Origin of the sequence: Flavobacterium shii (assembly GCF_025847235.1) — a bacterium.
GTDB lineage: Bacteria > Bacteroidota > Bacteroidia > Flavobacteriales > Flavobacteriaceae > Flavobacterium > Flavobacterium shii.
Map to the genome: position 1 here is coordinate 57672 of NZ_JAOZEW010000008.1, position 57671 is coordinate 115342.

15 protein-coding genes (2 of these 15 cut by a window edge) are annotated in these 57671 nt (G+C 32.6%); 1 reads left to right on the plus strand and 14 read right to left on the minus strand.

Going from position 1 to position 57671, the window contains the following annotated elements:
* The 12 genes from OIU83_RS09240 to OIU83_RS09295 all read right to left on the minus strand — a co-directional run.
* Positions 1-12688, minus strand: the 5' portion of a protein-coding gene (locus tag OIU83_RS09240) for a non-ribosomal peptide synthetase (RefSeq protein ID WP_264205966.1). 3254 nt of this gene lie to the left of the window's left edge; the window shows 12688 of its 15942 coding nt (coding positions 1-12688); it begins with the start codon at positions 12686-12688; the stop codon falls past the left edge of the window.
* The gene (locus OIU83_RS09245) at positions 12669-14048 is read right to left on the minus strand and encodes an aminotransferase family protein (RefSeq protein ID WP_264205967.1); all 1380 of its coding nucleotides are present in this window, start codon (positions 14046-14048) and stop codon (positions 12669-12671) included. The genes OIU83_RS09240 and OIU83_RS09245 overlap by 20 nt, the downstream gene beginning before the upstream one ends.
* Positions 14049-14106: 58 nt before the next feature.
* Entirely contained in the window at positions 14107-21300 is a 7194-nt protein-coding gene (locus OIU83_RS09250; RefSeq protein WP_264205968.1) for a non-ribosomal peptide synthetase, read from the minus strand.
* A 474-nt stretch (positions 21301-21774) separates the two neighbouring features.
* The gene (locus OIU83_RS09255) at positions 21775-26001 is read right to left on the minus strand and encodes an AMP-binding protein (RefSeq protein ID WP_264205969.1); all 4227 of its coding nucleotides are present in this window, start codon (positions 25999-26001) and stop codon (positions 21775-21777) included.
* A 34-nt stretch (positions 26002-26035) separates the two neighbouring features.
* Positions 26036-26812 carry an SDR family oxidoreductase gene (locus OIU83_RS09260; RefSeq protein WP_264205970.1) on the minus strand — a complete coding sequence of 259 codons (777 nt, stop codon included), beginning with the start codon at positions 26810-26812 and terminating at the stop codon, positions 26036-26038.
* Positions 26813-26907: 95 nt separating this feature from the next.
* The gene (locus OIU83_RS09265; protein ID WP_264205971.1) at positions 26908-31632 is read right to left on the minus strand and encodes a non-ribosomal peptide synthetase; all 4725 of its coding nucleotides are present in this window, start codon (positions 31630-31632) and stop codon (positions 26908-26910) included.
* Positions 31633-31638: 6 nt separating this feature from the next.
* The gene (locus tag OIU83_RS09270; protein ID WP_264205972.1) at positions 31639-41199 is read right to left on the minus strand and encodes a non-ribosomal peptide synthetase; all 9561 of its coding nucleotides are present in this window, start codon (positions 41197-41199) and stop codon (positions 31639-31641) included.
* A gap of 78 nt (positions 41200-41277) precedes the next feature.
* Entirely contained in the window at positions 41278-49968 is an 8691-nt protein-coding gene (locus tag OIU83_RS09275; protein ID WP_264205973.1) for a non-ribosomal peptide synthetase, read from the minus strand.
* Between the two features lie 425 nt (positions 49969-50393).
* Positions 50394-51362 (minus strand): NAD-dependent epimerase/dehydratase family protein, encoded by a 969-nt coding sequence (locus OIU83_RS09280; protein ID WP_264205974.1) that lies wholly within the window; start codon positions 51360-51362, stop codon positions 50394-50396.
* 51 nt (positions 51363-51413) lie between these two features.
* Positions 51414-52046, minus strand: coding sequence for a 4'-phosphopantetheinyl transferase family protein (locus tag OIU83_RS09285; protein ID WP_264205975.1), 633 nt, complete (start codon positions 52044-52046; stop codon positions 51414-51416).
* Positions 52047-52757: 711 nt separating this feature from the next.
* The gene (locus OIU83_RS09290; RefSeq protein WP_264205976.1) at positions 52758-54776 is read right to left on the minus strand and encodes a tetratricopeptide repeat-containing sensor histidine kinase; all 2019 of its coding nucleotides are present in this window, start codon (positions 54774-54776) and stop codon (positions 52758-52760) included.
* A gap of 108 nt (positions 54777-54884) precedes the next feature.
* A complete protein-coding gene (locus tag OIU83_RS09295) occupies positions 54885-55148 on the minus strand; it encodes a hypothetical protein (RefSeq protein ID WP_264205977.1) in 264 nt (87 codons plus the stop codon).
* A gap of 306 nt (positions 55149-55454) precedes the next feature.
* Here OIU83_RS09295 and OIU83_RS09300 point away from each other — a divergent pair, with 306 nt between their 5' ends.
* Entirely contained in the window at positions 55455-56123 is a 669-nt protein-coding gene (locus tag OIU83_RS09300; protein WP_264205978.1) for a response regulator, read from the plus strand.
* Positions 56124-56204: 81 nt separating this feature from the next.
* Here OIU83_RS09300 and OIU83_RS09305 read toward each other — a convergent pair whose 3' ends face one another.
* Entirely contained in the window at positions 56205-56786 is a 582-nt protein-coding gene (locus OIU83_RS09305; RefSeq protein ID WP_264205979.1) for an NAD(P)H-dependent oxidoreductase, read from the minus strand.
* On the minus strand, positions 56783-57671 hold the 3' portion of the coding sequence (locus OIU83_RS09310; protein ID WP_264205980.1) for an alpha/beta hydrolase. 77 nt of this gene lie beyond the right edge of the window; the window shows 889 of its 966 coding nt (coding positions 78-966); the start codon falls outside the window, past its right edge; it ends in the stop codon at positions 56783-56785. The genes OIU83_RS09305 and OIU83_RS09310 overlap by 4 nt, the downstream gene beginning before the upstream one ends.

The following is a 57671-nucleotide window of genomic DNA, read 5'->3' on the forward strand; positions in this document are numbered from 1 at the left end:
CTAAATCTCCAGTGTTGTACATTTTTGTACCTTGAACAAATGGGTTTTCAATGAATTTTTCGGCTGTTAATTCAGGCTTGTTTAGATAACCTCTTGATAAACCATCTCCCGCTACATATAATGTGCCCGAAACCCCAACCGGAACAGGCTGAAGATGGTCATCTAAAATATATGCTGTACTGTTTTCGATAGGTTTACCTATAGGAATAGAAGTAGTATCGCTGTAACTGATTTTGTGTGTTAATGAAAATGTTGTGTTTTCTGTAGGTCCATATCCATTAGTTATTTTTATGCTTTTATATACATCAAAAAGTTTTTTTGTATGTGCAGGAGAAACAACATCACCACCAGCAATAAGATGTTCAATAGTTTCAAAAACGCTAATATCGCTATCGGCTATCTGGCTAAACCATGTGGCTGTCATCCAGAGACAATTAACCTTATTCTTGTTAATGATACTTTTTAAGGTAGCAATTTCTAAAAGACTCTCCTGCTTTGCAATTATTAATTTTGAACCGTTTAATAATGTACCAAAATATTCTATTATGGTAGCATCAAAAGAAATCGCTCCAGTACTTAAAAGTATCTTACTCTCATTTAAGAGAAAATAAGATCCGGGTTTTACCAGTCTTACGACACTTTTGTGTTCCACCATAACTCCTTTAGGATTACCTGTTGTTCCAGAAGTATAAATTACATAAGCTAAATCTTTTGGAGAATTCACTAAAGGAAGATTTCCTTTCTTATTTTCTACTTTAGATGACTTAAAAAGATTCCATTGGCTATCGTCAATAATTATTTTGCAACGTGTGTCCTCTTCAATGTATTTTATTCTGTCCTGCGGATAATTGGCATCGATAGGAACATATGCACCTCCTGATTTTAGAATTCCTAAGATAGAAATGATTAATTTCTCACTTCTTCCTAATTTGATTCCAACAAAATCATCGGGCTGAATCTGATAATTATCTCTTAAATAATGACCAAGCTCATTCGCCTCTTCGTTAAGCTCTTTATAGGTAATTTCTCTATCTTCAAAAACAACGGCAATATGTTCAGGTGTTTCTTCTACCTGTTTTTCAAATAACGCAACTACTGTTTTATCTCCAGGATATGCAACAGCAGTATTATTAAAATCGATTAAAAGAAGTTGCTTTTCTCTGGTGCTTAAATAATCAACTTGCTGAATCTTTGTCTCAGGCTCATCTATCATCCTGCTAACCAATTGCTCAAAATGAACTGCTATTTGTTCTACAAACGATAAGTCGTAAATATCGGTGTTGTAATTAATACTCAATCTTAAACTATCTTGTTCAATGAACGTAAAAGTCATATCAAACTGAGCCACTTTAGTACTGGTCTCATACTCATAAACTTCTAATCCCGATAATTTATCATTTTCAAAACTATTGAGAGTTGACTGACTTTGCAGTACAACCATAATATCAAACATAGCCGATCTACTGCTGTCACGCTTCAATTCCAGTTTTTCTACAAGTTCATCAAACGGATAACTTTGATGCTCGTAAGCATCCAATATAACTTGTTTCTCATGACGTAATAAATCGAGAAAATTAAAATCCTTATCGATTTGCGTGCGCAAAGCCAAAGTATTTAGATAAAGCCCTATCTGGTTTTCTAGGTCTGGATGCTCTCTGCCCGCAATTGGTGAACCTATAATAATATCCTGCTGACCTGTATATCTACTTAACAGCGTATTGATACCTGTCATTAAAGTCATGAATAAAGTAAGGTCTTGTTTTTTAGAAAAATCTTTCAATTTTTCTAAAAAGGTATCTGAAAATTGATAATTAACAGAATCTCCATTATAGGTTTTAACTACAGGACGTTTATTAAACCCCGGTAATTCGATTACAGGAAGCGAACCTGAAAATTGATTTAACCAATATACTTCTGATGTTTTATAATGCTCTTGCTGCAATTCTTCATTTAACCATCCTGCATAATCTTTATACTGGATTGATAATTCTGGTAAGTCTACCTCTTTTGCCTGAATCAATGAGTTATAAATAGTGACCATCTCCTTAACCAAAAGTTCCGATGACCACCCATCTCCTATAATATGGTGCATTGTCATGAAGAAAACATAATCCTCATCTCCAGTTTTAATTAGCGAAACACGAATTAAAGGTGCTTTCTCTAAATTAAAGGCAATACTGTTTTCTTTAGCAAGATAGGACTCTACAGCTACTTCTTTTTCAGTACTTAAACTTAAATCGACATAGTTAAGGCTAAAATCTAAATCATCCATCGAAGTGATAAACTGACTTAATTGCCCTGCCTCATTCAATTTGAAACAAGTACGCAAAGCCTCATGTCTGTTGATTAAGAAAAGGAAAGATTCTTCAAATTTTGAAATTTCCAATTCTCCTTTAAGCTTTAAAACTACAGGCATATTATATGCCAAAGAAGTATCTTCGAACTGACTTAATACCCAAAATCTCTGTTGAGAAGCCGTTACAGCATATGAATTTTGTTTGGCTACTCTCGAGATTGGGAAATACTGCCCTTCTCTTAATTTTTTTGATAAAGATTCTATTGTAGGGTTCTCAAAAAATACCTTTACAGAAACATCTGATATTAATTCTTTTTTTATCCTATTAATTACTTTTACAATCAATAAACTATGCCCTCCTAATTCTAGGAAATTATCTGTTATACCAATTTTATCAACTTTTAGGATTTCCTGCCAGATCATTACCAGACTCTCTTCTTGTTCATTTCTTGGTGCTATATATTTTTTCTTTATAATATCCTTTCCTGACACATCTGGTAATGCTTTCCTGTCAATCTTACCATTAAATGTTAGCGGAATCTTAGGCAATGATATAAAAAAGCCAGGCACCATAAATTCCGGAAGATGCTGTATTAAATACTGGCGTAAATCTGACTTATTAATTTCTGATACTGAAACATAATAGGCTATTAGAACTTTATCTCCATTTACTTCTTTTGCATCAACTACTACTTGTTTGATGTCATTTGAAAAGTTCAGCAAACTAATCTCTATTTCTCCTAATTCAATACGATGACCTCTTATTTTTACCTGATTGTCATTTCGTCCCATGAATTCTACTTCACCCTTTTCATTCCAACACCCTAAATCTCCAGTATTGTATACTTTTTTGTTTTGATCAAACTGACTTTTAATAAATTTTTCATCAGTCAATTCCTGATTTCTGAAATAGCCCTTTGCTAGCCCTTCTCCACCTATATAAATCGCTCCGGGACAACCAATAGGAAGATTTTTCATAAATTGATCAAGTATATAAATCTTTGTATTATTAATAGGTTTTCCTACATTAGAAGCTTCGTTCGCTTTTGTTATTTTTTTGCAGCTAGACCAGATAGTTGTTTCTGTTGGTCCGTACATATTCCACAATTCAGCATTTGTTTCTAATAATTTTTGTGCTAATATTTCACTTAATAAGTCACCACCACATAAAATTTTTATTGATTTATTTCCTTTCCATCCTGCATTATAAAGCATTTCATAAAAACTGGGAGTTGCCTGAATTATAGTTAATTTCAAATCTTCTAATGTTTTTACAACCGCTAATGGATTGGCTAAAAGTTCTTCACTCGCAACATAAAGAGAAGCACCAATCGTTAAAGGACTAAAAAATTCAAGTATTGAAATATCAAAAGACTGTGTTGTAACTGAAAATAAATAATCATTCTCTTCAATTTTTGGTTTATGCTGAATACTTATTATAAAATTAAATAATGATTTATGTCCAATTGCTACTCCCTTAGGATTACCCGTTGATCCTGAAGTATAAATAACATAAGCTAAGTTGTCGTATAAATCTTTAATACTTACATTTTCTTTTGAATATTGTTCATTTACTTCTTCAAAGAATTGTAAATACGTATCATTAATTACAATTTTGCACTTGCTGTGTTTTTCAATATATTCTATCCTGTTTTCGGGATACCCTGGATCAATTGGAACATAAGCTCCTCCAGATTTTAAAACTCCTAAGATTGAAACAATGAGCATTTCACTTCTTTGTAATTTTATTCCAATTATGTCATTTGTCTGTATTTCGTAACTTTCAATTAAATAATGCGCAAATTGATTTGCTTTTTCATTAAGCTCTCTATAAGTTAATTCTATATCATTAAAACGTACAGCAATTTTATTAGGAGTTCTATCTGTCTGTTCTTCAAATAAATCAATTACAGTTTTATCCTCTAAATGCTCAAAAAACGTATCATTAAAATCTAATAAAACTTGTTGTTTTTCTTTATCTGATAAATAATCTATTTCATTAAGATTAAGATTATCTTTTTTACTGAACTCTGATGCTATCTTTAAAAAGTTGAATGAAAGATTTTCAATTAGCGATTTATCTAAAACTTCAGAATTATAGCCAAAATCTATTTTTAAGGCTGCTGCAGAAGGAGTTGCAATGATATTGAAATCATAATTTGTCTGTTCAAAAACAGTTACATTTTCTATATAATTACTTTGGTTACTCAGACTTTTATTTGTGTTCTCTTCTATTTCCTGAACAAAATAATTCTCAAAAGTAAGTAAGGTCTTTATCAATTCGCTTCCTAAATCGCTTTGAGACTGCACTTCAGATAAATTGGTATAATGATGTGATGAGCTTCCAATTGCATTTGATTGAATTTGTTTCAATAATGTTTTTGGTGTTTCTCCATTATTATACTTGACCCTTACTGGAATTGTATTGATAAACAATCCTACCATGGTCTCTACTCCTATCAATTCAGCAGGTCTACCCGAAACCACTGTACCAAAAACAACATCTGTTGTATTATTATATCTTGAAAGTAAATAGCCCCAAACACCTTGAACAAATACATTAAGCGTTACACCTATTTCCTGGCAATAACTTATAACGTTTTGATATAGTTCTCCTTCTATGTTAAACCTAAAATGTTTAATATCGAAGCTTGTAGAACTTTCCTTTTTTTGTTTAAAAGGAAGATCAACAACTGTTTTCAAATCATTTAAATAATTTTTCCAATAGTCTAATGATTCTTGTTGGTCTATTTTTGAAAGCCATTTTATGTAGTCTGAATACTTTAATGGATTAGGTAAGTTTATGTTTTGATTTACAGAAATAGCATTTAAAATACTACTAAATTCGTTAATTAGAATACTCATGCACCAGCCGTCCATCAAGATATGGTGGTAACTCCAAATAAATACATAGCGATTTTTTTCTACCTCAACAATTTTTAATCTCATTAAAGAAGGCTGTGCTAAGTCAAATCCTTTGGCAATATCTTCCGCTTTTATTCTCTCAATATATTCTTCGACAGTTTCTCCTTCCGTTTTTTCCATTTTTTCATATGAAAAATCACTTTCTACTTCTTTGTGAACAATTTGCAGTGGTTGATCACCAAAATTATTGGTAAATGAAGTTCTTAGAATAGAGTATCTTGAAATTAAATCCCTAAATGCCTGTTTGCTATTCTCTACAGACAATTCTTCTGTATTTACTGCATAAGCCATTTGTTCGAAATACATCGGACTAGAATAATCTGCAAGCCAGTGGTAATAAAAACCTTGCTGTAATGGAGATAATTCATAAATATCCTCTACGCTATTATCTTTATTTAATTGTTGTAATTCTTCAATAGATAAATCTCTATAGGTTAAATCAGAAGGAGTTAATTGGGATTGTTTCTCCTTTGAAAGTTCTGTAATAAGGTTTTTCAACTGATTTTCATATGCTCGTGTTAGCTTCTCTATTGTTTCTTCTGAATATCTTTCTCCAGAATACCCTATAGACATACTCAAACCTCCAGCAACCATCATCCCTGAAACATCCAGTAAAATGGTACTTTGCATATTGGTAATATCTACTGAAGATCCTATGTTTTCTGAAGCAAACTCAAACATAACTTCATCTTGAGATCCTCCGGCATTAGATCCAAAATCTCCCAGATAATTAAATTGAATACTTGGAACTAAAGACGACTCAAAAGGGGCATCCAGATAATTTAAAATACCATAACCGATACCTTTATTTGGAATTTTACGCAAAGAATCCTTAACAGATATTAATGCCTTATCTCCTGAAACATCCAGAATAAAAGGATAAACACTGGTAAACCAACCAACAGTACGACCAATATCAACCCCGTCGATGATTTCCTCTCGACCGTGACCTTCCATCTTAACGGCGCTTTTGCTAACCCCGAAAACTTCTTCAATAGCCAAGCCTAAGCCTGTTAAAAGCAAATCATTAATCTCGGTTTTATAAACATGATGAACCTGTGTCTGTAATTTTTCGGTCTGTAAATTATCAAGCACAAAACCATTTCTTTTATCAATATTAGAAAACTTTACAGCATTTATGTAATCTGAAGGTAGCTGCGAAATGCCTGCCTTAGAAATGCCATCCCAATATGGTCTTTCCTGCTGCATTTCATATCCTTTGGCGAAGTTCTGTTGTAACGAAGCCCAACGCTGGAAAGAATCTGTTTTTAACGGAAGATTTGCTGAATTTCCTGATTGGTACGCAAGGTATAATGTAGACAAATCTTCTAACAAAATACGCCATGAAATACCATCAATAACCAAATGATGAATGATAAGTGCTACGCGATCACCATCTGAAAGCCTAAAATGACCTATATTAAATAAAATGCCAGAACTAATATCAAAATTGCTTTGCAATTCGTCGCCGATATCATTGAGCGATAACAATTCATCTGATTCTGATCTTAAATCATAAAAATCAATTTTATAATGAAGCTCGTTAGAATTTTCATTATACTGAACCCAGCCCTCTGATTCTTCTTTATAAACCATACGCAAGGCATCATGATGCGATACAAGCATGCTTATACAAGCTGCTAAAACTCTTGTATCAAGTTCTTCTTTACTTTTTAATAATACAGACTGATTATAATGATTCTTATTCGGTAAAGTCTCATTATCAAAAAAGTAATGCTGAATTGGTGTTAATACCGATGCTCCTGTAACCTCGGATTGATCTACAACTGTAATGCTAACTTCTATTAAAAGTGCTAAATCTTCTAATACCGGATTTCGTAATATTTGATCCACTTTTATCAGAAATCCTCGTTGCTTCAATCGCGAAACTATTAATATAGATTTAATCGAATCACCACCCAAATTATAGAAACTGTCTTTTATACCAATCTCCTCATATTTTAAAACTTCTGACCATACTCCAGCAAGAACTTTCTCCTCTGCAGTACGCGGTGCTATATATTCGGTCTTAATCAAATCTTCTGCTCTAACTTCAGGAAGTGATTTTCTGTCGATCTTACCATTACTTGTCAGTGGCATAACATCCAGTTGAATATAATAACCAGGTAACATATATTCCGGCAGAACTTTGCCCAATTCGGACTTTAGTGCTTTTTTGTCCAAGACAGCATCCGAAACATAATAGGCTACCAAAAATTTATCCCCGTCCTTAACATGGGCCACGACTACAGATTGTTTCACTCCGTTTAATGAAGACAGATTTCTTTCGATTTCTCCTAATTCTATTCTATGTCCTCTAATTTTTATTTGGTCATCTACTCTGCCTAAATAAACCAAATTACCATCTGCAAGCCATTTACCTAAATCCCCTGTTTTATACAAACTGCTTCCTGCTTCAAATGGGTTTGATATGAACTTCTCTGAGGTGAGTTCTGGACGGTTCCAATAACCCTTGGCTAAACCTGATCCGCCAATACAGATTTCTCCCATTACGCCCTCCGGCTGTAAATTATTAAGTGCATCTAGAATGTAAATTGCTGTGTTGGCTACAGGACGTCCTATTAAAATTTCTGCTTCTACAAACTGTGGCTCGTATATAGTACAACCTACTGTAGATTCTGTAGGACCATACTCATTAACAATCCTAATGTCTGGATTTATATTTTTCAATATTCTTACATGATCTTCCTGAAGCTCTTCTCCCCCAACAATTGCAAGCTGGATTTTACTAGATTGAATACCTAGATTCCCTAAAACGCTTATATGTGCAGGAGTTAGTTTAACACAAGACATATCGCTGGTAAAGTAGCTCTCTAATAAATTTTGAAAAGAATCGCTTGATGGTAAAACATTTAAACATCCTCCACTTATTAATGGCAAAAAGAAACTTGTAATGGTTAAGTCAAAAGACATCGAAGTAAACAATCCAAAATCAGTATTTCTTAGATTTTTATCTAAATAATATTCCTTGGCCCAAACAAGATAATTAGTCAATGAACTATGTTCAATCATAACTCCTTTTGGCAGACCTGTTGATCCTGAAGTATATATTATATAGGCTAAATCTGTTGGATCTAAATTAATTTTATCTAAAATCACATCTTCTTGAAATGGGTTAAATTCTGTATCGATAAACAAAACATTCCCGTTGTAGAAATCTAAATCCTGTGTAAAAGCAGATTCTGTTATTAATAATGTCAATACAGTATCTTCTGATACAAAAGCTTTACGATTATTGGGTAATTCAGAATCTATTGGAATATAAGTTCCTCCAGATTTTAAAATTCCTAAGATTGCAACCACTAGCCATTCACTTCTAGTTAAATGAATTCCAATTTTATCGCCTTTAGAAATCTTGTAATTCTTTTTTAGAGAATAAGCCAAATGATCCGATAGATCGTTTAGTTCTTTATACTTAATTTCCCTGCCTTCAAAAACAACAGCAATATTATCCGGTGTTTTTTGTACCTGTTCTTCAAATAATTCTACTATCGTTTTATCTCTTGGATAATCAACTTGAGTATTATTAAAATCAACTAAAAGACGTTGTTTTTCTTCAGAATTTAAATAATCAATATGCTGAATCTTAGCCTGAGGTTCAGCTATCATTATGCTCAGTAACTGCTCAAAATGAGTAAATATTTTTTCTATAAAAGACGATTCATAAATATCAGTATTGTATTCGATACCTAACAAAAGACCATCTGTCTCCATAAAGGCAAAGATTAAATCAAACTGAGCCTTTTTATGAGTCACTTCCTGTTCCTTAATCTCAAGTCCTAACAATTTATCGTTCTCAAAATTATTAAGTTTCGACTGGCTTTGTAGTACAACCATGATATCAAACAACGCAGATCTGCTGCTGTCTCGTTTCAATTCCAGGTTGTCTACAAGTTCATCAAACGGATATCCCTGATGCTCGTAAGCACCTAATATTACCTCTTTTTCATGACGTAATAAGTCTAAGAAATTGAAATCTTTATCTGTTTTCGTGCGGAAAGCCAATGTATTTAGGTAAAGTCCTATTTGGTTTTCTAAATCAGAGTGCTCTCTTCCGGCAATTGGAGATCCAATAATAATATCTTCTTGTCCCGTATACCTATTTAGTAAAGCATTAACTCCTGCCATTAATGTCATAAATAAAGTAACATCATGTTTTTGAGAAAAAGCTGTTAGTTTTTCTGTAAATCCATTAGGAAATTGGTAACTCAAGTAATCTCCGTTATAAGTTTTCACCAAAGGACGTTTCTTATACCCAGGTAATTCCATTACAGGAAGTGAACCCGAAAATTGATTTAACCAATACGTTTCTGATGTTTTATAATGCTCTAGCTGCGATTCCTTATTTAACCATCCTGCATAATCTTTATACTGGATTCTTAGTTCCGGCAAGTTTATCTCTTTAGACTCAATCAATGAATTATAAATCGATACCATTTCTTTAAATAATACGACAGATGACCAGCCATCGCCAATAATATGGTGCATGGTCATGAAGAATACATATTCCTGATCTGCTACTTTAATTAGAGAAACTCGAAGTAAAGGTGCTTGTTCCAAATTGAAAGTCGTTGCATTTTCTTTCGCTAAATAGGCTGCTACAGCTATTTCTTTTTCAATGTCTGAACTTAAATCAATATAATTAATACTAAAATCTAAATCATCCATTGAAGTAATGAACTGACGCACTTGACCATTTTCATCCAATTGGAAAGAAGTACGCAAAGATTCATGCCTGTTGATTAAGAAAAGAAAAGATTCTTCAAATTTTGACACATCTAATTCTCCTTTAAATTGAAGTGGCATCGATAGATTATAGGCTAAAGAAGCATCTCCAACCTGACTCAATACCCAAAATCTGTGTTGAGAAGCCGTTAAGGGATAGGAATTAAGTATTGCTGATTTTTCAATTTGAATATATTGTTCTTCTTTTAATAGTTTGGATAAGGAAACTATAGTTGGATTTTCGAAAAATGTTTTTACTGAAGTATTTAATCCTAATTCTTTTTTAATCCTATTAATTGTTCTAACAGCCAACAAACTATGTCCACCTAACTCGAAGAAATTATCTGTCACTCCAATTCTGTCAACTTTTAGAACTTCCTGCCAAATAACTGCCAATTTTTCTTCGGTCTCGTTTTGTGGTGCAACATATTCTTTTGTCGCTAAGTCTTCTAATTTAACGGATGGTAGTCGGTTTTTATCAATTTTACCATTTTTAGTTAATGGAAAATTTGACATATGTATGAAAGCCGATGGAAGCATATATTTAGGAAGCTTTTTTAAAATTTCGCCTTCCATAAAAGCTTTATCAATTTCAAAATCCGAAACATAATACAAAACAATCATCTGCTTGTCTGTATGAGCAATCGCTTTAACGCTCTTAACAGTAGCAATCTCGGCCGTAATATTTTCTATCGCATCTAATTCTATTCTATGTCCTAGTATTTTAACCTGATTGTCATTTCTACCTATGAATTCCATCGTTCCATTAGGCATAAATCTTCCAAGATCCCCAGTTTTGTATATTCTTTCCTGATTTGTAATCCCTTCTATCGGGCCTTTCAGAAAAGCTTCTTTTGTACGTTTTTCATCATTAAAATAACCTCTTCCCACGCAAGGACTTGCCAAATAGATTTCTCCTTTAACTCCTACAGGAACTCTTTCCCTGTTTTCGTCAAGAATATGAACCTCAAAGTTTTGTATCGGTTGCTTCATTACCGGAACCGAATAGCTTTTAGGAACATCATGCATAATAAAATGCGACATATCATCAGAAACTTCGGTAGCTCCATATGTATTTACAATCGGAATGTTTGAATAAGCATCTAACCATCTTTTAACCATACCTTTTGTTAAAGTTTCGGCATTTAAGATCAAGATGTTTAGGAACAATGCTACTTTATTATCTTCACTTTCGATATAATTGAGCATTTCCAATAGATAAGAAGGCACCAATTCTAATAACGTAACTTTATCGTTTGTTATTCTGGTTACAAATTCATTTATCTCCAGAATTGTATCCTCATCATATATTATACTTGTACCACCGGCTACCAATGGTGCAAAAAATTGCCAAACAGAAATATCAAAAGTATGTGGCGCATTTTGAGCAACAATACTATTTTGATCTATGCCCATTTCTGTAATTTTAGCCATAATATGATTTAACATCCCGTAATGTTCAATCATGGCTCCTTTTGGTTTACCGGTTGATCCACTAGTGTAAATTACATAAGCGAGATCTTCATCTCCAATTTTCACATTTAAGGGAAGATCTGATAATTCATTTACAAATTCATTAATAATATTTAAATCAATCACCGGGATTTCAATAGATAATCCTTTAAGTTGTTCTAGAACGTTAAGATCATCTGTAATTATAGCTTTTAGATTTGAATTTTCAATAATATGCTGAAGCGCATCATCACCCAGATTTGTTGCCACAGGTACATAAGCACTTCCAGCTTTCCAAACAGAAAAGATTCCGCTGACCATATTGATCGATCTAGATAACATTATACCAAAAAGATCATCTTTTCCAGCTGCAAATTGATTCTGAATATATCTCGCCAGCCTATTGGTTTGTTGATTTAATTCTTTGTAAGTTATTGTTTGGTCATTGTTCGAAATTGCAATTTTATCGCTTTGGTTTTCACACTGCTCAATAAGCAATTCAACAATATTTTTATCTAATGAAAAATTAGTTTCCCATTGATTAACCTGACTTAAAATACGTTCTTCTTTATTACCCCTAAATTCTAAATTACTTATAGGTTCGTATAAATTTTGAAGTGTTTCATTCAGTAATTTATTAAAATTATCTCCAAAAATATGTAGTAACTCATTGTCGATTATTTCTCCTTTACAAGTTATGTCCAATGATGGGTTGTCACTTTTAAAATCAAAAGCAAACTGGGTTTTAACAATATCCAGGATATCGTTGTTTATTTCGTTTATGCTTATACCAAACGAAATTTTATTTTTAAAGTCTTCAAAGTTTAAAAAAGAATCGTCGAAAATTTCGAAATCAAAACTATTTTCTATCGATTCTAACAAAGAGTTTTTACTTGCAGAAAAAATACTTTTAAAATTTTCGGATTTATCCAATTGATATTGTAAAACAAAAAACTGGTTATTGCTCTCTGCATACTCTTCAAACTGAGATAAAGGCGAAATAAAAAAAGAAGTCTCTTCATATTTATGAAGCAAAATACTTAAAACACAGCAATAAAAATTATATATCAAAATATCAGATCCATTACAGATTTCCTGTATTTTTTGTATATCATTTATCTCTAGCTGTAATTTAACGTGAGATCTGCCTTCTTCGTTTTTTAAATGGATTCCTCCAAAAAACGGATTTGAATCAGAATTTTGATTTTCATTTAAAAAACGATTTAAAAACTCTTCTGTTTTAGCTTTATTAAGACTCAATACTTTCATAACTTACTGTAGTTTTTTTGATTTCAGACATTACTTCTTTAAGACATTCTTTTAATACATCGACAATTTCATCTAATTGTTCTTCATTAATTACCAACGGTGGCGTGATTTGAAGGTGATCTCCTAACAGACCATCTACAGAACCTCTTCCTGGATATAAAACGACTCCTTTTTTAATCGCTTTTTCGCCTATCAATTTTGAAATAGCCAACGATGCTGGAAATGGTTCTTTTGTATATTTATTTTGTACGATTTCAACACCGCATAATAATCCAACACCACGAATATCTCCTACAATTTCAAACTCATTTAATACTTTTAGTTTTTCAAGAAACAGAGCACCCATTTTTTGAGCATTTGCAATGATATTCTCCCTTTCTAAAATATCCATTACAGCATTCCCCACAGCGCAACCAACCGGATTACAAGCAAAAGTATAACCTCCAAGAAATGTCGTTTTTGTATCTACAAAAGGTTGAGTAACATGCGATGATGCAATTACTGCTGACAAAGGAAAATAGCCACCACTCATCCCTTTTCCTGCCGCAATTATATCCGGAACAACATCAAAATTATCCATTCCGAAATTTTTACCGGTTCTTCCAAAACCTGTTAATATTTCGTCTGTTATAAATAATATCCCGTATTTTTTACATATTCTGGAGATCCCTACAAAATAATTCGCTGGAGGAGGAACTGCTCCCATAGCAGAGGCGATAACAGGTTCGGCAACAAATGCAGCTATTGATTTCGGACCTTCCTTAACTATAGTTGTTTCAAATTCTACAAGTAAGCTTTGAACAAACTCTTCTTCACTTAACCCATCAGGTCTTCTGTAATTATAAGCCGGAGAAATGTGAGGAAAATTATTAAGCCATTGACTATAAAGCTCTCGTCTTATCTTCATTCCTCCAATATCCAGCATAAAAACAGAATTACCATGATATGTATTCCATCTCGAGATAACTTTGTAGCGACCAAAATCTCCTCTTATCTGATGAAATTGCAAAGCTAGTTTAACTGCACTCTCCACTGCTTCTGTCCCACTCATAACTGTCCAGGCTTTACTAAATCCTGCTGGTGCAAAAGAGACAAGGCGATCTAAATAATTCTCTACAACTCCTGAACTAAAAGCATGTGTAGGTAAAACAGATATTTTGGAAACCTGTTCGTGAATTACATCAGCAATTTCGCTACGGCCATGTCCTATATTAGAAACTGATGAAGCTCCTGATGAACCGTCTAAATATCTTTTACCATTTTGATCGTATATATATACTCCCTTACCGTAATCAATTTTAGGATAAACTTTATTCATATCCGGGCATACTGCCATAGATTGTATTAATGATTTAATCATAACTTTTTAATTTAATGGTTAATTATTTATCTGTATTTAATAGACTTACAGGGTTCTACTAGAAGTTCTCTTCGAGTAAAATTTTGTTTTTGTTAGGTTGCTTTTTACTTTGGAAATCAAAACTAATATTGCCAATATTGAACTGGCTAAACAGTTCCGGATTCTCTACAAGCTGATTGATAACTGCATTAAACCTTTCTATAAAAAGCATGATATGGCTCTTATCGTACATACCGTTATTATAAATCAGAACACAATTAATCCCAGTTTCATTTTCATAAAAATCAAATGACATATTGTAGATACTTATTATATTATCTGTAAAAATGATGTTTGAGGTAAAATCCTGTCCTTCTGTCTTTTCCAAATACAAAGAATTTTCGGGAGCCTGATTTTTATAATAATTACATTTTATATTGAAGATATTTTCTTCATTATTTTCATAAAAAGCGTTCATCACTTTTTCTGCCATCTGAAAATCTGCAAAAAGATTCTCTTTTATTTCTTCTATCCCACGATTTAAACCATTATATATATCCTGCAGCAATTCTTCATTATCTATAGTGGTTACAATAGGTAAATCGAGTTTATGCCCTTCATTAGATTTCTCTTCAGGGAAGGAAACACACAATGCAACTAAATCATTATCAATGTATTTTCGTATTGTTATTTTTAACAAGAATAGTAAAGATGTAAAAAGTGTGCCTTTGCCAGAATTCGAGAATTTTAATAATCTTTCTTTTAATTCTTCACTTATATTAAATTGGAACTGAGATCCGGGCTTATCTGATTCTTTTAAAGTTTGTTTTTCAAAAGGAAGTATAATGGTCGGAAATTCATTTTGAAACATTCCTTTCCAATAATTAGCCATTGCCATTTCATTTTTATCTTTTTCCGAAAGAAATTCTATCGATACTAATTTTGCTTCCGGCTTGGCTATTAATTCAGAAACCAAAGTCTCAAAATGTTTAAATACTTTTTCTACGAATGATTTGTCATAAATATCCGTGTTGTAATTTATTTCCAAATACAACGCTTCATTATCGGAAAAGCGGAACGACAAATCAAACTGGGAAGTTTTATGACTTGATTCATAAGGCTTAATGAATAGATCCACCAGTTTTTCATCCTTGAACTTATTTAATTTTGTTTGATTGTGCAAAACAACCAATATATCAAACAACAGTGATTTACTTGTATCTCTTTTTAATTGCAGCTTGTCAATTAGTTCATCAAATGGGTAAATCTGATGCTCATAAGCTCCCAAAATAACCTCCTTTTCATGATGTAATAGTTCTAAGAAATTGTATTCTTTATTTATTTGGGTTCTTAGAGCCAAAGTGTTTAGATAAAGCCCAATTTGATTTTCTAAATCAGGATGCTCTCTTCCTGCTACCGGAGTTCCTATAATAATATCTTCCTGACCAGTATATCTGCTTAAAAGCGTTTTTATACCTGCCGTTAATACCATAAATAACGAAACATGATTTTTATTAGAAAAATCTCTTAAGTTCTCTGAAAAAACCTCAGAAAACTGATAACCTAAGTAATCACCGTTATATGTTTTTAATGAAGGTCTCTTTTTCGAACCTGGCAATTCTAATACCGGAAGTTTTCCTGAAAATTGATTTAACCAATATTGCTCTGAGATTTTATATCCTTCTTTTTGAACTTCATTATTTAACCATGCAGCATAATCTTTATATTGAATTCTAAGCTCAGGTAAATCTACTTTTCTATCCAGAACAAGAGAATTATAAATCGATACAACTTCGCCTACTAATAATTCCGAAGACCAGCCATCACCAATGATATGGTGCATTGATATAAAGAATACAAACTTACCTTCTTCTACTTTAATTAATGAAGCACGTACAAGAGGTGCTTTTTCTAAATCAAACCTAATCGCATTTTCGTTCAGTACATAAGAGGCTACATCCTCTTCTGTAGATTTACTAAGACTGAAATCTGTATAATTAATGCTAAAATCCAGATCCTCTGTTGCCGTTATAAATTGTCTTAATTCCTCATCCTTATTTAATTTAAAAGAAGTTCTTAAGCTCTCATGCCTATCCATAAGATGTATAAAAGATTCTTTAAACTTTGGAATCACTAAATCTCCCTCAAGTCTAAATACAGTTAACATGTTGTAGGCTACAGAAGCGTCCTCAAATTGACTGATTAACCAAAACTTATTTTGCGAAGCAGTTACTGGATACGAATCTGATTCGGCTACTTTTTCAATAAAGAAAGATTCGGTTTTTTTATCTTTTAATTGCTCCGATAATGCGTCTATTGTTGGGTTTTCGAAGAATGTTTTTACAGATATATTTAATCCTAAATCTTTTTTAATCTGATTAATTATCCTAACTACCAATAAACTGTGTCCGCCCAAATTAAAAAAGTTATCCGTTACTCCTATCTTATCTACTTTTAGCATTTCCTGCCATATTTCTGCCAATTTTTCTTCAGTTTCATTTCTTGGAGCTACGTATTCTTTTCGGATAATATCTTGTTCCGATATTTCAGGTAACGCTTTCTTATTTATTTTTCCATTAGAAGTTAAAGGCAAGCTCTCTAATTCGACATAATAAGAAGGAACCATGTATTCCGGTAATACTTTTGAAAGACTGGACTTAATTTCTTTTTTATCCACATGTGTTTCTGAAACATAGTATGCCGTTAGATATTTATCATCGTTTTTTTGGATTACAACTACTATCGATTGGCTTACGCCTGGGATTAATGAAAGATTCTTTTCTATTTCTGCTAACTCGATTCGATATCCTCTTATTTTTACCTGATCATCAATTCGTCCTATATAATCTATATCACCATTTGGCATCCACCTACCTAAATCTCCAGATTTGTATAAGCTTTCTCCTTTCTTATACGAGTTCTCGATAAATTTATCCGACATTAAATCTGGACGGTTTAAATATCCTTTTGACAAACCTGAACCTCCAATATAGATCTCTCCAACAATTCCTTTCGGCTGTAGGTTTTCAAACTGATCCAAAATATAAATCGAAGTATTTGAAATAGGTTTGCCTATTAAAATATTTTCATCAGGCGAAGTAATTTCAGATACAATACATCCTACAGTTGTTTCTGTTGGTCCATATTCATTATAAATCCTCATTGCTGGGTTTACTCCTTTTAAAATCTGTATTTGTTTTTGGGTTAATGCCTCACCACCCACAATTGCAACTTCTACCTTACTTGCATTTATATCCAGATTTTCCAAAGCATTTATATGGGCAGGCGTAATTTTAATACAAGATATATTACCGTTAAAATAATCTTTCAATATATCCAGTACATCTTCATTAGGTCCAAAAACATTCAAACAACCACCACTTACAATTGGTAAAAACAAACTCGTAATTGTTAAATCAAAAGACAATGAGCTAAATAGTCCAAAATCAGTATTTGCTAATTCAGAATCTAAATAATGTTCTCTAGCCCATTCAATGTAATTAAATAATGAACCATGTTTAATCATCACCCCTTTAGGATTTCCTGTAGAACCGGAAGTATAGATAACATAAGATAAATTATCATATAGATCCTTATTGGTAATATTTTCTTTTGAGTATTGTTCATAAATCCCTGTAAATAATCCTAAAAACGAATCATCAATTACGATTTTGCAAGCGCTATCTTTTTCGATATATTCTATTCTGTTTTGCGGATAAGCAGGATCAATTGGAACATATGCTCCTCCAGATTTTAAAACCCCTAAAATCGAGACAATAAGTTTTTCCCCTCTGTTTAATTTTATCCCAATTATGTCGTTTGCCTGTATCTCGTAACTTTCATGTAAATAATGGGCAAACTGATTTGCCTTTTCATTAAGTTCTTTATACGTCAATTCAATATCATTAAAACGTATGGCAATACCGTTAGGCGTTTTCTCTACCTGCTCTTCGAATAAATCAACTATAGTTTTATGGCTTGGGTATTCTACGGAAGTATCATTAAAATCAGATAATAATTGTTTTTTTTCAGCCTCTGTCAAATAATCAGCCTTACCTACAGCCGTATCTGGCTGCGCAGCGAGCTGGCCTAGCAGATTTTCAAAATGAGAAAACATCTCTTCAATTAAGAACTGATCGTAGATATCTGTATTATAAGTAATTGATAGATTTAGATTTTCTGTTTCGATGAAATTAAAAGTCAAATCAAACTTTGAAGAATTATTTTCAAAATCAACTGATTCTATTTTTAGACCACTTAATTCTTCTTTCGTATCCAAATTCGTAACCTGATTTTGGTTTTGCAATACCACTAAAACATCAAACAAAAATGAGCGGCTGTTATCTTGTTTTAGGTCTAATTTCCATACTAACTCATCAAAAGGGTAGCTCTGATGTTCATAGGAATTTAATAACAATTGTTTTTCTTTTATCAATAAGGAATTAAAACTTTCGTTTACGTCCAGCTTTGTACGAATAGCAACCGTATTTAAATAAGGACCTATTTGATTTTCTAAACTCGGATGCTCTCTTCCTGCAACTGGCGTTCCTATAATAATATCATCCTGTCCTGAATATCTTGCTAAAAGTGTATTTATTCCGGCCATTAAAGTCATGAATAAAGTAACATTCTGAGCTTCAGAAAATGATTTTAATTTTTGGGTAAACTCTGTCGAATAAACATGTTCTATTTTATTCCCGTTATTGGTTTTTATCAAAGGGCGTTTTTTAAAGCCAGGTAATTCTAATGCAGGTAATTCTCCACTAAATTGATCAAGCCAATACCCTGCGGAAATTTTGTTTTTTTCAATATGTATTTCATTCTGTGACCACGTCACATAATCTTTGTACTGAACATTTAAGTCTCCCAATTCTGATTTTTCATTCTTCAACAAGCTATTATAAGTGCTTATTATTTCTTTAAACAAAATCAGTGACGACCAGCCATCTCCAATAATATGATGCATTGTAAAATAAAACACATGCTCGTTTTCGTTTACTTTAATTAAATAAGCTCTTAAAAGAGGAGACTGCTCCAAGTTAAATGGTTCTGCATTTAAAGTGAATAAATAAGGTTTAATCTCTTCTATTGAATTACTATTTGTAAAATCCTTTTGAGCAATATCAAACTCTAATTCATGTATTGGTTTTATATATTGATGAACTTCTCCTTCTTCATTTGATTTGAAAAAAGTTCTTAAAATTTCATGACGTTCTATAATATTTCTAAAAGATTCATTTAATTTTAAAACATCTACCTCACCTTTAAAAAGAAAAGCGTTAGGCATATTATAGGCAATTGAACTACTTTCGATTTGAGACAAAACCCACATTCTATATTGCGTAGAAGACAAATTGTAATACTCCTGAGTCTGTGCTTTGGTAATATACTCGAAAACCGATTTTTTTGATTGTGCTATCAGTTCTGCCTGTTCTTTTAAAATAGAATTGCTGAATAAATCATAAATACTGAGTTCTACATCAAACTTTTGCTGAATTCTAAGTTTTAATTGGATTAGCTTAATACTATTTCCTCCTAAAAACAGGTAATTATCGTTCAGTCTGATTTTCTCTACATTTAATATTTCTTTCCATATCTGGATTAGTTTTTTCTCTGTTTCATTGGCTTCATTTTCATCTGTAGCTTCATTGCTGTCTGCTCTTAAAGTATCATCGATTATCTTTTTCAGGACAACCGGATCAATTTTACCATTAGCATTGATAGGTACTTCATCAAGAGCTATAAAACGCGAAGGAACTTCATATTGCGACAAGTATTCAAGGCAATGCTTACGGATTTCATTTTCGTCGACACTAGCCGATTTGTAAAAACACACTAAAATAACACTTAGCAAATCCTGTTGATAAGTCAGACATTTTACCATGCCAACTTCTTTTAATTTCAATATGGTTTGTTCAATTGTATTAATATCAATACGTACTCCATTGATTTTTACAAGTCCATCTTCCCTACCGGTAACAATTGTATTTCTTTGAGAATCATACTTTCCATAATCACCCGTTTTATAAATAATATCTGTGGAAGCAGATAATGGATTTTGCATAAATTTCTCTGCCGTAAGCACAGGGTTTTTATAGTATCCTTTTGTTAAAAATGGAGTTTTTATATAAATGCTTCCTACTTCACCAATTTTACAAAGCTTATTATCTTTATTTAAAATTAATATTACTGTATTTGATATAGGTTGCCCAACGCAAAAAACATCTGATGATTCACCGTAAAGTTCTGCTTCGATTCTATAAAATGTACTAAGTATTGTAGCTTCTGTAGTTCCGTAAAAATTGATAATTTCGGTATTACTACCATGACATTCTCTCCAGTTTTCAACATCTTTTTGATACAATTTTTCTCCCGCCAATAATATATATTTCAAATCCGGAAAAGAAAGACTGTTTATTTCTCCTTCAGAATAAATACTTAAAATTCTAAACAATGTTGGTACCATATGTAGCACCGTTATATTATATTTTCTTATCCAGTTTTGCAATTGGATAATATCTTCTTTGGTTTCTGAATTGATTAAACAAAGCGTACTTCCGTTAATTAACGCCATGAAAATTGCCTGAATAGAAGCATCAAATGAAAATGAAGGCAGTAACCCTACTTTATCAGATTCTTTTATACCAAGTTCTGTACATTCCCAGTGTACAAAATGACTAAGGCTTTTATGACAGCCTAAAACAGCTTTAGGATTACCAGTTGAACCCGAGGTGAAGTAAATATAATTAGGATCATTATCTTCTAATTGTAGTTCCGGATTTTCATCAGATAAATGGCCTTTACGCGTAATATCTACGTAAGTATCTTTAGAATTTTCATATAATTTATAATGTAACGCTCCATGACTATCAATCGAAAGTGTAATGATATATGGAATAAAATAATCAAAAGAATCACTAAATTGGTGGAGCAAAGCAAGATCTTCTGCTGCTGTAATATAAACTTTTGGACGTATCGTAGTATATAATTCCTCCCAATGATTTCTTTTATATTTTTTGTCTATTGGCAAATATATTGCTCCAGACTTGAATGCACCAAGCAATGAAATAACCTGTAATCTCGGATCCGAAAAATAAACAGTAGCTATATCATTTTTTGATATTTTTGCATTTAGCAAAAGATGAGCTAGCTTATTTGAATATTTATTTAGCTCATGATATGATATATTTCCTTTATCGCCTTGTAAAGCAATGTTACTACCGTGATTTTTTACTATATTTTCAAATACAGTGTGAATGATCTTTTTATTCATTGTAATATTTATTAAAGGTGATATTCTATATTATATAGGGTAACTATAATTGATGTTTGAATTATGTCATTTCAGCATTACATATTTTAAATACACTTATTTTTTTTAATCAAAAATTTAATCTTAAAATCGATGCTTTTTTAATGAAACCTATATTGTAAATCTCTCAAATGCTGTTTCTGTTAAAATCTTTACTGCGAGACACAATATATTTTATTCAAAAATAGAAGTAACATGAATCTAAATATTACGGATTTTTCGTAAAATAATTACGGGCTTAAAAAATAATATAAGTGCTCTGTAATAGTCTGTATAAGCAAAAAGGATCCCTGAGTTTACGTAAACCCTGGGATCCTTCTCTATTTAATTTTTGAATATTAAAAAAGGTTCAACTTTAATTAAAAAGTCAAACCTTTATTTTTTTTAAAATTTATGCACTTTTTGAATAATGCATTACTTTATTTTAAAACAATATTAATAAATACTAACTGCTTCTATATTTACAGATTTTAGCTGACCAACGATTAGTTTTTTAAGCCAGTCTTTTGATAATTCTGGAAAAATGACTCCGTATTTACTAAAAATTTCATTTGATTCATTACTCAGATACTTTACATTTCTTTTTTGTGAAAGAAACCTGTTTACCCAAATATTATACCCATAAATACACTCGTATTCTTTCTCTGATCCTTTAAAGTTAAGCACAGCATTCTTAAAAACAGCATCATCTACTATTTTGCATGGATAGCCAATATGGTTCATTATGGATGCTATTTCTTTAATAGAAAAATAAGCTGTGTTTTCTAAATGGATACAATCTAAATCGCATATTATTTTTTGTAGTGCCATTGATGTTATTATATTTGAAATAACATCTACATAGGAGAACGATATTTTTTCGGTATAAGAAACAGGGATTTGATTTAATGCAATAATCCCGTTTAATACTTGAATAACTCTATTGTCGCCTGCATTTTTTTGGAATTTACCAGTTACAGAATGTGCGCCAATATGCCCTACCCTATATATTTTCCCTTTCAATCCCTGATCAAAAGCCATACGTACAATTTTTTCAGCTTGAAACTTTGACTTCTCATATCCTGATAAGAATTTTTGGTTGATATCAAAATGATGTTCTGAAAAATCTTGTCCACCAGTTGTGGTATAACCGCTTACCGCCAATGTCGAAATGTAATGTAATGTCTTTACTTTACCTTCGTTAGCAAAAGAAATAATCTGCTCTGTGCCAAATACATTGGTGTCATTTAAGTCATCATATGATTTTACAAGATTAACATTGGCTCCACAATGAATAATAACATCAATACGATTTGTGAGATACCCATAATCATCCAGCCCTAAATGCCTTTTTGATAAATCTCCCAATACTATATTATCATTAACTTTCTCTGATAGCATTTCTCCCGGAAAATAATAATCCAAAGTATCTTTTAATTTTTGTTTTGCATTATATAAATTTTCCGATTTAATGAGACAAAATACCTCCGCTTCTTCCAAAAGTAAATCCCTCAAAACGCTTGATCCTAAAAAACCAGTTGCTCCGGTTAGTAAAATTGCCTTATCGTGTTTTTTAATTTTTTTATTGATCGGAAAATTTAGCATTGGTTTCCCAACTGTACAAACATTATTATAATATAGGTGGGCAAAATCGCTCCATTGCTTATTTTTTTCCAAATCAATATGCGGTGCCAGATTACTTAAAAAAAGATTTGTTATTTTATGTATATCCTGGCTGTTAAAGCAGTCTGTATTATACTGAATATCAAAAATTAGATTATCGCCAATAAACCTACCAGTAAAAAATAATTTGTACTCGCTGTTGTTTTTATTAGATCTCGTAGGAGCTGTGGTGTAATGAGAAGGTTTTAATTTAAGGGATGTATTTTCATATGATTCAGGAAATTTCCCTAAATAATTAAATCTAATATCTGCCTTAAGCTTTTCATCATTTGAAAAAATACTGCTATGTGAGTTGATGTTATTCGCATAACTTGCAATAGGAGACATATATTTTTTTAACTGCTGGACGGATCTGTGTCTTTCATCAAAATCAACCGGAATAGTGGTAGACCACCATGAAACAGATCTGCTTAAATCTATTCCTCCGTTTTCTTCCGGTCTTCCGTGGAATTCAATATCTACTGAACATTCTCTGATATCGTAAAAATCAAAAACTGAGCTAACGAAGCTGCTTAAGAAAAGATCCTGCAATTTTAAATGACTTTCGGACATCACTTCAAATTGCCTTAGTTTTTCAGAATACTCATTAGCAACAACAATAGAAACTACAGAATTAGAATGACGAGAATTATATTTACTTATTGGTATTCCCTTAATTTCTTCGCTTATTCCCAAAGGCTTGCAAAAATCTTTTTGAGTTGATGTTTCTATCTCATTTTTTTTATAAAAATGATTCTGAATTTGTTCTTTACTCACAGGCAATGCCCTTTCTATATATAATGATTCATACCTCCATAAAATTTCTTCCAAAAGAGTGTTCCAGGAAATCGCATCGGTAATCAAATGATGGCTTACTAAAAACAAATAATTAAGATTTTTACCTGTATCGGTAATTAAAGCCGATTTAAACAGAATTCCCTCTTCAATAGAAATGCTTTTAACCAAATCATTTGTAATCTGTATTAACTGATCCGTAAATAATTTTTCTGAATTTAAATTATATACAACTAAAGGAGGCGTTGGATTTAAATTATTTTCCGGAAAAAAATCATTATTTACATTTATATACTTCAGATTATAACTTTCATGAGACTTTAGAGACTCTTCGATTGCTTTCCCCAGCAATTTAATATTAATATCACCTTCTATATCAAACAATAATGTTTGTGTATAGAGATTTAAGTCCAGTGATTTATTTTTTAAGAATGTCAACTGGGAACTCGTAAACTGTAAATCCGAAGATTCAACAATATTGTTGACCAAAGGATTTTTCTGGGATCTGTTTAGTGCTATAAAATGTTCAAAAGAAGGATTGTCGTATAGGTCTGCAAGATTCACATCAAATCCATTCAATTGTAATTTGCCCACAAACTTGATTGCACTTAAAGAATCTCCTCCTGAATCTAAAAAATGTCTATCTCGGCTTTCTATACCAAATACTTCCTGCCAGCAGTACAATACGTTATCTTCCCAACTATTTAAATCTAAATCTTTAAAAAGCTTTACATTTTTAGTGAAGTGTTGCTTTCTTAATGCTTTAAAGTCTATTTTTCCGTTTCCAGTGTAAACAATGTCATCTTGAATGTAAATATAAGCAGGTATTTTATAGTCAGGCAATAACTTTTTCAGCCATACTAACAGGTCTTCTTTTTTAAGCGTTTCGTCTTCAACAACCTTTATAAAACACTCTATAGAAGCTGTATTGTTTTCATAAAATGTATTTAATCTGCTGTATAGTATTTTAGGGTTTTTATTTAATGTCGATTCGATTTCATCCAGTTCGACACGATGCCCTCTAATTTTAACCTGATTATCATCTCTTCTTAAGAAAATAAAATTTCCGTCTTCTAACATGCTGCATATATCCCCCGTCTTATAACCTCGGTTATTTGTTTCTTCATTAAAAAAGAATTTTTCCTTTGTTTCATTATCATTATTAAAATATCCTATTCCAACACCTGGTCCCTCGATATACAACTCTCCAATTCCATTTTTCTTATTAACCAAATAGGCATTGCCGTTCCCAATAGGTTTTCCAATAGGTACACTATTTTCCGTTCCTAATGTTTCGGTTATTGGGTATACCAAAGCACCAACGGTTGTTTCGCTGGGACCATAATGATTCAAAATAGTATTAAACAACTTTAAGTCTTTAATCTGCCTCACTAATTTCCATGGAAGTTTTTCGCCTCCCAACACAAGGAAATCCATTTTATAATCGACACCAAAATCTAAAAAAGGAAGCATAACTTCTATATGTGACGGAGTCGTCTTGATAAAATTGATTTGTTCTCTTTTTAGGATGGAATTAAAAAGGAAAGGGTCTCTGCATTCATTTCTATCCAGAATATAAAGCATACCACCTGATATTAAAGACAATAATAAATTTGTATGACCTAAATCTGTCGAGAAATTAGTAACATGTGCTGCATTTATACGATCAGGACTCTTTAAAAGTTCGTACAGATTATGTACATAATGCAGGACATTATCATGCGATATCTCTATCACTTTAGGCATGCCTGTTGTACCGCTGGTTGTAATCATATAACATACTTCGGCTATCTCATACGAATGTAGCGATTCTTCTTTTTCAAGCCCATCCATAAGCTCAGACTCATGCAGAATCTGAGTTCCAGAAAGCATTTCTTCTTTATCACTATCAGAGTCTCTTACGATAATATAAGATGGTTGTGACGACTTAAGTTTGTTTTTAAGTACAAGGATTTCATCATCATCATCTAGCAATACTGGTATTCCTCCTGCATAAGAAATGCCCCAAAATAACAATATCGTAAAGTTGTCTTTTTTTGTTAAAAGCCCTATTCTGTCATTCACTTTTACCCCTTCTTTTTTTAATCTGGAAGCCAATTTAAGGGCTGAATTTTGTAATTCAGAATAAGTATAATGAGTACTGCTATCCTTAATCGCAATGCGGTCAGGATGAATATTTGCAATATGCTCAAATAAATCGGTTAATTTTTTTTGCTTTTCTATCATCTCAAAGAATAATCAAATGAATAATTAAGGTAAATTATGGATAGGACTGTCTGGTTGGCCTAATCGAAATATTATCTAAATGCACATTTTCGGGCATCTGAACCAAAAACTGTATCACTTTGGCGACATCGTCACCTACCAGTACAGGACCAATTTCGTCGCAATAATTTTCAAACCAATCCATATCATAACCGGCCGACTCTTGAAAATTTGTAGCAACCAGTCCCGGTTCAATAAGTGTTACACGAATCCCTTTAGGTCCCAATTCTCTTCTTAACGCCTCTGTTAGGCCATGAGTTGCAAATTTTGTAGCTCCATAAACAGAGTTAAATGGAGAAACATTTCGACCTATTGTTGAGCCTAGTACGACAATATCTGAAGGGGTTTTATTTTCCGGGTCTTTTTCTCTTGAGGCTATCATAACTTGAGAAATAGCTTTTAATTGATGCTGTAAACCCAGTACATTTATATTCCATAAATTCTCCCATTGCATTTCATCAGAAGTTATTAATGTTCCTGGTAATCCTCTTCCGGCACAAGCTATAAAAAGACTTGGGATTAAATTCCAATGCGTTTGACAAGCTTGTATGCATCTTTCGAGAGTTTTTTTATCAGTAATATCCCCAGCAACCACTATGGCTATTTCTTTCCCAGCTTGTGTATTGATTTCTTCTTTCAGCAAATCCAGCTCTTTTTCGTTTCTGCCGTTTAAAACAATCCTAAAACCATCAGAAGCTATTCGCAAGGCTGTATTTCTTCCTATGCCTGAACTTGCGCCTGTTATAATCCCTACTCTATTTAAGTTTTCCATTTTTTGTTACTAATTATTAAACTTTGTTCTTTTATCCGTTTGGATTAATCTGAAGTCTCAACAGGTAAATGTTACTACTTGAGATGTATGTTTTTTTAAAATTCTTCGCTTATTTCTGAAATAATCGCATTTAGAAAATCTTCCTGTTCCAAAAGTTCCTTTTCGCTTATGATTAAATTCAAACAATCATTAAGTGTCAGGGACTGGTCATCGGATACATTTTCCAGTAATTTTTTAAAATCTGAGATTAACTTCTCAATAGTATCTTTCTCAAATAAATCAGTATTATAAGTAAAACGACATTGCAGGTTATTTTCAAAAAGGTCAAATTCAAATAAAAGATCATATTTGCTTGTTGCCTCTTCTTCGATGCATTGGCCAGACCTTATTAAATTCTCATTGATTTCTTCATATTCATTTAGAGTAAGCATAACATCAAAAAGCGGGCTTCTTGACAAATCTCTCCCCTGATCCAGGTCTTCTAACAAAACATCAAACGGATAAGACTGATTATCAAAACAAGCCAAAACGTTTTCTTTAATCGTTTCTACAAAATTCTGATAGGGTTTCTCTTCATCCAAAAATATTTTTAAAGGCAGCGTATTAACATAAAAACCTACCTGATTATCTAAATCCGGATGGATTCTTCCTGAAACTGGGCTTCCTATAATAATCTCTTTCTGAAGGGAATTCCTGTATAAAACCATTGCTGCAATACCCAGTAAATTCAAAAAAGGAGTTGTTCCTGTAGTCTTTGTTAATTTTATAAAATTTTCAAAAGCATTGCCGTCAATAATGTAAGTCAACAAGGATCCATTGTAGGTCTTAAGATTAGGTCTATTATTTGCAAAACTCAGATTCAGTTGGGGTATTTCACCCTCAAACTGGTTTTTCCAAAAAGTTTTCTGATTTGCATAATCATCTCCTTTGACTGTATTTAATTGCCAAATAGCAAAATCTTTATATTGAATGCGTAAATCAGAAAGCATTGGTTTTTCGGAATTCCTGAAAGCATTGTAAAAAGCCATCACATCACTCTTAAGAACTTTGTATGACCATCCATCAAAAATGATATGGTGCAAATTACTGTAAAATACAAAGGTGTTTTCGTCAACCTTCAGCAAAGCAAATCTTACCAATGGGCCATTTTTTATATCAAAAGGTTTAACCGAATCTTTATAAACATAATCAAACACTTCGTTATAAGGTTTTTCACTTTGAGTAAAATCGTAAGAACTTACTTTAATACCTAATTCTTCGGGAGACTTGACACATTGACTAAAATTTCCATCCAAATCTTCTTTAAATACTGTTCTCAAAATTTCATGTCTTTCTACCACTGCATGCAAAGCCTGGATAAAGAAATCAGGATCATAATCTCCTTTAAGGACTAATGTTGTCGGGATATTATAAGCCACAGAACTTTCTTCTATTTGACTTAATGGCAATAATCTTCTTTGAGCAAATGAAACCGGATAACTTGGTTCTTCTGGAAATACAGGAATCGTATTACTTAAATCAATTTCCAGTGAAGCAATAAGTTGCGCCTGAGATAACAATGTGGGATTGATGAAAATCTCACTTATCTTAAAATTAACCTCAAATTCTTCTTTTATTTTCGAAATCAATTTCATAGCCTTAATACTATGTCCTCCTATTTCAAAAAAATTATCTGTTACACCAACTTTTTCAATAGTCAGAACTTCCATCCAGATGGTCGCTAATTTAATTTCGATTTCAGTTTCAGGTTCAACATATTCGGTTTGAATCAAATCTGTATATGTTACAGCAGGAAGTGCATTTTTATCTGCTTTCCCATTTGATGTCAACGGGATAGAATCAATCTGGATATAGTAACCAGGCAACATATAATCAGGTAATTTTTTTGATAAACATTCCTGGATTTCTTTTTTGTCTGTTTTCTTATCCGAAACGTAATAAGCAACAATAATTTTATCACCGTCTTTTTCATTTATAACTACAACAGATTGGCTTATTTCTTCAATATCAGCAATATTTCTTTCGATTTCGCCCAGCTCTATTCTATGTCCTCTTATTTTTACCTGATCATCATTTCTTCCCAAATAAATTACATCACCATCAGGCAGCCATTTTGCTAAATCTCCGGTATTGTACATTTTTGTACCTTGAACAAATGGATTTACGATGAATTTTTCAGCCGTTAATTCCGGCTTGTTCAGATAACCTCTTGATAAACCATCTCCCGCTACATATAATGTGCCCGAAACCCCAACCGGAACTGGTTGTAATTGTTCGTCTAAAATATATGCAGTACTGTTCTCGATAGGTTTACCTATAGGAATGGAAGTAGTATCGCTTTTCTTGATTTCATGTGTTAAAGAAAATGTTGTGTTTTCTGTAGGTCCATATCCATTGGTCATTTTTATACTCTTAAATGCATCAAAAAGTTTTTTTGTATGCACAGGAGAAACAACATCTCCTCCGGCAATAAGATGGTCAATAGTATCGAAAACATTAATATCACTATCTGCAACCTGACTAAACCATGAGGCTGTCATCCAGAGACAATTTACCTTATTGCTTTTAATAATATTTTTTAAAGTACTTGTTTCTAAAAGACTCTCCTGTTTTGCAATTATTAATTTTGCACCGTTAAGCAATGTGCCAAAAAACTCTATTATCGTAGCATCAAAAGAAACTGCACCAGTGCTTAAAAGTACTTTGTTCTCGTCTAGTGGAAAATAAGATCCTGGTTTTACCAACCTTACTACACTTCTATGCTCCACCATCACACCTTTAGGGTTTCCTGTAGTTCCGGAGGTATAAATAACATATGCCAAATCTTTTGGAGAATTCACTAAAGGAAGATTTCCTTTCTTATTTTCTACTTTAGATGACTTAAAAATATTCCATTCACTTTCATCAATAATTATCTTACAATGCGTGTCTTCTTCAATATATTTTATTCTCTCTTGTGGATAATTGGCATCGATAGGAACATAAGCACCTCCTGATTTTAGAATCCCCAGAATCGAAATAATGAGTTTCTCACTTCTTCCCAATTTAATTCCAACAAAATCATCGGGCTGAATCTGATAATTATCTCTTAAATAATAACCAAGCTCGTTCGCCTCTTCGTTAAGTTGTTTGTATGTCATTTCCTTACCCTCAAAAACAACGGCAATATGATCTGGCGTTTTTTCTGCTTGTTCTTCAAATAATGAAACTATCGTTTTATCTCTTGGATACGCAATCATAGTATTATTAAAATCTACTAAAAGATGTTGTTTTTCTTCAGTATCTAGATAATCAATATGTTGGATTTTGGTCTCGGGTTGGTCTATCATCCTACTAAGCAATTGCTCAAAATGAATAGCTATTTTATCTACAAAAGATAAATCATAAATATCAGTATTGTAATTGATTTCCATCGACAAGGTATCCGTTTCTGTAAAGGAAAAGATGAAATCAAACTTTGATGTTTTATCATTTAATTGATATTCTTTAAATTCTAATCCTTCTAATTTAACGCTTTTAAAATTATTGAGTTTCGACTGGCTCTGAAGCACAACCATAACATCAAACAAAGTCGATCTGCTATTATCACGTTTTAATTTTAGTTTATCTACCAGTTCATCAAAAGGATAACTTTGATGCTCGTAAGCCCCCAATATCACTTCTTTTTCATGGCGCAATAAGTCCATAAAATTGAAATCTTTATCCACTTGCGTACGCAAAGCCAAAGTATTCAGGTAAACTCCAATCTGATTTTCAAGATCAGGATGTTCTCTTCCGGCAATTGGCGAACCAATAATAATATCTTGTTGTCCTGTATATCTGCTTAGCAACGTATTAATACCTGCCATTAATGTTATAAATAAAGTGACATCATGTTTTTGAGAAAAAGCAGTAACTTTCTCCAGAAAGGCATTTGAAAATTGGTAATTAACAAAATCTCCATTGTAGGTTTTTACCAAAGGACGTTTCCTCGATTCCGGTAATTCGATTACAGGGAGGGAACCTGAAAATTGATTTAACCAATAAGTTTCAGACGCTTTATAATGCTCTTGTTGTGATTCCTGGTTTAACCATCCTGCATAATCTTTATACTGAATTCTTAATTCCGGTAAGTTTATCTCTTTCAACTGAATCAGGGAATTATAAATCGTTACCATTTCTTTAACCAACAGTTCTGATGACCAGCCATCTCCTATAATATGGTGCATTGTCATGAAAAAGACATATTCCTGCTCTCCAGATTTAAGTAGCGAAACACGAACTAAAGGTGCTTTCTCTAAATTGAAGGCAATCCCATTTTCTTTAGCCAGATAATCCGCTATAGCTTTTTCTTTTTCAGTACTTGAACTCAAATCGACATAGTTAAGGCTAAAATCCAAATCATCCATCGAAGTGATAAACTGATTTACCTCACCTGCTTCATTCAATTCAAAAGAAGTACGCAAAGCCTCGTGCCTGTTAATTAAGAAAAGAAAAGATTCCTCAAATTTTAATAGATCCAATTTCCCTTTAAGCTGCAAAGCAACAGGCATATTATATGCCAAAGAAGTAGCTTCGATTTGGCTTACCATCCAAAATCTGTGTTGGGAAGCAGTTAGAGGATAAGACGATGCCTCTTTAACCGGCTGAATTTCATCAACGTTATTTTTTGACAAAATAGCTGAAAAATAAGCTATAATATCTTGTTTGTGCTTTTTAAGCAATTCAAGGGTTTCATCCTCAATATGATTATTGAGCAAAACAATTTCAAGCTGATTATTGTTCAGCTTTAACATTACTCCTTCTTCTCTTAATCTTTTAATAAATAAACGAATTTCCATAAGCTTTTATATAAATATTTTTGTAGCAGAATCTTCTAAAACAGCTTCTTCCAACCATTTTGCATTTTCTATGTTTAAGGCAAGGATTTCAATTGTAGGAGACATAAAAATCTCTTTTATGTTAATCAATACATCAAACTGTTTGTTTATTTGATTAATCACTTGACCAACAATGAGGCTGTGCCCTCCTAATTCGAAGAAATTATCTGTTATTCCTATTTTATCAATTTTTAAGACTTCCTGCCAAATGAGCACTAACTTCTCCTCTATTTCGTTTGTTGGTGCTACATATTCTTTCTTTATTACATCTTCTCCTGATATGTCTGGTAATGCTTTTTTATCTACTTTTCCATTTGGAGTTAGTGGCATATTCTCCAGTTGAACATAGTAATTAGGAATCATAAATTCCGGCAGAATTGTTTGAAGGTAATTTCTCAACTCTCCCTTATCAATGCTTTCTGAAGCAACATAATAAGCCGCCAATACTTGTGTTGATTTTATTTCTTTGGCTTCTAAAATTACTTGCTTTATGAATTCTGAATATTTAGAAATAGCAGTTTCAATCTCACCAAGTTCTATCCTAAAACCACGTATCTTAACCTGATGGTCTTTTCGACCTATAAACTCTATGTTTCCATCTGGCTGCCAGTAGGCTAAATCGCCTGTATCGTACATTCTTTCGCCTTCGATAAAAGGATTGGCTATAAATTTTTCTGTCGTCAGTTCTGGTTTATTCAGATATCCTCGTGTAATTCCTTTTCCTGAGAGATATATTTTACCCGTTACACCTATTGGTACAGGAGAAAGTGATTCATTAAGAATCCATGCCTGCGTATTTGATATAGGACGTCCAACAGAAATAGTTCTCTGATTTTTGACAGTAATTAAATAACAAGTACTGTAGGTTGTATCTTCAGATGGTCCATAAAGGTTTCTTACTTCTATCGATTCTAATGGCAATTGATCAATTATATCTGTAGGCAATATTTCTCCAGCCATATTAAGTACATTAATATTTTCGAAAGAAATATTATCTTCTAATAATTTTCTTACTACCGATGGTACTGTATTCAATAATACATTCTTATCGATGTGGGAGTAAGTAGCTATGTCTAAAGCATTTTTTAAAATCCTTAATGTTTTCCCTGTGGTTAATGTGAAGAAAAATTCGTAAACCGATAAATCGAAACAATACGAAGTAACGGCATAAACCATGTCGAATTTACTTTGCGCATATTCTTCTTTTGACCAATCTATCAGTGCTGTGGCATTACTATGCTCCACCATTACCCCTTTAGGATTTCCGGTAGTTCCTGAGGTATAAATTACATATGCTAAATCTTTGGGACCGTTATTCTTCTCGATATTCGATGTGGAATAATTCTGCTGTTCCTTATAAAATAATTCCAATACTGCTTCATCAATGATCAGTTTGCTGTTGCTGTCCTGTTCTATATATTCAATTCTGGATTGTGGATATGTAAGATCAATAGGAACATATGCAGCTCCAGATTTTAGGATTCCTAATATAGCAACCATCATGCGTTCGCTTCGTTCCAGCTTAATACCAATCAGATCATCATACTTGATATCATAATGCTTTCTTAAATAAGCTCCAAGTTGGTTCGCCTGTTCATTCAAGGAACGATAACTCAGTTCTTTGTTTTCAAAAACAACTGCTATTTTATCTGGGGTCTTTGCAGCCTGTTCTTCAAACATATCTATAATGGTTCTGTCTTTGGAATAATCTGCAAGGGTATCATTGAAGGTTTCTGTTACCTCAAGTTTTTCCTCGGCAGTAATATAAGACAGCTCTTCTAGAGTAAGAGAACTTTCGTCTATTGCCTGAGTCATTAAAAGTTCTAGATGGGCAAACATCCTTTCAATCAACAAGGAATCATAAAGATCGGTGTTGTATTGGATGGTCAACGATAATCCTTCTTCTTTTTCTATAAAAACAAAGCTCACATCAAACTGGGAAGTCTTGCTTTTAAACTCATAGTTCTTAATCTCTAATCCTGTCAGTTCTTCTCCGTTTACAAGGTTTTTTAGCTGTCCTTGGTTTTGTAAAACGACCATCACATCAAAAAGTGCCGAGCGGCTCATATCTCTCTTCAGGTTCAGGTTTCCAATCAGGTCATCAAATGGATAATTCTGATGCTGATACGCTTCAAGCAAAGTACGTTTCTCCTGATTTACTATTTCCGTAAATTGGGCTTTCTCCTTAAATTGGGTTCTAATGGCTAGTGTGTTGAGGTAGAGTCCTGCCTGATTCTCCAAATCCGGATGTTCTCTCCCTGCTATAGGTGTCCCGATGATGATATCATTTTGACCTGTGTATCGATAAAGGAGTGTTTTTACTCCTGCAATCAAGGTCATAAACAATGTGGCGTCTTGTGTTTTTGAATATGTTTTTAACTTCTGTGAAAATGCTTGTGAAAATGTACGATTGATACTCTCTCCTTTATAACTCTGCATTAATGGGCGTTTCTTGAAACTTGGTAAATCCAATACAGGAATTTCTCCTGAGAATTGAGACATCCAGAACTCTTTCGCTTTCAGGTGTTTTTCCTGCTGAAGTTCTTTGGTAAGCCATACAGCATAATCTTTATATTGAATCTTTAATGCTGGAAGTTCAATCTCTAATCCCTGACTTAACGCATTATAAATCTTCACAACTTCAGAAACCAGTAATTCCAGCGACCAGCCATCTCCGATAATATGGTGCATTGATAAAAAGAAAACGTGTTTCTGGGTATCAAGTTCTACAAGTCCGGCGCGCAATAAAGGAGCTTTCTCCAGATCGAAGGCAAAATTGCTTTGCTCTTGCAGATAATCCGATACGGCTTCTTGTTGCCTATTTACTGAGGTAAAGTCTTCTCGAATCAATCTAAAAGTAACAGAATCAGCTGGCAAAATATGCTGGCGTACCAATCCTGATTCATCAGCTTTAAAGCGGGTTCTTAATATCTCGTGACGTTCTATTACTTTTTCAAACGAGGCTTCGAATTTGTCTTTATCCAAAGTACCTGATAACTCGAAGGCAAACGGAATATTGTAAGCCTGAGAACCACCATCGAGTTGGCTTAAAAGCCAAAGTCTGTTCTGGGAAGCCGTCAAAGGATAGCTTTCCTGCAACGGTGCCTGAGCAATGGATACATAACATGCCTCGGTTAATTGCTGGGATAAACCTTCGATTGTAGGCTTTGAAAAGAAATCCTTAAAGGATACTTTCTTGCTTAATTGTTTTTGAATTCGGTTTATAACCTGTGCTGCAATAAGGCTATGTCCTCCCAATTCGAAGAAATTATCTGTTATTCCTATTTTATCAACTTTTAAGACTTCCTGCCAGATATTGGCAAGGTCTTCCTCTATTGTATTTCTTGGAGAAACATATTCTTTTCGGATTAAATCTTCCCCGCTTATTTCCGGTAACGCTTTACGATCCGTTTTTCCGTTAGGAGTTAAAGGAAGGTTTTCTAAGGCAACATAAAATCCAGGAACCATATACTCGGGTAACTTCCCTTGAAGATAAGTTCGGATAGCCGATTTGTCCAGTTCTTCATTGCTCACATAATAAGCAACCAATACTTTCTCGCCATTGCTTTCTTTTACAGCAACAACTGTTTGTCTTAAATCATCAGAATATTGTAGTACCGCAGTTTCGATCTCACCAAGTTCTATCCTGAAACCACGTATCTTAACCTGATGATCAATTCTGCCCATGTACTCGATATTACCGTCAGGATACCAATAGGCTAAATCGCCTGTATCGTACATTTTTTCACCTTCAATGAAAGGATTTGGTACAAATTTTTCTGCTGTTAGTTCCTGCTTATTTACATAACCTCTAGCTAAACCCACTCCTGAAATATATAATTTACCAACAATTCCAACTGGAAGTGCTTTTAAATCATCACTTAAAACATAAAGTTGCATATTTTCAATTGGTTTTCCTATAGGAACAGACAACAAGTTTTCTGAACAATTAAAATAACTCACATCAATTGTAGCTTCGGTCGGTCCGTATAAGTTTACTAATGAAACGTTTGCTAATTGAAGAAAGAAGTTACGGTTTTGATCAGCCGTTAAAGCTTCTCCACTTGTAAATACTCTTTTAAGGCTCTCTAAATTCTGAATTTCATGTTTGTTTTCTTCTAAATAATCTAAGAACAGATTTAACATTGAAGGCACAAAATGAAGCACCGACACTTTATATTTTTTAATATGATCTATAATTTCTTTTGGACTTTTTTGTCCGTCAGGTTTTAATACACATAATTTAGATCCTGTGAATGACCACCAGAATAATTCCCATACAGAAACATCAAATGAATAACTTGTTTTCTGTAGAATAACGTCATCTTCTACAATTGGATAAAAATTCTGCATCCACTCTAAACGATTAACTAAAGCAGTATGCTCCACCATTACCCCTTTAGGATTTCCGGTAGTTCCTGAGGTATAAATTACATATGCTAAATCTTTGGGACCGTTATTCTTCTCGATATTCGATGTGGAATAATCCTGCTGTTCCTTATAAAATAATTCCAATACTGCTTCATCAATGATCAGTTTGCTGTTGCTGTCCTGTTCTATATATTCAATTCTGGATTGTGGATATGTAAGATCAATAGGAACATATGCAGCTCCAGATTTTAGGATTCCTAATATAGCAACCATCATGCGTTCGCTTCGTTCCAGCTTAATACCAATAAGATCATCATACTTGATATCATAATGCTTTCTTAAATAAGCTCCAAGTTGGTTCGCCTGTTCATTCAAGGAACGATAACTCAGTTCTTTGTTTTCAAAAACAACTGCTATTTTATCTGGGGTCTTTGCAGCCTGTTCTTCAAACATATCGATAATGGTTCTGTCTTTGGAATAATCTGCAAGGGTATCATTGAAGGTTTCTGTTACCTCAAGTTTTTCCTCGGCAGTAATATAAGACAGCTCTTCTAGAGTAAGAGAACTTTCGTCTATTGCCTGAGTCATTAAAAGTTCTAGATGGGCAAACATCCTTTCAATCAACAAGGAATCATAAAGATCGGTGTTGTATTGGATGGTCAACGATAATCCTTCTTCTTTTTCTATAAAAACAAAGCTCACATCAAACTGGGAAGTCTTGCTTTTAAACTCATAGTTCTTAATCTCTAATCCTGTCAGTTCTTCTCCGTTTACAAGGTTTTTTAGCTGTCCTTGGTTTTGTAAAACGACCATCACATCAAAAAGTGCCGAGCGGCTCATATCTCTCTTCAGGTTCAGGTTTCCAATCAGGTCATCAAATGGATAATTCTGATGCTGATACGCTTCAAGCAAAGTACGTTTCTCCTGATTTACTATTTCCGTAAATTGGGCTTTCTCCTTAAATTGGGTTCTAATGGCTAGTGTGTTGAGGTAGAGTCCTGCCTGATTCTCCAAATCCGGATGTTCTCTCCCTGCTATAGGTGTCCCGATGATGATATCATTTTGACCTGTGTATCGATAAAGGAGTGTTTTTACTCCTGCAATCAAGGTCATAAACAATGTGGCGTCTTGTGTTTTTGAATATGTTTTTAACTTCTGTGAAAATGCTTGTGAAAATGTACGATTGATACTCTCTCCTTTATAACTCTGCATTAATGGGCGTTTCTTGAAACTTGGTAAATCCAATACAGGAATTTCTCCTGAGAATTGAGACATCCAGAACTCTTTCGCTTTCAGGTGTTTTTCCTGCTGAAGTTCTTTGGTAAGCCATACAGCATAATCTTTATATTGAATCTTTAATGCTGGAAGTTCAATCTCTAATCCCTGACTTAACGCATTATAAATCTTCACAACTTCAGAAACCAGTAATTCCAGCGACCAGCCATCTCCGATAATATGGTGCATTGATAAAAAGAAAACGTGTTTCTGGGTATCAAGTTCTACAAGTCCGGCGCGCAATAAAGGAGCTTTCTCCAGATCGAAGGCAAAATTGCTTTGCTCTTGCAGATAATCCGATACGGCTTCTTGTTGCCTATTTACTGAGGTAAAGTCTTCTCGAATCAATCTAAAAGTAACAGAATCAGCTGGCAAAATATGCTGGCGTACCAATCCTGATTCATCAGCTTTAAAGCGGGTTCTTAATATCTCGTGACGTTCTATTACTTTTTCAAACGAGGCTTCGAATTTGTCTTTATCCAAAGTACCTGATAACTCGAAGGCAAACGGAATATTGTAAGCCTGAGAACCACCATCGAGTTGGCTTAAAAGCCAAAGTCTGTTCTGGGAAGCCGTCAAAGGATAGCTTTCCTGCAACGGTGCCTGAGCAATGGATACATAACATGCCTCGGTTAATTGCTGGGATAAACCTTCGATTGTAGGCTTTGAAAAGAAATCCTTAAAGGATACTTTCTTGCTTAATTGTTTTTGAATTCGGTTTATAACCTGTGCTGCAATAAGGCTATGTCCTCCCAATTCGAAGAAATTATCTGTTATTCCTATTTTATCAACTTTTAAGACTTCCTGCCAGATATTGGCAAGGTCTTCCTCTATTGTATTTCTTGGAGAAACATATTCTTTTCGGATTAAATCTTCCCCGCTTATTTCCGGTAACGCTTTACGATCCGTTTTTCCGTTAGGAGTTAAAGGAAGGTTTTCTAAGGCAACATAAAATCCAGGAACCATATACTCGGGTAACTTCCCTTGAAGATAAGTTCGGATAGCCGATTTGTCCAGTTCTTCATTGCTCACATAATAAGCAACCAATACTTTCTCGCCATTGCTTTCTTTTACAGCAACAACTGTTTGTCTTAAATCATCAGAATATTGTAGTACCGCAGTTTCGATCTCACCAAGTTCTATCCTGAAACCACGTATCTTAACCTGATGATCAATTCTGCCCATGTACTCGATATTACCGTCAGGATACCAATAGGCTAAATCGCCTGTACGGTACATTTTTTCACCTTCAATGAAAGGATTTGGTACAAATTTTTCTGCTGTTAGTTCCTGCTGGTTCAAATAACCTGCTGAAAGCCCTTTACCTGATATGCAAAGTTCTCCAACAACTCCTAGAGGAGATAATTGTGTCGTTTCGGGTTCTAAAATATATACTTGTCTGTTAGAAATAGGTTTTCCAATAGGAATCGCAGCTTGTTTTTCAGATACTTTATAATAAGTAGCGCAAACAGTACTTTCTGTTGGCCCGTAAGTATTATATATAGCGATATTATCCCATAAATTATTTATATAATCTGGTTGTAAAACGTCCCCACCACTAATGAGGATTCTTATTTTAAGATTATATTGTTTATGAGCTCCATTCAAGTATTGTAGTGCATACGGATTCGTACTCAAAATTGTTATGTTTGAGTGCTCACAAAGACGGAATAATGTTTGGAAATCTCCTTTTGATTCATATACTACCAAAGTTCCTCCGCTAATAAGGATTGGAAATATTTCTTCTATTGAAGTATCGAAAGAAATACTCGCTTGTTGTACTATACTGTCTTGTGATGACAATTGAAAGTAGTCTTTAAATGTTACTGCATAATCTATCAAAGAAGCGTGGGTTATTTGTACTCCTTTCGGATTTCCGGTAGATCCCGAAGTATATATTACATAAGCCAGATCTGTTGGAGTTATCTCTGGTGTATATTCCCCTATATAACTATCAGAAATACTTTTAAATTCTTCTAATACTGCATTGGTTATTGTGAGTTTGCAATAACTATCTTGTTTTATATAACTTTTTCTTTCTTCTGGATAAGCAGGATCAATAGGTATATATACTCCTCCCGCCTTTAATACGGCAAGAATTGTTATGATAGTCCATGAATTTCTTTCTAATTCTATTCCTATAAAATCACCTTTTTCAACATGGAGATGTTGCTCGAGGTAGTTTGCCAGTTTATTGCTGTATTTTTCTAAAAGTGTATAACTTATTTCTTCTTCCTGATAAACGAGTGCTGTCTGGCTTGGATTTTCGACAGCTATTGCTTTTATAAGATCTATAATCGTCAAAGAACTTTCAGAAGAAATAGATGGGGTATTAAATTCAGTAAGTATCTTGTTTTTTTCTGTTAGGGTCACAATCTCAATGGCATCTACAGATTGATTTGGTTTTTGAAGTCCAGATTTTATAAATCCTTCAAAATGATGCAGAAGACTAACAATAAAACTTTCATTATAAATGTCTGTATTGTATTCCACACTTAAAGACAAACTTTCTTCTTTTTCTACAAATACAAAACTAATATCAAGCTGACTAACTCCTCTTTCGATTTCACTATATTCAGAAGCCACGACTCCATTTATTCCTTTTTGATCGTTGATTTCCAATCCCTGATGATTTTGCAATAAAACCATAATGTCAAACAAAGCAGATCTGCTCTGGTTCTTAGGAAGTGTTAAGTGATTGACAAGGGCAGTAAAAGGATACTCTTTATTTTCATATGCTTTTATAAGTGTCTGCTTTTGTTTTTGCATCAATTGAGCAAAACTATCTTCTTTTTCAAACTGTATACGTATAGGCAAGGCATTAGAGTATAGTCCTATCTGGTGTTCAAGATCAGCATGTTCTCTTCCTGCAACAGTAGTTCCTAGTGTGATATCTGTCTGACCTGTGTACTTGGAAAATAATCCGTTCAATCCCCCCATCAGTAACATGAATAGTGTCATTTGATGCTCTTTTGCGAAAGCATTTAATTCTCCTAAAAAGTGTTTAGAAAATTCATGATTGTGTATGCGTCCGTTATAGGTTTTAACAGCCGGACGTTTTCCTTGAATCAAATCCAATACTGGAGATTTTGTTTGAAACTGTTGTTTCCAGTATTCTAATTTTGCGATGTATTCGGGACTTACAAGCTTTCCATTAAGCCATTCGCTATAGTCTTTGTATTGTATAGAAAGTTCAGGTAATTCTATTGCCTGCGCACTCGCCAAACTGTTATAAACGAGCATAACTTCTCTGGTAAGTAATTGCAATGACCAGCCATCTCCTATAATATGATGCAGGACAAACACCAGAATATGTTCTTCTTCACTACTCTTTAATAAAGTAGCACTTAATAAAAGATCTTTTTCTAAATCAAAAACTTTTTGATATTCTTCTTTAATTTGATTGTGAAGTTGCTCAACAGAAAAATGCTGCAATGCTAAAGTATGTAGCTTAAACTCCGTTTCTTCGTTTGATAAGATATACTGTTGGATTTCTTCCTTTTGATTCTTTTTAAAAATAGTTCTGAGCGCTTCATGGCGTAATATAACTTGCTGAAATGCTTTTTCTAGAAGCGTTTCATTGATTTTTCCCTGCAACTTTAATGTTGAAGTAATATTATATGCTCTGTCTCCTCCAAGATATTCATGGGTAAACCACATAAAATATTGTGTTGGAGTTAAGGCATAGCTTTCCTTTACCTCAGCTTTAGGAATAGATGTACTAATAGCTATCAGACTCATTAAATACACCTTGTGTTCTTTAATCTCCTCTAATAATTCTGTTGTCAACACCCCTTTAGGCGCATTAACTTTAAGATTACCATCATTTATTTTTAACTGAACTCCTAAGGAAAGAAGTTTATGTAGAATGTCATTTTTCATAAAAAATTGTTTAACCTGGTATTGCCGGATTTATATTTTCTTTTTTCTTTAATGATTGGATTTTCTTTTTAAAAACCTTTACAGAACAATTTCGTCTTGATCTTCTTCCTGAAGTACCATCTCAAATTCGTTTTTTTGAATTATATAAAAATTCAGTAAGACTGATAAACCAGCTATATTTAGGGTTTCGTATAGATTTGTAATAGAAAACATTGTGCTATATGTTTTGTTTATTTTATTAATCAGAACGACAGCTTGCAAACTATTCCCTCCCAATTCGAAGAAATTATCTTCTGTTCCTACAATCTCAGGTCTGAGTTTCAGAACTTCAGCCCAGATAGCTACCAATTCACTTTCTATATCATTTTTAGGAGCTACATATGGCACCGTTTTCAAATCGGAAATAGTAGGATTTGGCAATGCTTTTCTTTCTATTTTCCCGGTTCGTGTCAATGGAAATTCTTCCATAGCTATATAAATTGTTGGAATCATATATTTAGGTAATATTTTTCCCAAAAGCATTTTGACTTTAGTCACATCCAGGGTTTCCGTTAACCTTACGTACGCCGTTATATAATTATTTCCCTGTAATTCTTTAAGTAAAACCACTGCCTCTTTTATAAACTCAATCTGTTCTAGTTGATATTCTATTTCTGACAGTTCTATTCGTAATCCATTGATTTTTACCTGAGAATCTTTTCTTTGCAGAAATTCAACTTCACCAGTAGGAAGCATTTTCCCGATATCACCTGATTTATAAACCCTGCCTTCTCCCGTTATCGGGTCTGTTATAAAGGCGTTATCTGTTAATTCCTGTCTGTTTAAATACCCTAATGAGAGATAGTCACTTTTAAAAACAATTTCTCCTGTTTGGTAAATACCTCTCGGTTGATTATTTTCATCTAATAAGAAAATATCCGTTTCCTTTACTGCTTTACCCAAAGGCATATTATTTCTCGTTAATTGAGAAGTATGTGTTAAGAATTTTTGACTTACAATAGTAGATTCTGTTGGTCCGTAATCATTTACTAAAAAAGTTCCTTCAAGGAAATATTTTTTAAATAAATCCAAATCTGCCTTATGACATGATTCTCCTCCTAAATCAATTAATCTTACTGTAGGTAACACCACATCTTCTTCCAGTCCTTTTAAGAAATTCCTGTAGATTGTTGGTACCATATGTATAATCGTAATGTTTTGAGCAAGTAGCCATTCTGAAAGTTGGTCAAGCCCATTTTCAACTATATCATAGAAACTAACTTTTGCACCGTTTAAAATTGCCCCATAAATATCTTTTACAGAAGCATCAAACGTATAGGTTGAGAAAACACTTAAATTATCATTTTCTCCAATTTGAACATTATTAGTATATACTCGTATAAAATGAAGTACATTTTTTTGATTCTGCAAAACTCCTTTTGGCATTCCTGTAGATCCCGAAGTATACAAAACATAGGCCTCTGCTAAGGAATTTAGGCTATTGTATGGGTTTGGAATTTGAGGAAGAACATAATTTTGAGATAACTTTATGATCGATAATTCCGGTACTATCTGTTGCAGCTGTTGGGCTGTTTCTATGGTTTTATCATTACATACCAGCTGGTTACACCCTGAGTCTTCAATAATATACTGAATCCTGCTCAAGGGAGTATTCGGATCGATAGGTACATAAGCATATCCGGCTTTAAGCACTCCCAGCATTCCTATTACACAAGTTTCATTGTGATTTAAAAGCAGTGCTATTCTTTTGGTTTCGTGATTTGCTTTTGCATTGATTTGTTGGGCTAAATGATTCGCACAATTATTCAACATTTTATAAGTAAGTTCAATTCCATTTGAAGCCACAGCGCGATGATATGGAAATCGTTCCACTTGTTTTTCAAATCGTTGCGTTATACTTTGTTGAATTTCACTCGCCTCAAAAAATCTAAAATCATTAATTGGTTTTAAGTCCTCTTCCTGATAAACAAACTCTTCAAATATTTTTATTGTCTCCAACGGTTTTTCTTCATTCACTATTACCTGATCGATAATAGATAAATAAGCGTTTATCCAATATTGAATGGTTTCTTTTTTAAAGAGTTCGTGATCATATACACAGTTTATACTATATCCGTTTGCGAAGCTTTTTATGTAACATTCCACATCAAATTTTGGTGTTGCTTCAAGTATTCCATGATTTGGAATGAATTCAGTTATTATTTCCAGCGCTTTTACATCAAAATCAACCATGTTTAGAAAAACTGGGCTTATAGGAAAACGATTATCATTTTGAGGAACATCAATCAATTCCAACAATTGTTCAAAAGGATAGTTTTGATGTGCTAAAGCATTTATTAATGTTTCATTTACGGTTTGAAGCCATGTCTGAAAAGATACATTTCCATCTATTTTATCTCGTAGCATGAGCGTATTTATAAAACACCCCACTAAGTCTTTTAATTGATAATGATTTCTATTTGCTACCGGAATCCCAACAATAATATCTTCTTCTGAAGTAAGTCTGAACAATAATATCTTTAGAGTTGCAACAAATACAGCAAATACGCTACTACCATTTTTTCTGGATAATTCTTCTATTTTTTTCTTCTTGTCTTCTGTAATGTATACCGTGTAAGAAGAAGAAGTATCTGCCTTTTTTAATTTCGAAATATAATCTGATGGCAATTGCAGATACGTTAAAGATCCTTCAAACTGTTGTTTCCAATAATTTTCCTGAACTGTAATCTCTGGCGATTGTAACAGTTTATTCTGCCATTGCGCATAATCTTTATACTGTATCAATAACTCAGGTAGTGCTGCAGTTTCGCCTGCATTTATTGCAGTATAAATGTGCATTAAATCCCTTGATATAATCCCCATAGACCACCCGTCGCCTATACTGTGATGCATATTAAAATACAATCTGTGAGTTGTGCCTTGTTTTAAAATAGCTATTTTAAACAAAGGATAGGATTCGAGATCAAATTCATGTTCGAATACATCGCTTTTAATAGCTGCTTCTGATTCAAAAATTGGAATTAATATGTCTACATTTGGTAACATTTTTTGTTTAGGAATACCTACTTTTTCAACAAATACACTTCTCAAAATCTCATGACGTTGCAAAAGGATATTAAATGCCGATTCGAAAGCATTAATATTTAAATTATCCGGCAATTCAAACGTACTGTAAATATTGAATTCCCTGGATTTTCCTTGTATTTTATACAATAACCAATATCGAATCTGAGAAGGTGATAAATCATAAAATTCCTGATTGGCTAATTTTGTAATCTCACTTACTACTTCTTCTGAATCATTTAAAAGAACTGCATGGTTTTTCAGACTCGTATTTGTATAGAGTGTTTTAAGATCAATTGTTCTTTTAAATATTTTCTGGTATTCGCTTAATAATTTCGTCAATAATAAACTGTGTCCTCCAAGCTCAAAGAAATCATCAGTAACACCAATTTTTTGATGTCCTAAAATTTCTTGCCAGATTACAGCAATCTTTGCTTCTGTTTCGGTAGTTGGTGCAACATATTCTTTTTTCAATATATCGGCTTCGGAAATAGTTGGAAGCTTTAAGGTATCTGCTTTTCCGTTTGCATTCAAGGGCAATGTTTCCAATGCTACATAATAACTTGGAATCATATAATCCGGTAATTGCTCTTTTAAATAACCTCTTAATAATTTTTTATCTATATCTGCGGTTGCAGTATAATAGGCTGCTATAACTTGTTCTTGATTTATTTCTTTTATTAATACTATCGCATTAGTAATTGCAGGTTCATATTCTCTAATAACATGTTCTATTTCACCCAATTCAACTCTGTTACCTCTTATTTTTATCTGATTGTCTTTTCGTCCTATGAATTCAAGAGTACCATCAGGCAGCCATCGGGCTAAATCTCCGGTTTTATATAGCTTATCTTCTGCTTTAAACGGGTTTTGAATAAATTTCTCTGCCGTAAGTTCCGGTTGGTGCAAATACCCTTTTGAAAGTCCGATTCCCGAGATACACAATTCTCCAGCAACTCCAATTGGTTGTAATTTTAAGTTGTCGGATAAGATATAAACTTTGGTATTCGCTATTGGTTTTCCAATGGATACTTTTTCATGTAAAGCTTCTTTACAATTATAATACGTCGTTACAACTGTGTTTTCTGTTGGTCCATAATTATTATATACCTGTAAAGATGTGTTTACAGAATAATTCAGGCGTTCTCCTCCGGTAAGTATCGTTGTAGATAAGTCTAAACTGTCATCAGCCATAATATCCTGACAAATTTTTGAAGGCAGATAGGCATGTGTAATTTGATTATCTTTAAAAAAGGACGCTAATACTTCTGTCTGAAGACGTATTTCTTCTTTTTGAATTGGATAAAGCGTAGCACCGGATATCAAATACGGATAGATTTCCCAAACCGAAGCATCGAATCCAACTCCGGAAAATAAAGTTCCTTTACTGGTTTCATCCACATTATAGGTTTCTGTATGCCAATGACATAAATTTACCAAACTTTGGTGCGTAATCATTACTCCTTTTGGTTTTCCTGTAGATCCAGAAGTATAGATTACGTAAGCAAGATGTGTACTTACGGTTTTTATTTCAGGCTGCAAAGGAGATGTTTCACTGCAATAAAACTCATCAAGAAATGCATCGTCTATTATAACCCCGGCAGCAACATCTTCCAGAATATCCTTAATTCTGTTTTCAGGATAATTTGTATCTATAGGCACATAAGCAGCTCCTGTTTTTAAAATACCTAATAATGATATAAGCAGGCGTTCTCCCCTATTTAGTTTAACAGCAATCAGATTTTGTGGAGCGATTTTACAATTTTCAATAAGATAATTAGCCAGTCTATTAGATAATTCATCTAATTGGGCATAGCTTAAAGTTTTGTCATCTTCTATAACAGCCAATTTTTGTGGGGTCTTCTTTACTTGAGATAAAAAATGATCTATGACTGTTTTATCTGTATCAAAAACAGAATCTGTGTTATTGAATGTACGCAGTAAAGTTTCTTTCTCACTGTCAGAAACTAAGTCTATTTCTTCTAATAATATTTCGGGCTGTCTTACTACCTGACGGAATAAATTCTCCAGATGCCAGGATATTTTCTCAATAAATTCAGCATTATAAATAGCTGTATTATAAAGAATTTCTAAATGAAGTGATTCTTTTTCTGTGAAAGTAAATACAATGTCAAACGGAGAAACATTACTGCTGATTTCAAATTCTTCCAGAACAATATCAGAAGAATTTGTATTTGTAAAGTTTGATACCTGATTTTGATTTTGTAAAACTACCATAATATCAAACAAAGGTGATCTTGAAGTATCTCTCGAAATTTTCAACTGCTCCACCAAAGCATCGAATGGAAAATTCTGATGTTCATAACCTTCTAAAAGCTGTTTCCCTTCTCTTTCAAGCAATGTAGAGAACCCATCTTTCTGATCGATTAATGTTCGTATTGCAAGTGTATTGATATACAAACCTATCTGATGTTCCAAATCAGGATGCTCTCGTCCGGCTATGGGTGTTCCAATAACAATATCGTTCTGATTGCTATATCTTGATAACAATGTTTTTACTCCTGTCATTAACACCGTAAATAATGTTACCTGAGAACTCTTTGAAAGGTTTTTTAATTCGGTTAGTAATTCTGTTGAGAAAGTACAACGCAACTGACTTCCTGAATACGTTTTTACAATTGGACGGTTAGTGTAACCCGGCAATTGAAGTACTGGTGGTGTTTCTTCAAATTGTTTAAGCCAATAGTTTTCGGCTGTTTGATAGCTCTCTTTTTTCTGTTGATCCTGTAGCCATAAAGTATAATCTTTAAACTGAACTGTAAACTCAGGCAATAAAATGGAGTCTCCTCTTTCTAATATTTCATAATATTCTAAAACTTGTGCTGTCAATACTTTCAATGACCATCCATCGCTTATAAGGTGATGAATTGACAAATAAAACACATAATCAGCAGCAGTAGTCTTCAATAATGAAGCTCTGAATAAGGGTGCTTCTGCCAGATTATAACTTTGTTTTTCTTTTTCTCTTATATAGTTTTCTACCTCCTCATATGGTAATTCCTGATTTGAAAAATCATGGGCTTCTATTGTAAAATGAAATTCATCATTTGGAACAATAAATTGTTTTACTTCTCCTTCTTCATCTTTTTGAAAATATGTTCTTAAAATTTCATGATATGCAACTACCTGAGTAAATGCTTTGGTAAAATTATCAGCATTAACATTTCCTTTTAACAATACTGCTCCTGAAATTTGATATGCTTCATTTCCTCCTTCTAATTGACTTAGCAGCCATAATCTGTTTTGAGAATGTGTCAATGGATACGACTCTGAATATGAAACTAGCGGGATAGGTAAATACTCCTGATTCTTCAATACTTTTCTCAATTCATTGATAGTAGGATTGGTATAAAACACTCTAAACGGAACACTCTTATTCAGATTTTTGTAGATTGCATTAATAATTTGTGAAATCATTAGACTATGTCCTCCCAATTCAAAGAAATGATCGTTCATACCAATAGGAGAAATTCCCAGAGTTTGTTCCCAAATTTCAACCAGTGCTTTCTCTACTGCATCTACAGGTGCTACATATTCTTTTTTAATAATAGTGATGTCTGCTATTTCAGCAAGAGCATCCTTGTTTATTTTTCCGTTAGGAGTTAATGGGATCTTCTCTACTTTTATAAAATAGTATGGAATCATGTAAGCAGGAAGCTGTTTTTCTAAATGAACTCTTAAATGTATTTTATCTATAACCGTACTTTCTGTATAATATCCAACCAAGATATCTTCGCCATTGTTCTTTCTGACAGCTACAACGGATTGCAGAATATCCTCAGAAAATGAAGACATAACATTCTCTATTTCTTCAAGCTCAATACGATATCCCCTAAGTTTTATCTGATGATCTTTTCTTCCTAGAAACGCAAGATTTCCATCCGGCATCCATTTTACCAAATCGCCTGTATCATACATCTTTTTTCCTTGTTCAAAAGGATTATCTATAAACTTAACCGAAGTTAATTCTGCTTTATTGAGATATCCCTTAGCAATTCCATCTCCAGAAAGATATAGTTTTCCAATAGTTCCCAGTGGCACTAATTGAAACTCTTCATCTAAGATATAGGCTTGTGTATTATTTATAGGCTTACCAACAGGAATCGTTTGGTATATCTTTTCTGAAGACAATTTGTAGCAAGTACTATAAGTTGTGTCTTCTGATGGACCGTATAAGTTTCTGATTTCGGCATTTGTTTGTAATAATCTTTTAGCGATATCTACCGGAAAAGGTTCACCAGCCAGATTAATTACACTAACATTTTCAAAAGAAAAACCTTCCCCTAAAATATTTCGTATACTCGACGGAACTGTATTCAATAAAATCATCTGATCCTGTGATAGTTCTCTGCCAATCTCTAAAGCATTATTTAATATTTTTATTTTTTTTCCGATAGAAAGTGGATAAAACATCTCATATATAGAAAGATCAAAACAATGTGATGTAGCCGCATAAACGATATCAAAACTTTCCGAATTGAATTCTTCTTGTGCCCAATAAACTAATGCAACGGCATTTTGATGTGTGATCATTACGCCTTTAGGATTACCAGTAGTTCCTGAAGTGTATATAATATAAGCCAAATCATCTGATCTTCTGCAAGATGATGGGTTTTCCTTAGTATAATTAACCTGGTTTTCCTCAAAATTATTATAAACCCCTACATCAATTACCAGCTTGCAATTACTGTCGGTTTCTATGTAAGCAATTCTATCTTCCGGATAATTAACATCTATTGGAACATAAGTTGCTCCTGTCTTTAAAACTGCCAATATAGCAATAAGCAGTTTTTCGCTTCTTTCTAATTTAACTCCCACAAAATCACCTTGCGAAATACTATTGCTTAAAAGATATTGAGAAAGCTGGTTTGCCTGCTCATTAAGAGATTCATAAGTAAGTGCAATTTCCTTACAAACAACAGCTATATTTTGAGGAGTTTTATGTGCTTGTTTTTCTACAATTTCTGATAATGTTATAGTACGGTCATAGTCGGATTTTGTATTATCCAAATTATCCAGCAACAATCTTTTTTCCTCTTTAAAAATTAAAGAAATCTTAGATGCAGATACATTGATACTATCTTCCAGTTCTTCAAGCCATCTTTCAAAATTATTTAGAAAATGTAGTGCAATGTTACTTTCTGCAAATTTCTCAGAATAATATAATGAAATCTTTAAATCATTGTTTTTAAGCTTTTCAATATGAAATGACAATTCGTTATATAATTCATAAGGCTTAGTATTAACTCCATAGTTAAATTGAAAAGGAATGTAGTTTACACATGAACCCTGATCTGTAAGAACATTTCCATAATAAGGAGCATTTTTATAAACCTCCTGAACCTCTTCTCTGGTTTCTTGTATAAACTCTTTTATCGTTTTTTGAGCAATCGGTTGAAATTCATAACATAACAGTTTTTCCTCGGAGGCCAGGAATGATTTCAAAAACAACATATTATCATCTGCAAAATAGCGCTGAAGTAACATGTTATAAAGTGCTATTAACACCGTAAATTCTGCATCTGTATTTTCCCCTGTCACCTTATAGAAGTAAGAAAGTTTACTTGAATCGACTTTAATAAAATCTACAAAAGAACTTTCTGAAGCACTTTCTTTAGAATAAACAATTCTACTATTTTTTTTATGCCAATAATCTTTAGCTATTTTGTCGTTGATGTGATCCATTATTGTAATTCTTTTATACGGTTAATATCAATTTGTGAACTGTTTAATAAATTATTAAAGTCTTTCTTTTTAAAAACACTTTTCTCCCTCTGTCATGAGAACAACAACCTAACTATTTAATTTTCAACACTAATACAAGCTAGATTTTATGCTAAAGTAGTAGTAACATTTCTTTAGAGATTACGGATTTTTGATATAAAAATTACGGACTTATAAACCCCGAACGATAATCTTAAAGATTAAGTCAATTAAAAAAAATTGAATTTTTTTGACACAACAATACCACCCCCATCAATTCGACGGAGTTTAAAAATCTAACTTGAATTTTAATGATAGAATTATCTCAGGGAGATTACCCTAGATAGTAATAGCTTTCCTTTCGGGCCATTTTGGAACACTGTTGTATCAGAATTGGCATGCTGTGATTAAAAAGACAGTTGATTTTGAACAGTAGCATCTAATTTCTCCAGCATCTCTAAAGTCATACTTGATAAATCAAATTTATTTTTCCAGTTCCAATCTAGCCTTGCAGAGCTATCATCTATACTATCGGGCCAACTATCTGCAATTAATTGGCGAAAATCATTCTCTTTATATGTTATCTCAAAATCAGAGATATGTTTTTTAATTTCGGCAGCTATTTCATTAGGATTAAAACTCATTGCTGACAAATTGTAAGAGGAGCGAATTTTTACCATATTGCCTGGAGCTTGCATAATAGCTATTGCTGCATCAATAGCATCATCGATATACATCATTGGCAAACTAGTTTCTGGAGATAAAAAACATTCATATTTTTGCTCCTTAATTGCTGAGTGAAAAATATCTACGGCATAATCAGTTGTTCCTCCACCTGGGGGCGCTGACCAGCTAATAATTCCCGGAAATCTGACACTTCGAACATCAACACCAAAAGTTTTATAGTAGTACTCACACCATCTTTCTCCAGTTTGCTTGCTTATTCCATATACAGTTGAAGGTTCCATAATTGTATATTGTGCCGTTTTCTCACGTGGTGTGTTATTCCCGAAAACAGCAATGCTGGAAGGCCAGAATATCTTTTTTATTTTTTTTGCTTTTGCGAGATTAAGAACGTGAAAAAGCGAATTCATATTTAAATCCCACGCATGAGCATGTGCTTTTTCGGCTGACGCTGATAATAAAGCAGATAATAAATAGACTTCATCTATAGCATACTTATCCACAAAATATTCTATCTGATCAAAATTAAGAGCATCAATAATTTCAAAATATCCATGATTAACAATATCACTATCAGGCTTTACAATATCAGAAGCAATAACATTTTCAACTCCGTAAATTTGTCTTAATCTCAAAGTAAGTTCAGTACCTATCTGACCACATGCACCTATAACTAAAATTTTCTTATTCATATTTCTTTTTTAAATGATTAATATTTCTTAAAATTTAAAAATAACTTTATACTATATTTTCCTTATGCAAAGCTCATCAATAGGCATATCCAGAGAGATATAGCATTTATATTTTTCGTCAATTTTTATTTCTTTTAAAAAAAACTTCTGATCGTTTATGATAGCTGCGTCTTCAGAAATCTCGAATGTTTTTAACGGTATTGATAATCCGTGACCATGTGTCTTAATGACAGCTTCTTTTTGTGTCCAATACGCAAAAAAGGATTCCATCATTTTGCCGGATGAAGTAATGGTCAACCATTCCTGTTCTGTCATCTGCCATTTAAAATCATCTATTTGAATATCTGATATAATCTCAATATCAATTCCTACTTGTGATTTTTCTACTAATGCACAAACTACTATTTCTCCTGAATGTGAAATATTAAATTGGATAAGACTATCCTTAAAATATGGTTTATTATATTTCGTCTGCAGGATCTCCTTATAATTAAGTTTGCATTTGTAAACCTGTTCAATTGCCTTAAACAATATTACTCTGCCCAAAAGTGACAATTGTGCATCTTGCCATCTTCTATAGCCCTTTATTTTATCTTGATAATCTGATGAAAACTTTGATAATTCATTTTCTAACAAATTTTCAAAATTGTCTTCAGAGATATATGAATAATAGATGTAAATCAAAACTATAGATGTTTAAAATTTTTAAATTCAAATTTGTTATTTTCCATAAAGTCTAATTTAAACTCCTGCCATTTTACTGGTATCACTTGAATTTGATATGAAAAATATATTCTGCCTGTTACTGCGTTAAATCATATCTACTTAAGCTTTAAGTTAGATAGCCTTTTCTTTTACGAAAATAGTGGGGATTTCTTAAAAAAAATTACGGACTTTTTGTTTAAAAATTACGGACTTAATTTTTTTAAGTAATTATCTAAAAAAATAAGCAGGTAAGCATCACAAATAACGCATCCTGTTTTATAAAAACATTTAAATTTTAAATAATTGCAGAGATCATAAAATATCTCTACAAATTATTTTTAAGCAAAAAAAATAGGAATTTCATTGAAGATTTAATATTCCAAAATAATTAATGAATAAAACATTAAATATAAATCTGAATATACTTATTACTACCCCCCTTGGGTGCAATTAATTTTAACACATAGGAACATAGATTTTGCTACTCTCAAAAAAGACGTTTCCCTTGTTTAAAACACATCTCGTCGCGACGTTTCGGGATCGGGACTATGTGTTAAATGAAACTTTTGTGACCCGAGCAAAGCAAATAGACGAAGTAATTATACCCAACGGGTACTTATTATTCTAATTTTATACAATTTAAGAGACAGTGCCACTGAAAATTTAAAAAACAACTACACTAAAGCCTCTCTATACTATAGCATCGAGATTAAAGACAGCTTCAATCACTGTTCCAATTCCAATTTTTGATTTGATTTTAAACTTACCTTTTAAGGAAATAGTTCGATCCTTCATATTATTTAGTCCGATACCATTTTTTAAAGTTTTAACATGAAATCCTACCCCGTCATCAATAATAGTTAATCTCAAAAAATTATCTTTTATTTTTTGAATTTTTATTTCGCAATTATTTGCATTAGCATACTTATTGACATTTAAAATCGCTTCCTGAATTATTCTGTATAAATTTATTTTATAGATATTCTGCACGATGGACCAATCTATAGAATCATCGATTATGTATTTAAATTGTGTAACACTAATATCCTTTTGACCATCAACTAAGATTGTCAGCATTTTATTAAAATCATTTCCTTCAAAAAAAGAATTTTGATTTAATTCATGTGATATCATTCTGATTTCATTTTCTACATTTTGTAATTCTGCAATGTATTTTTTTCTTTTTTCAATTATTTCTGCTTCAATTTTTGCGTTAAAAAAACCTAAATTCATTCGAATTCCATAAATTTTGTTCATCACTCCATCATGTAGCTCTCTTGCTATTTTAGTTTTCTCATTTTCCCTAGCAATATTTATTTTCTCGTTTTGCTCAATTAGCAATAAATAAATCTCTTCATTTGCTTTTTTCTGCTTGATTAAAAACTGTAATTCTTTATTTTTATATTTTGAATACCTTAAAACAAGAATAATCAAAAATAGAAGTATTAGTATAAATGAAATAATTAACATATATAGATTTTTTTTGGTCAAAACTTTATTTTCATCTTCAATTCTTGAAGTTTCATACTCAATTCTCGCATATTTATTATGTGCATTTTTTTGAATAATATTTATACTATCACTCAAATTAATATACTCATTTGCATAATAAAAGCTATTCTTTTTATCTAAACTAGAAAGTAGTTTTAATGAAGTTAAAATTTCATTACTATTATTAATTCTAATTGCTAATCGATTCGCTTCTTTAAGTATTTGAACTGCCTTTAAAGTGTCTTTTTGCGTTAAAAAATATTCACCAATATGAATTTTTTTATATAGAATGTCGGATTCATCTCCACTCTTTTCCAGAATTTTTAATGATCTTGAAAACATTAAATAGACATTGTGATATTGTCCATTTTTCATCTTAGAATAAGCTAGATTACTAAGAACATTTGCATATAATCTTGGCCATTTCTCTTCTAAATCTTTTGAAAGTAAACCTTGTAACTTTTGTATAGATTTTGAATATTCCCCCTTTAAATCATAAAGATTACAAATATTAATAGTAGACGCTACGTTATAATTATTCAATTCGTCTTTATTACTAAGCTTCATCTTTTCTAAATTATTTAAAGCCATTTGGTGGTACCATAGTGCCTTATCATAATTAGTCAGCTTCTCCAGGCAATTACCCATTAATGCATTACAAGAATAAATTAACTCTTGATCTTTAGATTCTTTTAAATATTGCAAGGCTTTAGAAATTTCAACTTCACATTCTACATAATTTCCATCATAAAATAAAACACACGCTTTACTAAATAACATTCTTGCTGTATTATCATAATCAGATAGCTTGTAATATAATTTTTCTGCCTGTAAATAATAAAAATAGGCACTATCCTTTTTTATGTTTCCATAACTATCTCCAATATAATATAGTGCTTTTGCAATTCCTTCTTTATCATTAACATCTTTTGACAACTTAAGAACCATCAAACTTGTAGCTAAAGATTTATTTAGATTTTTATTGTAATAATACTCTGTAGATAACCTAAAATACAAGTTCCTAATGACAGAATCATTTTTTTTTGCATTTAACAAATTAAATATAGAATCTAAATATTTTTCTTTTCTTTTCCCTACTAAAGACTTATTATCTAATGATATAGATGTCTTAATTTCACCACTGGATGATTCTGTTTTGTTGCATGAAAAAATTATCAGCACAAGAAATAAAGAAATTATTTTAAAAGGAGTTTTCAAAGTTTAAGTATTATTTTACAATTTCAAATATAGCATTTTGAAATAAAAGAATATAAAATTTAAGAATAAATGAAATAAACTCTTTTTTGAAAATAATAAAAAAGAAAACTAATCCTTTCTAGGTGGTATTACAATAACAGGGTCACCTTCATTCTCGGCCATAACATCTATTTCTGGAGCACCAGTCTCATTTATAGAGTCTTTAACTTTTGAATTATTTATTTCATTCAAGCTCGTTTTCAATTGGTATGTTGGCACAACTCCAAACTGGTTGTTTTTACTTTCCGGAATTTCATAATCGTCATTTGTACATGAAGAAAATAATACTGAAATAGAAAGTAGTAATCCTGAAATAAGCAATTTGTTTTTCATAACATAAATTTTTAGCTGATTATTATTACAGCAAAAAAACAGCTAAATAGAAATTAAAATGTACGGTAAATCCGTAACATTTCACTTATTACAAATAAAAAAACAAACCATAACTAATTGTCACTAAACACATAACACAACTTGTAAAACATTTTAAACCATAGTACGGAAAGTCCGTAACATTAGATTTTTTTGCGAGAATTAAACTCCTTAATTATGATTAATTGCAAAAAAATATGATTAAAAAAATTGTACGGAAAGTCCGTAATATTTATTAGATTTGTTTTTGAATAGAATTAAATCAATATGAGCCTTAATATTTTGATCGTCGATGATCACCCAATGACTGTAGATAGTTATGTTAATCTTTTATCTGATACTGAGTTTCAAAAAGAACTGCCGATCTTTATAAAGAGTCATAATTGTGAAGATGCCTACAATAAAATAACTTTTGAATTAAAGCAAAACAAGAATATTGATTTTGCTCTATTAGATATTAATCTTCCCCCCTTCAAGAAGCTTAATATTAGTAATGGTATTGATTTGGCTCTACTCGTTAGAGAAAAATTTAAAAATTGTAAAATAGTTCTTCTTACTATGCATAGTGAGCCATTAACTGTTGATAAAATAATTAAGGGTGTAAAACCTGAAGGCTTTATATCTAAAAGTGATATTAATTTTGAATTATTTCCTGTACTTTGTAAAAGAATTTTGGATGGAGAAATAGTACAAAGCGATACTATTATAGAATCGCAAAGAGATTTATTCAAAAAAAATATAAATTGGGACAATCATGATAATCAAATCTTGATCTTGATCTCCCAAGGTGTTAAAACAGTCAATCTTCCTAATTATATCCCTCTTTCTATGAGTGCAATCGAAAAAAGAAAAGCAAGCATAAAAGATCAGCTTTTAAAAGAAAAAGGAAGCGATAAAGATTTAATTGAAAAAGCAAAAAATTTAGGTCTATTATAAGAAAAAATAGTAACATCAAATGATCACTAGCTTGATTAGTTATATCCTAGTGAAAACTAAAGAAACAGGATATAAATTTCTCTATATTGAATCCAATCTAGCAAAGTCTTCTATTTGGACTATCCATTTTTTTCTATCATTCTCTTCTAATTCATAAATAGGTCCAATAAAATGATCCTGAATAAAAGATATTCCGCAGTATTCCAAGATTCCTTTTTTCAATTGCACAAGTCCACTTGATTTATAAATTTCCTCATAAACATCTATCGATAAATCTCCTGCTGTTGTAAAGATTCTTCCAGTTCTCCCTTTCAACAATCCCTCAGTGCCTCCATTTTTATTGCTTTTAAAAGTGATGCCAGGAAGAAACGCCCTATCAAAAAATCCTTTCATGATTGCCGGCATACCAAGCCACCATAAAGGATGTATCCATACCTGGTGCTCGCTCCATTGGATATCTTCCAATGCTTTTATCAAATCCGGCTCCAACTCCATCCTTTGACGATAACCAAACTGTAGATTGGGATTAAAATCCAGTTCTCCAATTGCAATATATCGTACTTCTGAGCCAGCATCCAATGCAGATTGAATATAGGAATGTGCAATGACACTGTTAAAACTTTCCTTGTTAGGATGCCCATTGATAACTACTATTTTTTTCATTGTTCTTGATTTAAAATTTGTTTGAATAATTCAGTTTGTCGTGCATAAAAAGTATCGGATAATGAACAAGAGAAAAAATCAAAAGCATGTACAGCCTCTTTTATTTCCAACAGATCAACCAAAACCCCTGCTTTCTGTAGTTTTTGGGCATATATTTTCCCCTCGTCTTTAAGCGGATCTAATTCGCAAACAATGATGGTTGCATTTGGGAGATTATTAAAATTCTCACCCAATAACGGAACTGCATATTTTGGCGGCTGGGTTATTTTATGTTGTAAGTAATGTTTCCACATCCATTCTGCAGCCTTTTTGGTTTGCATAGGAGCATTTGCCAATTCATTCATAGATAACGTTTGTAAAAGATGGCTCATTGGAGGATAAAGCAAGTATTGATATCGAATTTCTACTTCTTTTTTGTCTCTAGCTTGCTGTGTAATGGATGCGGCAATTGTCGCTCCTGCACTACTTCCGCCAATAAGGATGTTATTTTGGTTTCCTCCTATTTCATCAGCATATTTAGACAGCCATAGCAATGTATCATATCCATCTTGCATTCCGGCAGGAAATGGATGTTCGGGAGCCAATCGGTAATCTACCGAAACAATTATCATATCAACATCTAAAGCTAACCCAAAGAATAAGAAATCGTATTGTTCGGGAGTACCATATATAAAGGCACCTCCATGAAAATACAGCAATATTGGTAAATGTTGTTTTCCTTTTGGTCTGTATACTCTCGAACTGATCATTCTGGATTTATCAGAAGATGGAATCTGGATATTCTTAACATCTAATTGTTTTGGAACATCAAGTGGCTCTTCTTTTAATGACAAATTCATTTCTTCTTCTCTAATTTTTGCGGGGTTATTCGCTAGCAGGTTTTCG

Coding starts and splice junctions, on each gene's coding strand:
- OIU83_RS09245 (WP_264205967.1), bottom strand. CDS start 14,048: ATGATTAAATCATTAATACAATCTATGGCAGTATGCCCGGATATGAAT.
- OIU83_RS09250 (WP_264205968.1), bottom strand. CDS start 21,300: ATGAATAAAAAGATCATTCACACTGTATTTGAAAATATAGTAAAAAAT.
- OIU83_RS09255 (WP_264205969.1), bottom strand. CDS start 26,001: ATGATAGAAAAGCAAAAAAAATTAACCGATTTATTTGAGCATATTGCA.
- OIU83_RS09260 (WP_264205970.1), bottom strand. CDS start 26,812: ATGGAAAACTTAAATAGAGTAGGGATTATAACAGGCGCAAGTTCAGGC.
- OIU83_RS09265 (WP_264205971.1), bottom strand. CDS start 31,632: ATGGAAATTCGTTTATTTATTAAAAGATTAAGAGAAGAAGGAGTAATG.
- OIU83_RS09270 (WP_264205972.1), bottom strand. CDS start 41,199: ATGAAAAATGACATTCTACATAAACTTCTTTCCTTAGGAGTTCAGTTA.
- OIU83_RS09275 (WP_264205973.1), bottom strand. CDS start 49,968: ATGGATCACATCAACGACAAAATAGCTAAAGATTATTGGCATAAAAAA.
- OIU83_RS09280 (WP_264205974.1), bottom strand. CDS start 51,362: ATGAATAAGAAAATTTTAGTTATAGGTGCATGTGGTCAGATAGGTACT.
- OIU83_RS09295 (WP_264205977.1), bottom strand. CDS start 55,148: ATGAAAAACAAATTGCTTATTTCAGGATTACTACTTTCTATTTCAGTA.
- OIU83_RS09300 (WP_264205978.1), top strand. CDS start 55,455: ATGAGCCTTAATATTTTGATCGTCGATGATCACCCAATGACTGTAGAT.
- OIU83_RS09305 (WP_264205979.1), bottom strand. CDS start 56,786: ATGAAAAAAATAGTAGTTATCAATGGGCATCCTAACAAGGAAAGTTTT.